The sequence below is a fragment of the Peribacillus sp. GL_122 genome (assembly GCF_057835005.1).
Genome location: NZ_CM174415.1, coordinates 3,925,048 through 3,982,718, shown reverse-complemented (window position 1 = coordinate 3,982,718; position 57,671 = coordinate 3,925,048). Strand labels below are relative to the sequence as shown.

General features: G+C 42.7%; 62 protein-coding genes (1 of these 62 running past the window's edge). 53 read left to right on the top strand and 9 right to left on the bottom strand.

The window, feature by feature from the left end; all coding sequences use genetic code 11:
* Window positions 1–517: 517 nt before the first annotated feature.
* Complete coding sequence (locus AC3ISB_RS19295) at window positions 518–841, top strand: hypothetical protein (RefSeq protein WP_141992120.1); 324 nt, start codon at window positions 518–520, stop codon at window positions 839–841.
* 677 nt (window positions 842–1,518) lie between these two features.
* Here AC3ISB_RS19295 and AC3ISB_RS19290 read toward each other — a convergent pair.
* A complete protein-coding gene (locus AC3ISB_RS19290; RefSeq protein WP_098369723.1) occupies window positions 1,519–2,790 on the bottom strand; it encodes a replication-associated recombination protein A in 1,272 nt (423 codons plus the stop codon).
* 609 nt (window positions 2,791–3,399) lie between these two features.
* Here AC3ISB_RS19290 and cymR point away from each other — a divergent pair.
* The 22 genes from cymR (at window position 3,400) to AC3ISB_RS19180 (ending at window position 26,154) form a co-directional block, all read left to right on the top strand.
* Window positions 3,400–3,819 carry a cysteine metabolism transcriptional regulator CymR gene (cymR, locus tag AC3ISB_RS19285; protein WP_034308657.1) on the top strand — a complete coding sequence of 140 codons (420 nt, stop codon included), beginning with the start codon at window positions 3,400–3,402 and terminating at the stop codon, window positions 3,817–3,819.
* 60 nt (window positions 3,820–3,879) lie between these two features.
* Window positions 3,880–5,025 (top strand): cysteine desulfurase family protein, encoded by a 1,146-nt coding sequence (locus AC3ISB_RS19280; protein ID WP_339200357.1) that lies wholly within the window; start codon window positions 3,880–3,882, stop codon window positions 5,023–5,025.
* 29 nt (window positions 5,026–5,054) lie between these two features.
* Window positions 5,055–6,170 carry a tRNA 2-thiouridine(34) synthase MnmA gene (gene mnmA, locus AC3ISB_RS19275; RefSeq protein WP_480338609.1) on the top strand — a complete coding sequence of 372 codons (1,116 nt, stop codon included), beginning with the start codon at window positions 5,055–5,057 and terminating at the stop codon, window positions 6,168–6,170.
* 122 nt (window positions 6,171–6,292) lie between these two features.
* The gene (locus AC3ISB_RS19270; protein ID WP_048681430.1) at window positions 6,293–6,958 is read left to right on the top strand and encodes a tetratricopeptide repeat protein; all 666 of its coding nucleotides are present in this window, start codon (window positions 6,293–6,295) and stop codon (window positions 6,956–6,958) included.
* Between the two features lie 36 nt (window positions 6,959–6,994).
* Window positions 6,995–9,400, top strand: a complete 2,406-nt coding sequence (recD2, locus tag AC3ISB_RS19265) for an SF1B family DNA helicase RecD2 (RefSeq protein WP_489273855.1) — start codon at window positions 6,995–6,997, stop codon at window positions 9,398–9,400.
* Between the two features lie 83 nt (window positions 9,401–9,483).
* Window positions 9,484–10,053 (top strand): LemA family protein, encoded by a 570-nt coding sequence (locus AC3ISB_RS19260; RefSeq protein ID WP_489273853.1) that lies wholly within the window; start codon window positions 9,484–9,486, stop codon window positions 10,051–10,053.
* Complete coding sequence (locus AC3ISB_RS19255; protein ID WP_489273851.1) at window positions 10,053–10,826, top strand: TPM domain-containing protein; 774 nt, start codon at window positions 10,053–10,055, stop codon at window positions 10,824–10,826. Before AC3ISB_RS19260 ends, AC3ISB_RS19255 begins: the two co-directional genes overlap by 1 nt.
* A 147-nt stretch (window positions 10,827–10,973) precedes the next feature.
* A complete protein-coding gene (locus AC3ISB_RS19250; protein WP_141992126.1) occupies window positions 10,974–11,432 on the top strand; it encodes a PRC-barrel domain-containing protein in 459 nt (152 codons plus the stop codon).
* Window positions 11,422–11,637, top strand: a complete 216-nt coding sequence (locus tag AC3ISB_RS19245; RefSeq protein ID WP_063233024.1) for a hypothetical protein — start codon at window positions 11,422–11,424, stop codon at window positions 11,635–11,637. Before AC3ISB_RS19250 ends, AC3ISB_RS19245 begins: the two co-directional genes overlap by 11 nt.
* A gap of 229 nt (window positions 11,638–11,866) precedes the next feature.
* Window positions 11,867–12,943 carry an AI-2E family transporter gene (locus AC3ISB_RS19240; protein ID WP_141992127.1) on the top strand — a complete coding sequence of 359 codons (1,077 nt, stop codon included), beginning with the start codon at window positions 11,867–11,869 and terminating at the stop codon, window positions 12,941–12,943.
* A gap of 309 nt (window positions 12,944–13,252) precedes the next feature.
* Entirely contained in the window at window positions 13,253–15,889 is a 2,637-nt protein-coding gene (gene alaS, locus AC3ISB_RS19235) for an alanine--tRNA ligase (RefSeq protein ID WP_489273848.1), read from the top strand.
* A 66-nt stretch (window positions 15,890–15,955) separates the two neighbouring features.
* Window positions 15,956–16,225 (top strand): IreB family regulatory phosphoprotein, encoded by a 270-nt coding sequence (locus tag AC3ISB_RS19230; RefSeq protein WP_034311358.1) that lies wholly within the window; start codon window positions 15,956–15,958, stop codon window positions 16,223–16,225.
* On the top strand, window positions 16,225–16,650 hold the full coding sequence (gene ruvX, locus AC3ISB_RS19225; RefSeq protein ID WP_034308633.1) for a Holliday junction resolvase RuvX: 426 nt from the start codon (window positions 16,225–16,227) through the stop codon (window positions 16,648–16,650). Before AC3ISB_RS19230 ends, ruvX begins: the two co-directional genes overlap by 1 nt.
* Window positions 16,651–16,661: 11 nt before the next feature.
* Complete coding sequence (locus AC3ISB_RS19220) at window positions 16,662–16,952, top strand: DUF1292 domain-containing protein (RefSeq protein WP_063232962.1); 291 nt, start codon at window positions 16,662–16,664, stop codon at window positions 16,950–16,952.
* Window positions 16,953–17,783: 831 nt separating this feature from the next.
* Window positions 17,784–18,920 carry an endolytic transglycosylase MltG gene (mltG, locus tag AC3ISB_RS19215; RefSeq protein ID WP_098369731.1) on the top strand — a complete coding sequence of 379 codons (1,137 nt, stop codon included), beginning with the start codon at window positions 17,784–17,786 and terminating at the stop codon, window positions 18,918–18,920.
* 257 nt (window positions 18,921–19,177) lie between these two features.
* Window positions 19,178–19,843, top strand: coding sequence for an O-methyltransferase (locus AC3ISB_RS19210; protein ID WP_098369732.1), 666 nt, complete (start codon window positions 19,178–19,180; stop codon window positions 19,841–19,843).
* The gene (locus AC3ISB_RS19205) at window positions 19,830–20,759 is read left to right on the top strand and encodes a peptidase U32 family protein (protein WP_489273845.1); all 930 of its coding nucleotides are present in this window, start codon (window positions 19,830–19,832) and stop codon (window positions 20,757–20,759) included. Before AC3ISB_RS19210 ends, AC3ISB_RS19205 begins: the two co-directional genes overlap by 14 nt.
* Before the next feature lie 32 nt (window positions 20,760–20,791).
* Window positions 20,792–22,063, top strand: a complete 1,272-nt coding sequence (locus AC3ISB_RS19200; RefSeq protein WP_098369734.1) for a peptidase U32 family protein — start codon at window positions 20,792–20,794, stop codon at window positions 22,061–22,063.
* Window position 22,064: 1 nt separating this feature from the next.
* Window positions 22,065–22,703: a uridine kinase gene (udk, locus tag AC3ISB_RS19195; protein WP_034308619.1), complete on the top strand. Its 639-nt coding sequence runs from the start codon at window positions 22,065–22,067 to the stop codon at window positions 22,701–22,703.
* 305 nt (window positions 22,704–23,008) lie between these two features.
* Window positions 23,009–23,485 (top strand): transcription elongation factor GreA, encoded by a 477-nt coding sequence (gene greA, locus AC3ISB_RS19190; RefSeq protein ID WP_034308617.1) that lies wholly within the window; start codon window positions 23,009–23,011, stop codon window positions 23,483–23,485.
* Window positions 23,486–23,607: 122 nt separating this feature from the next.
* Window positions 23,608–25,359, top strand: coding sequence for a peptidoglycan D,D-transpeptidase FtsI family protein (locus AC3ISB_RS19185; RefSeq protein ID WP_489273842.1), 1,752 nt, complete (start codon window positions 23,608–23,610; stop codon window positions 25,357–25,359).
* A gap of 87 nt (window positions 25,360–25,446) precedes the next feature.
* The gene (locus AC3ISB_RS19180; protein WP_489273840.1) at window positions 25,447–26,154 is read left to right on the top strand and encodes a YrrS family protein; all 708 of its coding nucleotides are present in this window, start codon (window positions 25,447–25,449) and stop codon (window positions 26,152–26,154) included.
* A gap of 67 nt (window positions 26,155–26,221) precedes the next feature.
* Here AC3ISB_RS19180 and AC3ISB_RS19175 read toward each other — a convergent pair whose 3' ends face one another.
* Window positions 26,222–26,434 carry a DUF2536 family protein gene (locus tag AC3ISB_RS19175; RefSeq protein WP_048682770.1) on the bottom strand — a complete coding sequence of 71 codons (213 nt, stop codon included), beginning with the start codon at window positions 26,432–26,434 and terminating at the stop codon, window positions 26,222–26,224.
* A gap of 158 nt (window positions 26,435–26,592) precedes the next feature.
* Between AC3ISB_RS19175 and AC3ISB_RS19170 the strand changes: the two genes are divergently transcribed.
* The 7 genes from AC3ISB_RS19170 (at window position 26,593) to AC3ISB_RS19140 (ending at window position 31,322) form a co-directional block, all read left to right on the top strand.
* Complete coding sequence (locus AC3ISB_RS19170) at window positions 26,593–27,231, top strand: class I SAM-dependent DNA methyltransferase (protein ID WP_098369737.1); 639 nt, start codon at window positions 26,593–26,595, stop codon at window positions 27,229–27,231.
* 16 nt (window positions 27,232–27,247) lie between these two features.
* The gene (mtnN, locus tag AC3ISB_RS19165) at window positions 27,248–27,943 is read left to right on the top strand and encodes a 5'-methylthioadenosine/S-adenosylhomocysteine nucleosidase (RefSeq protein WP_489273837.1); all 696 of its coding nucleotides are present in this window, start codon (window positions 27,248–27,250) and stop codon (window positions 27,941–27,943) included.
* Between the two features lie 94 nt (window positions 27,944–28,037).
* Window positions 28,038–28,961: a PLP-dependent cysteine synthase family protein gene (locus AC3ISB_RS19160; protein ID WP_489273835.1), complete on the top strand. Its 924-nt coding sequence runs from the start codon at window positions 28,038–28,040 to the stop codon at window positions 28,959–28,961.
* A 1-nt stretch (window position 28,962) separates the two neighbouring features.
* Window positions 28,963–30,099 (top strand): bifunctional cystathionine gamma-lyase/homocysteine desulfhydrase, encoded by a 1,137-nt coding sequence (locus AC3ISB_RS19155; RefSeq protein WP_141994179.1) that lies wholly within the window; start codon window positions 28,963–28,965, stop codon window positions 30,097–30,099.
* Between the two features lie 113 nt (window positions 30,100–30,212).
* The gene (locus AC3ISB_RS19150) at window positions 30,213–30,479 is read left to right on the top strand and encodes a YrhC family protein (protein ID WP_144526658.1); all 267 of its coding nucleotides are present in this window, start codon (window positions 30,213–30,215) and stop codon (window positions 30,477–30,479) included.
* Between the two features lie 484 nt (window positions 30,480–30,963).
* The gene (locus AC3ISB_RS19145; RefSeq protein ID WP_076365157.1) at window positions 30,964–31,104 is read left to right on the top strand and encodes a YrzI family small protein; all 141 of its coding nucleotides are present in this window, start codon (window positions 30,964–30,966) and stop codon (window positions 31,102–31,104) included.
* Between the two features lie 92 nt (window positions 31,105–31,196).
* Window positions 31,197–31,322, top strand: coding sequence for a hypothetical protein (locus tag AC3ISB_RS19140; RefSeq protein WP_286176875.1), 126 nt, complete (start codon window positions 31,197–31,199; stop codon window positions 31,320–31,322).
* 177 nt (window positions 31,323–31,499) lie between these two features.
* On the opposite strand, the gene AC3ISB_RS19135 is transcribed toward AC3ISB_RS19140, so the two are convergent.
* The gene (locus AC3ISB_RS19135) at window positions 31,500–31,646 is read right to left on the bottom strand and encodes a hypothetical protein (RefSeq protein WP_489273834.1); all 147 of its coding nucleotides are present in this window, start codon (window positions 31,644–31,646) and stop codon (window positions 31,500–31,502) included.
* 203 nt (window positions 31,647–31,849) lie between these two features.
* Here AC3ISB_RS19135 and sigK point away from each other — a divergent pair, with 203 nt between their 5' ends.
* Window positions 31,850–32,572, top strand: a complete 723-nt coding sequence (gene sigK / locus AC3ISB_RS19130; RefSeq protein ID WP_034308596.1) for an RNA polymerase sporulation sigma factor SigK — start codon at window positions 31,850–31,852, stop codon at window positions 32,570–32,572.
* A 195-nt stretch (window positions 32,573–32,767) separates the two neighbouring features.
* Here the strand turns inward: sigK and AC3ISB_RS19125 are convergent, their stop codons facing one another.
* Entirely contained in the window at window positions 32,768–33,070 is a 303-nt protein-coding gene (locus AC3ISB_RS19125) for a hypothetical protein (RefSeq protein WP_141994182.1), read from the bottom strand.
* A gap of 162 nt (window positions 33,071–33,232) precedes the next feature.
* Between AC3ISB_RS19125 and AC3ISB_RS19120 the strand changes: the two genes are divergently transcribed.
* Window positions 33,233–35,023 (top strand): M3 family oligoendopeptidase, encoded by a 1,791-nt coding sequence (locus AC3ISB_RS19120; protein WP_489273833.1) that lies wholly within the window; start codon window positions 33,233–33,235, stop codon window positions 35,021–35,023.
* Window positions 35,024–35,083: 60 nt separating this feature from the next.
* Here the strand turns inward: AC3ISB_RS19120 and pssA are convergent, their stop codons facing one another.
* Entirely contained in the window at window positions 35,084–35,623 is a 540-nt protein-coding gene (pssA, locus tag AC3ISB_RS19115) for a CDP-diacylglycerol--serine O-phosphatidyltransferase (RefSeq protein ID WP_098369745.1), read from the bottom strand.
* A 136-nt stretch (window positions 35,624–35,759) separates the two neighbouring features.
* On the opposite strand from pssA, the gene AC3ISB_RS19110 reads away from it, so the two are divergent.
* Window positions 35,760–36,545: a phosphatidylserine decarboxylase gene (locus AC3ISB_RS19110; protein ID WP_489273832.1), complete on the top strand. Its 786-nt coding sequence runs from the start codon at window positions 35,760–35,762 to the stop codon at window positions 36,543–36,545.
* Window positions 36,546–36,597: 52 nt separating this feature from the next.
* Here AC3ISB_RS19110 and AC3ISB_RS19105 read toward each other — a convergent pair whose 3' ends face one another.
* A complete protein-coding gene (locus AC3ISB_RS19105; protein ID WP_034311351.1) occupies window positions 36,598–36,738 on the bottom strand; it encodes a sporulation histidine kinase inhibitor Sda in 141 nt (46 codons plus the stop codon).
* Between the two features lie 465 nt (window positions 36,739–37,203).
* Between AC3ISB_RS19105 and AC3ISB_RS19100 the strand changes: the two genes are divergently transcribed.
* The 8 genes from AC3ISB_RS19100 to AC3ISB_RS19065 are packed head-to-tail and all read left to right on the top strand — an operon-like array spanning window position 37,204 to window position 42,217.
* On the top strand, window positions 37,204–37,725 hold the full coding sequence (locus AC3ISB_RS19100; RefSeq protein ID WP_076365171.1) for a YqeG family HAD IIIA-type phosphatase: 522 nt from the start codon (window positions 37,204–37,206) through the stop codon (window positions 37,723–37,725).
* Complete coding sequence (yqeH, locus tag AC3ISB_RS19095) at window positions 37,722–38,831, top strand: ribosome biogenesis GTPase YqeH (protein WP_483296127.1); 1,110 nt, start codon at window positions 37,722–37,724, stop codon at window positions 38,829–38,831. Before AC3ISB_RS19100 ends, yqeH begins: the two co-directional genes overlap by 4 nt.
* Before the next feature lie 20 nt (window positions 38,832–38,851).
* Window positions 38,852–39,694 (top strand): shikimate dehydrogenase, encoded by an 843-nt coding sequence (gene aroE / locus AC3ISB_RS19090; protein WP_141994186.1) that lies wholly within the window; start codon window positions 38,852–38,854, stop codon window positions 39,692–39,694.
* Window positions 39,688–39,978 carry a ribosome assembly RNA-binding protein YhbY gene (yhbY, locus tag AC3ISB_RS19085; RefSeq protein ID WP_098369748.1) on the top strand — a complete coding sequence of 97 codons (291 nt, stop codon included), beginning with the start codon at window positions 39,688–39,690 and terminating at the stop codon, window positions 39,976–39,978. Before aroE ends, yhbY begins: the two co-directional genes overlap by 7 nt.
* An 11-nt stretch (window positions 39,979–39,989) precedes the next feature.
* Window positions 39,990–40,559: a nicotinate-nucleotide adenylyltransferase gene (locus AC3ISB_RS19080; protein ID WP_098369749.1), complete on the top strand. Its 570-nt coding sequence runs from the start codon at window positions 39,990–39,992 to the stop codon at window positions 40,557–40,559.
* Window positions 40,549–41,121 carry a bis(5'-nucleosyl)-tetraphosphatase (symmetrical) YqeK gene (gene yqeK / locus AC3ISB_RS19075; protein ID WP_098369750.1) on the top strand — a complete coding sequence of 191 codons (573 nt, stop codon included), beginning with the start codon at window positions 40,549–40,551 and terminating at the stop codon, window positions 41,119–41,121. Before AC3ISB_RS19080 ends, yqeK begins: the two co-directional genes overlap by 11 nt.
* Window positions 41,121–41,477 (top strand): ribosome silencing factor, encoded by a 357-nt coding sequence (gene rsfS / locus AC3ISB_RS19070; protein ID WP_098369751.1) that lies wholly within the window; start codon window positions 41,121–41,123, stop codon window positions 41,475–41,477. The genes yqeK and rsfS overlap by 1 nt, the downstream gene beginning before the upstream one ends.
* On the top strand, window positions 41,474–42,217 hold the full coding sequence (locus AC3ISB_RS19065; protein ID WP_489273831.1) for a class I SAM-dependent DNA methyltransferase: 744 nt from the start codon (window positions 41,474–41,476) through the stop codon (window positions 42,215–42,217). The genes rsfS and AC3ISB_RS19065 overlap by 4 nt, the downstream gene beginning before the upstream one ends.
* Before the next feature lie 106 nt (window positions 42,218–42,323).
* Here AC3ISB_RS19065 and comER read toward each other — a convergent pair whose 3' ends face one another.
* Window positions 42,324–43,154 carry a late competence protein ComER gene (gene comER, locus AC3ISB_RS19060; RefSeq protein ID WP_489273830.1) on the bottom strand — a complete coding sequence of 277 codons (831 nt, stop codon included), beginning with the start codon at window positions 43,152–43,154 and terminating at the stop codon, window positions 42,324–42,326.
* Window positions 43,155–43,264: 110 nt separating this feature from the next.
* On the opposite strand from comER, the gene AC3ISB_RS19055 reads away from it, so the two are divergent.
* From AC3ISB_RS19055 to AC3ISB_RS19045, 3 genes are all read left to right on the top strand, one after another.
* The gene (locus tag AC3ISB_RS19055) at window positions 43,265–43,900 is read left to right on the top strand and encodes a helix-hairpin-helix domain-containing protein (protein ID WP_480338627.1); all 636 of its coding nucleotides are present in this window, start codon (window positions 43,265–43,267) and stop codon (window positions 43,898–43,900) included.
* A gap of 84 nt (window positions 43,901–43,984) precedes the next feature.
* Window positions 43,985–44,545 carry a ComE operon protein 2 gene (locus tag AC3ISB_RS19050; protein WP_098369754.1) on the top strand — a complete coding sequence of 187 codons (561 nt, stop codon included), beginning with the start codon at window positions 43,985–43,987 and terminating at the stop codon, window positions 44,543–44,545.
* 18 nt (window positions 44,546–44,563) lie between these two features.
* Entirely contained in the window at window positions 44,564–46,870 is a 2,307-nt protein-coding gene (locus AC3ISB_RS19045) for a DNA internalization-related competence protein ComEC/Rec2 (RefSeq protein WP_489273829.1), read from the top strand.
* A 76-nt stretch (window positions 46,871–46,946) separates the two neighbouring features.
* On the opposite strand, the gene AC3ISB_RS19040 is transcribed toward AC3ISB_RS19045, so the two are convergent.
* Entirely contained in the window at window positions 46,947–47,081 is a 135-nt protein-coding gene (locus AC3ISB_RS19040) for a YqzM family protein (protein ID WP_034308559.1), read from the bottom strand.
* A gap of 343 nt (window positions 47,082–47,424) precedes the next feature.
* On the opposite strand from AC3ISB_RS19040, the gene holA reads away from it, so the two are divergent.
* Window positions 47,425–48,438, top strand: coding sequence for a DNA polymerase III subunit delta (gene holA / locus AC3ISB_RS19035; protein ID WP_098369756.1), 1,014 nt, complete (start codon window positions 47,425–47,427; stop codon window positions 48,436–48,438).
* A 51-nt stretch (window positions 48,439–48,489) separates the two neighbouring features.
* Here holA and rpsT read toward each other — a convergent pair whose 3' ends face one another.
* A complete protein-coding gene (rpsT, locus tag AC3ISB_RS19030; protein ID WP_034308554.1) occupies window positions 48,490–48,756 on the bottom strand; it encodes a 30S ribosomal protein S20 in 267 nt (88 codons plus the stop codon).
* A gap of 275 nt (window positions 48,757–49,031) precedes the next feature.
* Here rpsT and gpr point away from each other — a divergent pair, with 275 nt between their 5' ends.
* The 8 genes from gpr to dnaK all read left to right on the top strand — a co-directional run.
* Complete coding sequence (gene gpr / locus AC3ISB_RS19025) at window positions 49,032–50,150, top strand: GPR endopeptidase (protein ID WP_098369757.1); 1,119 nt, start codon at window positions 49,032–49,034, stop codon at window positions 50,148–50,150.
* 86 nt (window positions 50,151–50,236) lie between these two features.
* A complete protein-coding gene (gene spoIIP, locus AC3ISB_RS19020) occupies window positions 50,237–51,436 on the top strand; it encodes a stage II sporulation protein P (RefSeq protein WP_141994191.1) in 1,200 nt (399 codons plus the stop codon).
* Window positions 51,437–51,457: 21 nt separating this feature from the next.
* Window positions 51,458–51,781 (top strand): YqxA family protein, encoded by a 324-nt coding sequence (locus AC3ISB_RS19015; RefSeq protein ID WP_098369759.1) that lies wholly within the window; start codon window positions 51,458–51,460, stop codon window positions 51,779–51,781.
* 176 nt (window positions 51,782–51,957) lie between these two features.
* Window positions 51,958–53,793, top strand: coding sequence for a translation elongation factor 4 (lepA, locus tag AC3ISB_RS19010; RefSeq protein ID WP_098369760.1), 1,836 nt, complete (start codon window positions 51,958–51,960; stop codon window positions 53,791–53,793).
* Between the two features lie 89 nt (window positions 53,794–53,882).
* Window positions 53,883–55,034 carry a radical SAM family heme chaperone HemW gene (hemW, locus tag AC3ISB_RS19005; RefSeq protein WP_489273828.1) on the top strand — a complete coding sequence of 384 codons (1,152 nt, stop codon included), beginning with the start codon at window positions 53,883–53,885 and terminating at the stop codon, window positions 55,032–55,034.
* A 124-nt stretch (window positions 55,035–55,158) separates the two neighbouring features.
* Window positions 55,159–56,187, top strand: coding sequence for a heat-inducible transcriptional repressor HrcA (hrcA, locus tag AC3ISB_RS19000; protein ID WP_489273827.1), 1,029 nt, complete (start codon window positions 55,159–55,161; stop codon window positions 56,185–56,187).
* A 99-nt stretch (window positions 56,188–56,286) separates the two neighbouring features.
* The gene (gene grpE / locus AC3ISB_RS18995; protein WP_098369763.1) at window positions 56,287–56,877 is read left to right on the top strand and encodes a nucleotide exchange factor GrpE; all 591 of its coding nucleotides are present in this window, start codon (window positions 56,287–56,289) and stop codon (window positions 56,875–56,877) included.
* 37 nt (window positions 56,878–56,914) lie between these two features.
* Window positions 56,915–57,671, top strand: the beginning of a protein-coding gene (dnaK, locus tag AC3ISB_RS18990) for a molecular chaperone DnaK (protein ID WP_098369764.1). The gene runs 1,076 nt beyond the window's last position; 757 of the gene's 1,833 nt are visible here — the first part of the coding sequence; it begins with the start codon at window positions 56,915–56,917; its stop codon lies off the right edge, out of view.

The following is a 57,671-nucleotide window of genomic DNA, read 5'->3' as shown; positions in this document are numbered from 1 at the left end:
ATAGTGAATGATTGGGAAATCTACACTTTTTCATAGTTGGTTGTGTAATTTGACCTAGTGTTTATTTTTTTGTTTACATCCAGATATTTAGAGATTGCAAGTCTTTTTATAATCATGATCTTACAGCCATTTATTATGTTCTCTTTGATTTTTGGATGTTTGAATTATGAAGGGAGATGCAATTGTGGATATACAATCCTTAGTCTGCAGCGATGTTGCTTGGAAGTAAAATATTGTGACGGCGGCAAGTTTTGTCATTACCATGTTTATGATGTTTTATGGGGAGTGTTTCATGAACTCGAAAGGATTCAACGACTGTTTGTGTCACTTCAGTGATTATATTTGGGCTGCACTCGGCTTTTAGTGGTTCATCGTTGTTTAGCTTGTCTCAAGCCAAGTCGAATGAAGTTTTACACTAAAATGGGTGGTAAGCAAAGTCCCTATTAGAAAGAAGGCGCATATATATGCAGTACGGATATCCCTAAAGAATAAATAAATATTGGAGGCTAAAGAATAAATGGAATATTCAACTGAAAGTTCATCGTACGAAAGCAGTTCAACGGAAAGCTCATCAGATGAAAGTAGCTCAACGGAGAGCTCATCGTCCGAAAGCAGTTCAACCGAAAGCTCATCAGATGAAAGTAGCTCAACGGAAAGTTCGGAAAATGAAGGCGATTCAAATGAAGGCGATTCAAATGAAATCCTTTCCGACGCCGCAGAAGAAATTGAAAATTCAGCTGAGGGAGAAGAGAATGGCAGCCCTCGTCGTGTGAATGTATTTAAGAAAATGTGGCTGGAAAATATGATTAAAGCTTCGAAGGGTATCTATAACGAAGATTGAACACACAGGTACAGCAACTAAAAAGTTGTTGTGCCTTCATATGAAAAGGGACATGCCGCTAGCAGTGTTAATTGACATATCCTCTTACTGGATACGAGGAGCTTAATTTTTCTGCGGCTAAAAGTACGTACATGCAATAATCTGAATTTAAATGCTGTAAAAGTAATCGGGCTAGAATCATATTTGGAAATGTTGTTTCTGCCCTTGATGAAACCTTAACAGATTGCGGACTAATTTCCGGGAAAGATTGGCCAAGCAAGGCGATTCAAAGGGAATTTAGCCTAAGCGTTCCGGTTTCTAACCAAGAAAGACCTAGCCGGAGCGTTTGGCTGACAGTTGTACATACTGATTGTGGATGATTTGAATAATGTCTTACTGTTTGGATATAGGTTGTTTTTTACGGTCACCAAATGATATCTAAATTTATTGGTCAATATAATTAGAACTATATGGAAATATTCATCTAGTTGGGATTTTAATAGAAGTAAGTTTGGAAATTTAGTTCGGAAAGGAGATATCTTTAATGTGCCGAGATGGAATGTAGCTGTACACTTTTCGGCGAAAGTTGGCATCATTGAGAAGGTGAATGCTCAAGGGGAGACGGTTTTTGTTAACAGGGGTCATGTTAAAAGTTTTCATTTTCCATAAAAAAACTCCGGATCTGAAGTGATCCGGAGTTATTTTTTTTTCTCGATATTTTCATAGACCGAGGCAAGGGCTTGTTCAAATTTCCCGCTCTTTTTCGGTTTGTAATATTTTTTGCTGCGCAGTTTGTCCGGTAAGTATTGTTGCTTCACCCAGCCATTCTCGTAGTCATGCGGATAAAGGTAGCCGATGCCTCGTCCGAGATCTGCTGCCCCTTTGTAATGGGCATCCTTAAGATGATCAGGTACATCTCCACTATGGCCGCTGCGAATGTCGGTAAGCGCTGCATCAATTGCGGCAATGGCCGTGTTTGATTTTGGTGATAGGCATAACTCGATCACTGAGTTGGCAAGTGGAATCCGAGCTTCAGGAAAACCGAGTCGTTCAGCGGCTTCGACTGCAGCGAGGGCCCTGGGACCAGCCTGCGGATTGGCAAGAGCTATGTCTTCGTAAGCGATGACTACCAAGCGGCGGGCAATGCTGACAAGATCACCGGCTTCGACCAAGCGCCCCAAATAATGAAGGGCTGCATTCACATCACTGCCGCGAATTGATTTTTGGAAAGCCGACAGTACATCATAATGGGCATCCCCATCCTTGTCATGTGAGAAGCTTTTTTTCTGCATGCATTCCTCGGCAATTTGCAGATCTATATGAATGGTTCCGGATTCATCGGGTTCGGTGGAAATGACGGCGAGCTCAAGAGCGTTAAGGGCACTGCGGACATCTCCGTTCGAAGCAGTCGCGAAATGGGTAAGGGCATCAAGGCCGACATCGGTTTTATACGCACCAAGCCCCCGCTCTTCATCATGAAGTGCCCGTTCCAGGGCTTTGGTTATATCATTGGTTTCCAATGATTTGAGCTCGAAAATCTGGCACCGGCTTCTGATGGCCGGGTTGATGGCGTGATAGGGATTGCTGGTCGTTGCACCGATCAAGGTGATCATCCCGTTTTCAAGATAAGGCAATAGGAAGTCCTGCTTCGCCTTATCGAGTCGATGAACCTCATCAAGCAGCAGGATCACTTTCCCGGACATCTTAGCCTCCGCTGCCACGATTTCCATATCCTTTTTATTATTGGTCACCGCGTTCAGCGTTCGGAAAGCAAACTTCGTGCTTCCGGCAATCGCACTTGCAATCGATGTTTTGCCAATTCCCGGCGGACCATACAGGATCATGGAAGAAAGCTGTTTTGCTTTCACCATCCTTGCGATAATTTTTCCTTCACCGACCAGATGCTCCTGCCCGATGATCTCATCAATCGACCGAGGCCGCATCCGGAAAGCAAGCGGTTTTATATTCATTGCGCACCTCTCCTTTTTATATAAGGTATCACAATTGATGGGGGAAATGCGCTGATTATGCTGTAAAGGTTGATAAATCGACCTACCGGCGGAATAATCCTACCTATCCTTCTATGAGAGAGTTAAATAGATAAACTCTGCCTTAAGTGTCTGGCCGAAATGGGCTGGTTTGTAATGGTGGGTTTAACAAGGTATAGAAATCATGAAGTGCCGAAATGTGAACATCAAGGGAATTATCCAAACAGGTACGTCATATCCGATTTCTTGATTGCCGCCCCTTGGAAAATTTATGGCACTTGTGGCAGCATACTCCGGTTTTGAGGGCGGTGATCGGAATTCTATCTTTCTCTAGCGGTTTAGGGATATAAGGAATATGACCAACGGGCAATAAATTCGATAATCGTTTCATTGCTTTAGTAGAAAGGACCGCTTCGTTATATTTGTTATTCTCTCAATTTTAAGAAGGCATTCCATTCTTTCTTTCATTTATCCTACCTCTCCAATTAGGATAATTTGACAAATGGAGGGCGGGTGAATGCATTTCCGACGGGAATATGCTATAATTTCAAAAGAATTTAGAAACGGATAAATAATTTGAGGTGTATATGTATGAAGATATCTACTAAAGGCCGTTATGGTTTGACGATCATGATCGAGCTTGCTAAACATTATGGAGAAGGCCCGAAGAGTTTGAAATCAATTGCCCAGACGCATAATCTGTCGGAGCATTATTTGGAGCAGTTGATTGCGCCGCTTCGTAATGCGGGGTTGGTGAAGAGTGTCCGCGGTGCGTATGGCGGGTATGTCCTGTCTAAAGATCCTCAGGAGATTACTTCGGGAGATGTCATCCGTGTATTGGAAGGCCCGATTACCCCTGTTGAAGGAATTGAAGATGAAGAGCCGGTGAAGCGCCAGCTTTGGATCCGGATTCGCGATGCCGTGAAGGATGTATTGGATAATACGACGCTTATGGATTTGGCGAGCTACAAGGATACGGGTGAAATCGATTCTTATATGTACTATATTTAAGTGATTAGCAATGCGCCTATTATGTAGGCGCTTGCGTTTTTTAATGGAGGCGACAAAAAAGTGGACAGAATATATTTAGATCATGCTGCGACTTCCCCGATGCATCCGAAGGTGATCGATAGGATGATGACAGTCATGAGCCATGACTTCGGAAATCCGTCGAGCATTCATGCTTTCGGGCGGGAGGCACGCCATGTTTTGGATGAGGCGCGTTCGAGTATTGCGACGAGCATCGGTGCGGGGCGGAATGAAATCATTTTCACGAGCGGTGGAACCGAGGCTGATAATACGGCGATCATTGGTGTTGCGAATGCTTATAAAGAAAAAGGAAAGCACATCATTACGACGGAGATTGAGCATCATGCGGTTTTGCATACATGCCAATACCTTGAGAAGTCTGGCTTTGAGGTCACATATTTACCTGTGAATGAAGCGGGGCTTATTTCAATTGCCGATTTAAAGGCGGCATTGCGGGATGACACGATTTTGGTTTCGGTCATGTATGGCAATAATGAGGTTGGAACGATCCAGCCGATTGCTGAAATTGGACAGCTGCTCAAGGGGCATCAGGCCATTTTCCATACGGATGCGGTTCAGGCATATGGTTTGATCTCTATCGACGTTCGTGAGTTGGGTGTGGATTTGCTGAGTGTATCCGCGCATAAAATCAACGGTCCCAAAGGAATCGGCTTTCTTTATATGCGTGAAGGCTTGAAGCTGAATCCGCAATTATATGGCGGGGAACAAGAACGCAAGCGCCGTGCTGGTACGGAGAGTGTGCCGGCCATTGCCGGTTTTTCAGAGGCTGTTTCAATTGCTAAAAGCACGATGGAAAAGAAAAAGGAGCAATACAAGCGATTTAAAGACGTATTGCTTGCCGTCTTTGATGAGGCGGATGTACAATATGAAATTAACGGATCTATGGAACAGTCGCTGCCGCATTTGCTGAATGTCAGTTTTCCGGGTACGAATGTGGAATCGATGCTCGTCAATATGGACTTGGCAGGTGTTGCTGTATCGAGCGGATCCGCTTGTACTGCTGGGTCAATCGATCCGTCGCATGTGCTTGTGGCGATGTTCGGGAAAGATTCGGAGCGGACGAAGAATTCGATTCGTTTCAGCTTCGGTCTGAACAATACGGAAGAGGAAGTAAGGCAGGCAGCTGAAACCACCGTGAAAATCGTTAATAGATTAGTGGGAAGATAATTCTCACTTTAAATAAATGAGGTGACAGAATGAGAAAAGCACCACAGGACACCCGCGTCGTCGTGGGTATGTCAGGGGGCGTGGATTCTTCTGTGTCAGCCCTGCTATTGAAGAATCAAGGCTATGATGTGGTCGGGATTTTCATGAAGAACTGGGATGATACAGATGAAAACGGAGTTTGTACGGCAACGGAAGATTACAATGATGTAATTGCCGTTTGTAATCAAATCGGCATCCCTTATTATGCAGTCAATTTCGAAAAGCAGTATTGGGATAAAGTTTTCACTTATTTCTTGGATGAGTATAAAGCGGGCCGTACCCCGAATCCGGATGTAATGTGCAATAAGGAAATCAAGTTCAAGGCCTTTCTTGAACATGCCGTAAGCCTTGGCGCCGATTATGTGGCTACAGGTCATTACGCACAGGTTGAGTACCGTGAAGGCGAATACAAAATGCTTCGCGGTGTCGATAATAATAAAGATCAAACGTACTTCTTGAACCAGCTTACTCAAGAACAGTTGGAAAAAGTCATGTTTCCGCTTGGACACATTGATAAGAAGGAAGTCCGTGAAATTGCGAAAGAAGCGGGCCTTGCCACGGCAACGAAAAAAGATTCTACAGGGATCTGTTTTATCGGTGAACGCAATTTCAAAGAGTTTTTAAGCAATTACCTCCCAGCTCAGCCCGGAGATATGGTCACGATGGATGGCAAGGTAATGGGCAAGCATGACGGATTGATGTATTACACCATCGGTCAGCGTCACGGTCTAGGGATTGGCGGCAGCGGCGAACCTTGGTTTGTTGCGGGAAAAGACTTGAAGCGCAATGTTTTATATGTGTGTCAAGGCTTTGATAATGATGTGCTGTATTCCAATTCCCTTCGTGCAGTGAATGTCAGCTGGGTAGCGGAACATATACCGGCTGGTGAATTTACATGTACGGCAAAGTTCAGATATCGTCAAGAGGATAGCGGTGTTAAGGTGAAGGTATTGGAAAATGGTGATGTCGAAGTCATCTTTGACGAGCCAGTCCGCGCGATCACGCCTGGACAAGCAGTCGTATTCTATGATGGTGAAGTGTGCCTTGGCGGCGGTACGATTGATGAAGTATTTAAAAAAGGTGAAAAACTGACTTACGTAGGGTAAAATAAGCATGTCCCCAGCTGTGTTTGCGGTTGGGGACTTCTTTTGGATTGCGGGTGTACCGCCTGAATTCGACCACTGGCTTATGCTATACTTTTTAATATAAAAATGGAGTGTGAATGGATATGGATAAGAATCAACAAGGAATTGAATTTATGCAGCAAGGGAAATACGAGGAAGCGGCGAAAGTTTTTAATGAGGCGATCGAGGAAAATCCGAATGAGCCTGTTGCCTACATAAACTTTGGGAATGTATTGACTGCCGTGGGTGAAACGGATAAAGCGGTCAAGTTTTACAAAAAGGCGATTGAGCTGGATGAAAATGCAGCAGCGGCTTACTATTCATTAGGAAACTTATATTATGAATCCGATTCTAAATTAGTCGAAGCGAAGGATATGTTTGAAAAGGCAATCCGTTTGGGGCTGGATAACAGCGATGCTTACTTCATGCTTGGATTGACTTTGATGGCGTTAGATCAACCGAAATTGGCGATGCCTTATTTACAGAGAACGGTGGAGCTGAGCCCTGAGGACGTTGATGCGAGATTCCAATATGCGCTATGTCTTGCCAATGCTGAATTGTATGATGAATTGATCAATCAACTGAATTTAGTTGTGGAACAGGATCCGGGCCATGCGGATGCTTATTATAATTTAGGCGTTGCGTTTGCAGGGTACCGTGAGGATGCGAAAGCAGCGATGGTTTATTTTGATAAGGCTTTGGAAGCACAGCCAGACCATATGCTCGCTGCGCACGGAAAGAAACTGTTGGAAGAAATGAATGCTGAGTAAATAAACGGCATATGCATGGAAAGGTGGGGAGAAGCGTTGAGCCAGCAAGACTCATTGGATTTGTTTTCAGAAGAGAAAATGTTCATGAAAGGAAGTCATTTAGTGACGATCTTCCATAATGAAGAAAACATGTACTCGGTTGTAAGAATTCGCGTGCATGAAACGAATCTGAATTATGAAGAGAAGGAAGCGGTCGTAACAGGTTATTTTCCAAGGATGCATGAGGATGAGATCTATATTTTTTATGGGGCCATGAAGGAACATCCGCGTTTTGGCCTTCAATACCATGTAGAGCATTTTCGCAAGGATCTCCCTCAATCCAAGGAAGGAATCGTCAGTTATTTGTCCGGTGACCTTTTCAAGGGCATTGGGAAAAAAACAGCTGAAAGCATTGTTGAGACACTGGGTGAAAAGGCAATTTCAAAAATTCTGGCTCAGCCTTCGCTACTTGATGATATTCCGAAGCTATCCGGGGAAAAGGCAAAGGGACTCTATGATACATTGGTCGAGCATCAAGGTCTGGAGCAGGTGATGATTGCCCTGAATCAATATGGCTTCGGTCCGCAGCTGTCGATGAAGATCTATCAAATGTATAAGCAGGATACGATCACGATGGTTCAGGGAAATCCGTATAAGCTCGTTGAGGATATTGAAGGGATTGGTTTTGGACGGGCGGATGAGCTTGGGCATCAGCTGGGCATTTCCGGCAGCCATCCCGATCGAATCAAGGCTGCGTGCTTGTATACGCTTGAATCACAATGCCTCCAGGACGGAAATATCTACATAGAAGCCGAGCAGCTATTGGAGGCTGTCAAACGTCTGCTGGAGGAAAATAAACGGGATCGCATTGAGTTCACTAACATTTCCTCGGAAATAATCGAATTGACGCAAGAGGGGAAAATAGTTGTCGAGGATCAACGAATTTATCCGCCTTCGCTATTCTATTCGGAAAAGGGAATCGTGATGAACATCAAGAGGCTGCTTGCTCAAACCGAGTATGAGGACCAGTTCCCGGAATCGGAGTTCTTGCTGGCACTTGGGGAGCTGGAAGAGCGGCTGGATGTATCCTATGCCCCGGCCCAAAAGGAAGCGATCCAAACAGCCCTGCAATCACCCATGTTAATCTTGACGGGCGGACCTGGTACTGGTAAGACGACAGTCATCAAAGGCATCGTTGAGCTATATGCAGAGCTGCATGGTGTATCCATGGACATTAACGATTATAAAAAAGAAGGAAGCGATCCATTTCCATTCGTACTTGCGGCCCCTACTGGCCGTGCAGCGAAACGCATGGCCGAATCCACGGGGCTCCCAGCTGTTACGATCCATCGTTTGCTGGGGTGGAACGGGAGTGAAGGCTTTTCCCATGATGAGGATAATCAGCTGGATGGCCGTATCGTAATCATCGATGAGGTTTCCATGGTGGATACTTGGCTGGCCCATCAATTGTTTAAAGCTCTGCCGGAAAATGTCCAAGTGATATTGGTTGGTGATGAAGATCAGCTGCCATCTGTAGGCCCTGGGCAGGTTTTAAAGGATTTGCTTGCATCGAATTGTGTACCGACTGTCAGTCTGGAACATATTTATCGTCAAGCTGATGGCTCATCGATCATTGAATTGGCCCATGAAATCAAAAAAGGAAGGCTTCCGGATGATGTTACGAAACAGCAAGAAGATCGATCGTTCATTCGCTGCCAAACAGGTCAAATCCCCCAAGTAATCGAGAAAGTGGTTGCTAATGCGAGGACGAAAGGCTTCACGGCCAAGGATATACAGGTGCTGGCTCCCATGTATAGAGGGCCTGCCGGGATTGATGCCCTGAATAAAATGCTTCAGGAAGTGTTCAATAGCAATGTGAATGAAAAGCGGAGGGAAATAAAATTCGGAGATGTGATATACAGAACGGGAGATAAGGTGCTTCAACTGGTGAACCAGCCAGAGGAGGGTGTCTTTAATGGCGATATGGGTGAAATCGTGTCCATATTGTTCGCTAAAGAAAATACCGATCATGTCGATAAAGTAATCATATCGTTCGAAGGCATCGAAGTGACTTACACGAAACAGGACTTGAACCAGATTACACATGCCTATTGCTGCTCCATCCATAAGTCGCAGGGAAGTGAATTCCCCATTGTCATTTTGCCTGTAGTGAAAAGTTATTATCGGATGCTCCGCCGTAATTTATTGTATACGGCGATTACCCGCAGTAAAAATTTCTTGATCCTTTGTGGTGAAGAAGATGCATTCCGTTTAGGGATCGAGCGTAATGATGAGATGCGCCGGAAAACGACTTTGCGTGAAAAGCTGCAAGAGGTTTTGAGTGAAGAAGAAATGCCGGCGGAAAAGGAAGAGGTACAACAACAATCAAGTTATCTTGATATTCTCATGCATGCTGATCCGATGATCGGGATGGAGAATGTCACGCCATATGATTTTATGTAGCTCTATTTGATGAATTTTGTTTAAAATTCATAGTTTTGGTGGAACTATAGAATATAACTTATATGTGAAAGAGCAGGGGGGATTTGATGAAAAAAGGTTGGATAATAGGGATAGTCGTTGTCGTTTTACTGGTCATTTTTGGTGCATCTTCGTACAACGGCCTTGTAAGTGCCAGTGAAGACGTCGACAATAAATGGTCACAGGTGGATAACCAATTAAAACGGAGAGCGGATTTGATTCCGAATCTTGTCGAAACGGTTAAGGGTTATGCTTCGCATGAAACGGAAGCCATTAAAGCGGTGAGCGATGCACGCTCGAAGCTGGCTGGTGCCAATTCGACTGAAGATGCGATTGCAGCCGATCAACAATTGAGCGGGGCCTTGAGCCGGCTTTTGGTGGTTGTCGAGAACTATCCGGATTTAAAGGCCAATGAGAACTTTAAGGGTCTCATGGATAGTTTGGAAGGAACGGAAAATCGGCTGACGGTAGCCCGAAAAGACTATAATGATGAAGTTACCAACTATAATAAAATGATTAAACGCTTTCCGAAGAATGTGATGGCAGGAGCGTTCGGGTTCGATGCCAAACCATATTTTGAAGTGACCGATCAAGAAAAAGAAACGCCAAAGGTTGATTTCGGGAGCGATAAATAATGAAAAAACTCGCTGTGTTTGCGCTATTCTTCATTCTCACGTTCAGTTTAGCAAACGTGGCCGCAGCACAACCTAACATTCCTGAACCAGTTGGGGATATATATGTTCAGGACTTTGCCGGAGTCCTGAGTGAACAGGAAAAATCCGAACTCATCGAACTTGGGAAACGATTGGATGATGCCACAAAGGCACAAATTTCCGTTTTGACGGTTGATTCGATGGAAGGATCCGAAATCGAGGAGTACTCGGTCGAGGCATTGAGATCATTCAAGCTTGGGGATGCCGAGCTGAACAATGGAGTCCTCATTGTGCTGGCCATGGAAGAACAGAAAATCCGTATTGAAGTGGGGTACGGTTTGGAAGGGGCCATTACCGATATAAAATCTGGACAGATTTTGGATGATGTGGCTATCCCTGCGCTGAAAGAGGGTAAATATGATGTTGCCCTGACGGAAACCTATAAGGCCGTATATAACGATGTCACGAAAGAATACAACCTAGGTGACGAGTTTTATCAGGATCTCTCCGTTCAGCCCGAGTCAGAAACCTTTCAGCCATCAGGTTTACAGATTTTCCTGATCATCATCGTTGTCATCATCGTATTCATCCTCGATGCCAAGTTCTTTAAAGGATTTTTCCTTCAAACGGTAATCAATATCCTTTTGATATTCATCAGTCGCGGAGGCGGCGGCGGCCGTGGAGGCGGCAGCGGCGGTCCACGGGGCGGCGGAGGAGGAAGTTCCGGTGGCGGAGGTGCCAGCAGAGGATGGTAAAGCAGTGGGTCAGACCGGGAAACCGGTCTTTTTTTTATGCATGATCCCTGTATTTTAAGGAAGTTGCACCAACAATGGAAAACCTTTCAGCACATCTATTTTCAGCAGTAAAGAGATAATAAAAATGTTCGGAAAGGCGGGATGACCTTGCGGACGTTCTCTTTATTGAAAGGAATGCCGGTTTTTACAATCAAAGGAGAAAGAATCGGCACGGTCCACGATTTATCAATTTCTGAAATGGGACAGGTAACAGGGTTGGTCATTCATCAACAAGCATTGTTCAAAAGAGCTTTTCATTTGAGACTTGACGATATTTCTTCATTCGGTCCAGATGGGATCGTCATCAGGCAGCAAGATTCAACCTTAAGTAAAGTGCCTGCGGATTCCATTTGCCTGTCGAAGGACGAGTTATTGGGACGCATGCTTTTTTCAGAAATGGGCGAAGAACTTGGTTTACTGCAGGATGTATATTTCAAGGAGAAAATGGGCACGATTATAGCGTATGAAACAACGGATGGATTTTTCTCTGAGTCGACAGTGATAGAATCAAAACAGCCGCCTGCAGTAGGGAAGGATACCATCATTGTTTCAGTTTATGAACAGTGAGGTGTCCATTTTGGAAATAAAATGTCCGAATTGCCGCAGTAAAGATGTCGGGAAGATTGGCGTAAATCAATATTATTGTTGGAATTGCTTTATTGAAATGACTCTATCCGAAGGGCTCATTAATACGCATCAGGTCGAGGAAGATGGAAGTTTAAGCTCATTGGACGATTTGTTTGAGGAAAATGACCGCCGCTTCAGTATGTAATTAACGGAAGAGGTGTTTGCAATGGCTAGACGTTCACGCAATACTCTAATGAATATGGGTTCGGATTTGATGAACTCGAAGATGGTCAAACGGAACATGAAGAAAATACGCAAAAGATTAAAGTCTTTATTATAGCAGGAATGGGTGTCCTGAATTAATGAGGGCACTCTTTTTTATGTATGAAAACCTTCCGCCTTTCGAAGAATAAATGCAGCGGGAGGTGTTTATTGTGAGTATTCGTTTAAAATGGTTTTATCGCCTGGGTTTTTTATTGCTCTTATTTTTCGTTATCTATATTTTTATGAAACTTAAGCCCATGTGGGGACCTGCCGTCACTGTATGCGTGACGGTACTGCTGCCTTTTTTGATTGGTGCGTTCATCAGCTACTTGCTGCACCCTGTAGTGGAATATTTAAATGAGAAAGGGATGCGTCGCTGGCTTTCGATTACGATCATCTATTTGTTGTTTTTCGGAGGGATCGGCTTTGCTGTGTATAAAGGTATTCCAGTGATGGTCAGCCAGGTACGCGAGCTGTCGGAAAGCGTACCGGAACTGGTTGAACAGTACCGGGGCAGAATTGATAAACTCAACCATCAGACGGCGGCCTGGCCGTTCGGAATTCATGAAAGATTCGAAGAAGGTGTCACCCTTTTTGAAGGTTGGCTGAAGCGTATACCTGAAAAGGCGATGGAGTATGCAATGAAGATGATTGATTTCATACTCCTTATTGCGTTGATTCCATTCATTGCTTTTTATATCCTGAAAGATTTCACAGCTTTAAAAAAAATGGCATGGTATATGACTCCGAAGAAGTGGCGTAAGCAGGGACGGGCATTCGTTCGTGATGTGGATGCGTCGCTTGGCGGATATATCCGCGGACAAATCATCGTCTGTGCCGTGATCGGATTGATTTCCTCGCTGCTGTTCTGGGTAGTCGGAATGCAATATCCGCTTCTATTGGGGGCGATAATCGGAATAACGAATGTCATTCCGTATTTCGGACCGATTATTGGGGCCATTCCCGCAGTGATCATCGCCGCGACAATGTCAGTTAAAATGGTGTTGATCATCGCGGTCATCGTGCTCGTACTTCAATTTCTTGAGGGAAATATCCTGTCGCCGTTAATAGTCGGTAAAAGCCTCCATATGCATCCGCTGTTCATCATGCTTGCATTATTGGCTGGAGGCGAGATAGGCGGTATCGTGGGCATGGTCGTTTCGATTCCCATTTTGGCTGTGTTGAAAGTTTTTGTACTTCATGCCCGCGTTCACTTTAGAAAGAAGCCGCCCCTTATTGACAAATAAAAGTCTTGTGAATATAATCCATTACATAAGATAATTCGTTGAAGGATGAAGTATGCTGAAGTCCATCTAAAAGAGAGGGGTCCCCTAGGCTGAAAGGGACTGCCAGGTGAAGAGCAGCAGAAAGCTAGTCCTGAGAGCAGCTAATACCTGCCGTCATGCCGCGTTAAGGCTTTTATGAAGGTGATGGGCCTGGGTGAATTCCCGCGTCCATAATCAGGGTGGTACCGCGAGTCAACTCTCGTCCCTGTTTTTGGGATGGGGGTTTTTTGTGTGCTCAAAATTACATAATTTTAAAAGGAGGATATATATATGAAGTATTTAACTGGTGCTCAAATCCGCCAAATGTATTTAGATTTTTTTAGTGAAAAAGGCCATAACATCGAACCGAGTGCGTCATTGGTTCCTCATGAAGATCCATCATTGCTTTGGATCAATTCCGGGGTGGCGACGTTAAAGAAATATTTTGATGGACGGGTGATTCCTGAAAATCCAAGGATTACAAATGCTCAAAAGGCCATCCGTACGAACGATATTGAAAACGTGGGAAAAACGGCACGTCATCATACGTTTTTCGAAATGCTCGGAAACTTCTCCATTGGTGAATACTTCAAAGAAGAAGCCATTACATGGGCTTGGGAGTTTTTGACGGATGAAAAATGGATTGGGTTCGACAAAGAGAAATTGGCTGTGACGATCCATCCTGAAGATGATGAAGCATTCGAACTCTGGAATAAGAAAATCGGTGTTCCTGCTGAAAGGATCATTCGCCTGGAAGAAAACTTCTGGGATATCGGTGAAGGTCCAAGCGGCCCGAATACGGAGATTTTCTATGACCGCGGACCGGCATATGGCGATGATCCGAATGATCCGGAACTATATCCAGGCGGGGAAAATGAACGACATCTTGAAGTCTGGAACCTTGTGTTTTCTCAATTCAACCATAATCCAGATGGTTCTTACACACCGCTTCCAAAGAAGAATATCGATACAGGCATGGGCCTTGAACGTATGGCTTCCGTCGTTCAAGATGTGGCGACGAACTATGATACAGATTTATTCATGCCAATCATCCGGGCAGTCGAAGAGATTTCCGATGTGAAGTATGGTGTTGATACAGAAAAAGATGTTGCATTCAAGGTCATTGCCGACCATATTCGTACGGTAGCCTTTGCAGTAGGTGACGGGGCTCTTCCATCCAACGAAGGACGCGGTTATGTATTACGCCGTTTACTACGCAGAGCGGTTCGATATGCTAAGCAAATCAACATCAATCGACCATTCATGTTCGAGCTTGTGACGGTCGTAGGCGAAATCATGAAAGACTTCTACCCTGAAGTCCTCAAGAATAAAGAGTTCATTGCAAAAGTAATCAAAAATGAAGAGGAACGCTTCCATGAAACTTTAAATGATGGACTGTCAATCCTTTCAGAAGTCATTAAAAAGGAAAAGGAAAAAGGCGGTACGACCATTCCGGGCAGTGATGCATTCCGTTTATATGACACATATGGTTTCCCGATTGAGTTAACGGAAGAATATGCAGAAGAAGAAGGCATGACGGTCGATCAAGCCGGATTTGAAAAAGAGATGGATGCACAGCGTGAACGTGCTCGTTCAGCGCGTCAAGATGTGGATTCGATGCAAATTCAAGGCGGGGTATTGGGCGATATCAAAGTTGAAAGTGAATTTGTCGGCTATGATCAAGTAGCTGTCGAAGCGAAAGTTGCTGCCATCATCAAAAATGGCGAGCTTGTTATGGAGGCAGAAGAAGGAGAAGAAGTTCAAGTGATACTGGACAAGACTCCTTTCTACGCGGAAAGCGGCGGACAAATAGCCGATATAGGAACGATGGCCAGTGAATCCGTGAAGGTTGATGTCCATGATGTCCAAAAAGCTCCTAATGGCCAAAATCTGCACCGTGTAACAGTTACTGCCGGCACTTTAACAGCAGATTCCAATATCGTTGCTACGCTAAATCAAGAAAATCGCATCCATATCACGAAAAACCATACAGCGACGCATCTTCTGCATCAGGCGTTGAAAGATGTGCTTGGTACACATGTCAACCAAGCTGGTTCACTCGTACAGGCTGAGCGCCTTCGCTTCGACTTCTCTCATTTTGGTCAGATAACGGCGGAAGAGATTGAACAAATCGAAACGATTGTAAATGAAAAGATTTGGCAAAGCTTACAAGTGAATACGGACTATAAAAACATCGAAGAAGCCAAGGCTATGGGCGCAATGGCCTTGTTCGGCGAAAAATACGGCAAGATTGTTCGTGTCGTTCAAATCGGTGATTACAGTCTAGAACTTTGCGGTGGTGTCCATGTCCCTAATACAGCGGTAATCGGCTTGTTCAAAATCGTTTCCGAAAGCGGCATCGGTGCAGGGACTCGTCGTATAGAAGCGGTAACGGGTGCTGGGGCATACAAATTGATGACTGAGCAAATCGGTGTCTTGAAAGACGCGGCTGCTAAATTGAAAACAAACTTGAAAGACGTACCTTCAAGAATTGAAACGGTACTTTCTGAAGTGAAGGATCTTCATCGTGAGAATGAAAGCCTTACTGCAAAATTAAGTAATATCGAAGCAAGCAGTCTTGTTTCTAACGTAAAAGACATAAATGGGGTTCAAGTATTGGTGGCAAAGGTTCAAGCTACCGACATGAATAATCTGCGTGCCATGGCAGATGATTTGAAACAAAAGCTTGATTCTGTCATTATCGTATTAGGTTCGGCCCAAGGCGATAAAGTCAATTTGATTGCCGGGGTGACCAAGGATTACATCGATCGCGGATTCCATGCTGGTAAATTGGTCAAAGAAGTTGCTTCCCGTTGCGGCGGTGGCGGCGGCGGACGTCCAGATATGGCCCAAGCCGGCGGAAAAGACCCTGAAAAATTGGATGCAGCACTTAATTTTGTTGAAGAATGGGTCTTATCGATTTCATAATCAATGGAAAGTGTTGTACAATGAAGGTAATAGTGGATTCTGGACGCTGAGGAGAGGTGCATGTTAATGAGTTCCTTTGATAAAACGATGAAATTTAATTTTCCCGAAGAACCATTCGAAAGAGATGTACAAGAAGTATTGTCTCAAGTATATGTTGCACTTCAGGAAAAAGGTTATAACCCGATAAACCAGATTGTCGGTTATCTATTATCTGGTGACCCGGCCTACATCCCGCGCCATATGGATGCTCGAAACATTATTCGTAAGCTTGAACGCGATGAAATCATCGAAGAATTGGTTAAGTCGTATCTTAAGAACCATCGAGAGGAATACTAATGCGCACAATGGGACTTGATTTGGGTTCAAAAACCATCGGCGTTGCCCTGAGTGACGCGATGGGTTGGACTGCACAAGGATTGGAAACGATCAAAATTAACGAAGCTGGAAATGACTTCGGCTTTAAACGCCTCAATGAAATTATAAAAGAGCATGATGTTTCTAAAATTGTTCTCGGTTTACCTAAAAACATGAATGGGACTGTTGGACCGCGAGGCGAGATCAGCCAAGATTTCGCTAAACGATTAGAAAACAAATTCAAGCTGCCGGTGTTTCTCTGGGATGAACGGTTGACAACTATGGCGGCTGAACGTGTCCTTCTTGAGGCGGACGTGAGCCGAAGCAAACGCAAGAAAGTCATTGATAAAATGGCGGCTGTCATGATTCTGCAAGGATTCTTGGACAGACAAACAAATTCAATATGAGGTGAATACTAATGGAACACGGCGAAAACAACATTACAGTAGTAGATGAAAACGGAAACGAGCAGCTTTGCGAAATCCTTTTCACATTCGATTCAGATAAATTCAACAAATCTTATGTACTTTACTATCCGATGTCTGCAGAAGATGACGAGGAAGAAATTGAAATCCACGCTTCATCATTCGTACCAAGCGAAGATAATAAAGATGGTGAACTTACACCGATCGAAACAGAAGAAGAATGGGATCTTGTCGAAGAAATGTTAAATACATTCCTTGACCAAGAAGAAGCAGAAGAAGAATAAGAAAAAAACCGGCCCCTAAAGGTCGGTTCTTTTTTTGACAAAAAGGACGATTGGAACGGGTGTGCGAGACTCCTGCGGGAAAGCGAGTGCCTGGAGAGAAAATCAACGTTCGTAATGTATTTTCAGTCTGAACCCACTCAAAGGTCGGGTTTTTTCATTTATGTACTAGTAACGGCCTTATCTTTTCTCTGCGAATAAAAGTATAAATGTAGCGAGTGGACCTAAAAATAATGATAACAAGAACCAATTCAACGCCGTTCTATTTTTACCTTGAGCAAGTACGGCGTTTATGAGTGCCAATGTCCCCCAACCTACAAAATAAGAATTATCCAACTCCTTCACACCTTTCTATATCATTAATTAATAATACCATTCCTGCATGAATATTCCTGTAATTTCCTTAAATGCCTAATACATGCAGGGGACAAATTTTAAAGCTGAGTAAATAATTAAAACAAAGTTGATTGGAGAGTAAGGTACGAGACTCCTGCGGGAAAAGCGCGTCTAGGGGAGACCCCGCAGGCGTAAGCCGAGGAGGCTCCCGGACCGCCCGCGGAAAGCGAGTGCCTGGAGCGGAAATCAACGACTAAATTGTACAAGCCATAAAAAGACTGTAGACAAAGATATCACTATTTTCCTATTAAATTACACCTGTATATTGACAAAACTAGTGCGTTTTTGCCATAAATAGAGTATTGATCAATGTAGTTTTGCAAAAAACATGTAATTATTTGTTGATTTTAGTATAATGTTCGAAGCAAAGATTAATTAGAGAAAGCATCATCTAGAAACCATTGCTGTAGTTGGTGTGAGTTTGCAGGGGGAATGAAAATGGATGAAAAAGATAAAAAATTATCTAAAAAGGAACATATCCGAATGAAATTGTTAGAACAGCAAGGAGAAGCCAAGCTGGTTCGTAAAATCATCATGATTACGGTAGCTTCGCTTATTTTACTAATTGGGATAGTTGGTCTTGTGGGCTTTTTATATATCAACTCAGCCATGAAACCAGTCGATCCGGATGATGATACCATCAAGAAAGTGAAAATCCCAATCGGTTCTTCCGTTAACGGAATTTCAACGCTGCTTGAAGAGCAGGGAATAATCAAGGACGCACGCGTATTCAAATATTATATTAAATTCCGCAATGAATCCGGTTTTCAGGCAGGGGAGTATAAATTATCACCTTCCATGCCAATTGAAGATATCGTCACAAGCATCAAAACCGGAAAACTCATGAAGGAAGCTGCAATGAAGATAACCATTCCTGAAGGAAAGCAGCTTATCCAAATTGCTGATATCATCGCAGTGAAGACGGGTGAAGATCCGAAAAAGGTCTTTAAGAAATTGAATGATAAAAAGTTCGTAAATACCATGCAAGAGAAATTTCCGCAGCTCTTGACCTCGGAAATTGAAAATGAAAAGGTTTTATATCCGCTTGAAGGGTACCTTTTCCCGGCTACTTATGACTTTTATGAGGAAAAGCCGACCCTGGAATCGATCGTCATCGAGATGCTGAAGAAAACCGAAGAAACATTGCAGGCTTACGAGAGCCAAATGGACAAGAACGATTATTCCGTACACCAGATGCTGACCTTCGCCTCGCTTGTCGAAGAAGAGGCGACGGCGCAAGTCGATCGCGGAAAAATAGCTTCCGTCTTTTACAATCGTATTGAGGAAGGTATGCCGCTTCAAACGGATCCGACCGTTTTGTATGCGAAGGGTTCACATAAGAGCAGGGTGTATTATAAAGACCTTGAGGTGAAATCCCCTTATAATACGTATAAGAACAAGGGGCTGCCGCCAGGACCGATTGCCAATGCCGGAACGACATCGATCGATGCGGTACTGAAACCTGAGAAAACGGATTATCTGTACTTTTTGGCTACACCTGAAGGGGAAGTCCTTTACTCCAAGACCTTGGATGACCACAATAACAAAAAGGCAGAGCATATTTCCAATAAATAAATAAAAAATAGCAATGAGACTGTGGGGGGAGAGATATTACTTTCCCCTTGTTTTTATGATAGAATAGTACAAGTGAATTTTTGATCCGATTCTTATCGGTGACGTAACTCGGCGAATGCCGGGTTTTATTTTGAAAGATAAGGAAATGTAGATCGTCAAGCATACTTGTTTCAGCTCCTTGTGAAGAAATTGCCCAATCAGTTTTTTCATGTTACTGACCAAGCGCTTTTGTTTTCCTTATAAATGGAGGAAACGTTTTGAACGGAAAAATAGAACAATATCTTCATTCCTTAATTCCGGAGCGTACGGGTTTGCTTAAGGAGTTGGAAGATTTTGCGATGGAAAATAATGTGCCGATCATGGAGCCCGAAGGCATTGAGGTGCTGCTTCAGATTTTAAGGCTTCATCAGCCAAAGAGGATATTGGAAGTAGGTTCGGCAATTGGCTATTCGGCCATTAGGATGGCTGAGACCCTTCCGGAAGCTCGAATCGTCACACTTGAACGGAATGAAGCCCGTATTGAGCAGGCAAGGGCTAACTTCGAGAAGGCGGGACTGTCGGAAAGGATCACCCTCATTGAAGGGGATGCCCTTGAAGCGGGACCGAAAGTGATGGAACATGGTCCGTTTGATATCATCTTCGTTGATGCAGCTAAAGGGCAGTACAAGCGATTCTTTGAACTGTTTGAACCATTCCTTGCTGGTGCTGGCATTATCATTACTGATAATGTTTTATTCAAAGGCTTGGTTGCCGAAAACATTGAAGAAATGGAAATGACGAGAAGAAAGCGAGCTCTTATTAAAAAAATCAGGGACTTTAACATCTGGTTACATGACCATCCCAACTTCGATACCGTAATTTTGCCGATTGGTGATGGTGTGGCCATTAGTAAACATAGAGGTGACAAAAATGAAAAAGCCTGAATTACTTGTGACTCCGACAAGTGTCGATCATATAACAGAACTCATCGATGCTGGCGCTGACGCCTTCGTCATTGGCGAACAACGTTATGCGCTAAGGCTGGCAGGGGAGTTCAAACGTGAAGATGTAGAGAAGGCGATTGAGCTTGCACATGCCGCGGGCAAGAAAGTGTACGTATCCATGAACGCCATTTTCCATAATGAAAAAGTGGACGAGCTTGAAGGGTATGTCACATTCCTTAAAGAGGCTGGTGCCGACCGGATCATATTCGGTGATCCCGCAGTCTTGATGGCTGTCCGTGCCGTGGCACCTGATATGCCCCTGCACTGGAATACAGAGATGACGGTAACGAACTGGTACACATGTAATTATTGGGGGAAACGCGGTGCTGTCCGTGCCGTTGCTGCCCGTGAGATAAGTCTGGACGAGATAGTGGAAATGAAGGAAAATGCCGAAGTGGAGATTGAAGTCCAAGTGCATGGCATGACATGCATGTTCCAATCGAAACGTACGCTTCTTGGTAATTACTTTGAATACCAAGGCAAGGCATTGGAAGTGGAAAATCGGAAGGAACATAGAAATATGTTCTTGCATGATAAGGAACGTGAAAATAAATATCCGATTTATGAAGATGAAAATGGTACACATATCATGAGTCCGAATGATATGTGCATGATCGATGAACTTCAGGAATTGATTGAAGCGGAAATCGATTCACTGAAAATCGAAGGATTATTACAAACACCGGAATATATCATTGAAATGACAAAGTTATATCGGGAAGCGATTGACGTATGTGCTGAAGACCTTGACCGCTATGATGATGTGAAATCGGAACTTTTTGAAAAAGTCAAAGCGATTCAGCCGGATAACCGTGAGTTGGATACCGGGTTCTTCTTTAAAGAATCGGTTTATTAAAGAAAAGGGTAAGAGAAAGAGGAGGAATAGCCTTGAATGCTATTGCTGATAAAATTTCCAAGATCGTTGATGGAAAGAGAGTCATTGTAAAAAAACCGGAATTGCTAGCTCCGGCCGGCAACCTTGAAAAATTAAAAATTGCCGTCCATTACGGTGCGGATGCCGTGTTCATTGGCGGTCAGGAATATGGTCTTCGTTCCAATGCCGGCAACTTCACGTTTGAGGAAATGAAGGAAGGCGTCGAATTCGCTAATAAGTATGGTGCTAAAGTATATGTAACCACAAATATCTTCGCACATAATGAAAATATCGATGGTCTGGATGAATACCTGGAAGGTCTTCAGGAGGCTGGGGTTCATGGTATCATCGTCGCCGATCCATTAATCATTGAAACATGTAAAAGGGTCGCTCCGAACGTCGAGATCCATTTAAGCACGCAGCAATCGCTATCGAACTGGAAGGCTGTTCAGTATTGGAAAGAGGAAGGCTTGGAGCGTGTTGTTTTGGCACGTGAGACGAGTGCTGATGAAATCCGTGAAATGAAGGAGAAGGTCGATATCGAAATCGAGGCTTTCGTTCATGGGGCCATGTGCATTGCCTATTCTGGACGCTGCACCCTTTCAAACCATATGACGGCACGTGATTCGAACCGCGGCGGCTGCTGTCAGTCTTGCCGTTGGGATTATGATTTATATGAGTTGGATCAAGACGGGGAAAAGGCTTTATTCGATAAAGAAGATGCTCCATTCGCAATGAGTCCAAAAGACTTGAAGCTGATTGAATCACTGCCAGGCATGATTGAAATTGGCATAGACAGCTTAAAAGTCGAAGGAAGAATGAAATCGATTCATTATATTGCAACAGTTGTCAGCGTCTATCGTAAAGTGATTGATGCGTATTGTGCCGATCCTGACAATTTCAAGATTAAACAAGAATGGCTGGAAGAGCTTGATAAATGTGCGAACCGTGAGACGGCATCATCGTTCATGGAAGGGGAAATTCCTGGGTATAAACAGCAAATGTTCGGGAATCATACCGTAAAGACTCGCTTCGACTTCGCAGGATTAGTGCTTGATTACAACGAGGAAACTAAAATCGTTACCATGCAGCAACGTAATTTCTTCAAGCCTGGGGATGAAGTGGAGTTTTTTGGACCGGAAATCGAAAACTTCACTCAAAAAATCGGTACGATCTGGGATGAGTCAGGTAAGGAGCTGGAGGCAGCCCGCCATCCGCTTCAAATTGTCCGCATTCAAGTAGATAATAGAGTTCATGTGAACAATATGATGCGGAAGGAGAATTGATATGACAAGAAAGAAACCAGTGGTCATCGGAGTTACCGGAGGGTCGGGATCAGGTAAAACAAGTGTTACCCGTTCCATTTTTGAATTCTTTCAAGGACATTCCATCTTGATGATCGAACAAGATTATTACTATAAAGATCAAAGTCATCTGCCTTTTGAAGAGCGCTTGAAAACGAACTATGATCATCCGCTTGCATTTGATAATGATTTGCTAATCGATCACATTAACGCATTGCTGCGTTATGAAACGATAGAAAAACCGGTTTATGATTATTCGATCCATACGCGTTCAGAAGAAGTCATCACAGTTGAGCCCCAGGATGTCATCATCCTTGAAGGGATTCTTGTGCTGGAGGATGAGCGCCTCCGGGACCTGATGGATATGAAGCTATATGTTGATACGGACGCAGACTTGCGGATCCTTCGTCGGATGACCCGTGATATTAAAGAACGCGGCCGATCCATAGATTCCGTCATCGAGCAATACATCAGTGTCGTCCGTCCGATGCATAATCAGTTCATAGAACCGACGAAGCGTTATGCCGACATCATCATACCAGAAGGCGGTCAGAACCATGTGGCGATTGACCTTATGGTGACAAAAATTCAAACAATCCTTGAACAAAAGTCTTTTTTGTAATAACATAGCATAAATAATGATAGGTGCCATTTTCCTCCGTTTATTTAAATAATCCCATTTATTTATTGGGAAAGACTGGACAAATGTTGGAAAACGCAATACTCTATTCTTGATACAGAACGAACCGGCTGCTCACCGCAGTCGGTTTATATACTAAGGAACGGATTGTTTCTTAGTATCGAAGCGTGTACTTTTTAAGTCGCGCAATTATATATTTTGACTCGATTTCAGGGTTAAGCACTATATAGTACATAAACTTGTCACAGCGAAAGCTTGCTGTAAAGAATTTGAAGGAGTGAAGGGTTTTGGCAATTGAAAAAGAATATCCAATGACTAAAGAAGGTAAGTTAAAGCTTGAACAGGAACTGGAACAGTTAAAAACGGTTAAACGTAAAGAAGTGGTGGAAAGAATCAAAATCGCCCGCAGTTTTGGGGACCTTTCCGAGAACTCAGAGTACGATTCCGCAAAAGAAGAGCAGGCTTTCGTTGAAGGACGCATTACAACAATCGAAAACATGATCCGTAATGCAAAAATCATTGAAGGCAATGATTCGAATACAGATACAGTTTCACTAGGGAAGTCGGTAACATTCGTGGAACTTCCAAATGGTGACGAAGAAACATATTCCATCGTAGGAAGCGTTGAAGCGGACCCATTCGAAGGGAAAATCTCCAATGATTCCCCGATCGCGAAAAGCCTGATAGGGAAAAGGGTCGGCGACAAGGTATCGATCATGACACCTGGCGGCGAAATGAGCGTGAAGATCGTATCCATCGACTAAATAAAAGCAAAAGAGGGTGTCCATGGGGCATCCTCTTTTTTATCGGAAAAGTGCCGCGTTAAATTTGTTCATAATTGTTTAAAAATTCGCACCTCGTCAACAATGGTTACGAGGTGTATTTTATGAAAAAGAAACGAATGAGGTTGCTGGCTGTTTTTTTGACCACTTTCATGCTGATGCTCTTAGGCAGGCTTGCCTATATCCAACTTGTATCGACAGAATCTTTTTCAAAGCATGATGTGAACCTGTTAGAAGCAAGCGTAAATCAGCGTTCACAAATATTAAAGATTGATGATGGACGCGGAAAGTTTTATGACAGAAATGGAGAACCGCTTGCACATGAAGAAATCCCGACGCTCGTCCTATTTCCATTTTTAAAAAAAATGACATGGCCCATAGATGAAGTGGCCTCGATAATAGGCAAATCGGAAGCGGAGTTAAAATGGGCGATAGAACAAGCGGATGAACCATTCGTATTTGGCGGAGATGAACCGATAGAGTTGACGTCCAGTCAATCCAAGGCAATCAATGAATTGAAGATTCCCGGGGTCTTTGCCGTGAATGAGAAATTATATCCTGATCAAACCCCTGCAGCGCAATTGATCGGAACGACGAATATATCAGATGCGGAAAAGAAAAAACGTTATCCGGACATGAATTTATCTCCTGAAACGAAAATAGGCAATACGGGGCTGCAAAGGACCTTCGATGAGTTCTTGCTTTCCTCTGGGGAATCGAAGCTCGTTTTTCACGTGGACGCCAGTGGAGGCCCAATGTTCGGTGTAGATGTTAAATATGTGGAACCTGCAAATCCGCTTTACCCGGTGAAGGTCGTGACGACGATCGATAAAGAAATTCAGGAGAAAGCGGAGAAGCTCGTCGATGAACGCGGGATAAAAAAAGGCGGTCTCGTCCTGATCGATATCGAAAAAAGTGAGATCGTCGCAATGGTATCACGTCCGGCACTTAATGTAAAAGATCCGAATGGCGAAGGGGCCGTCAATATGATGCTGACTCAAAAAACGCCGGGTTCCGTCTTTAAAACGGTCACGGCAGCAGCGGCCATCGATTATGAAGCGGCTAGTCCCACCAGGACATTTAATTGTAATTTGACGATAGACGGCAAAACGGATAAACAGAGGGAACTGGGCATGCTTAATTTTGAAAATAGCTTTGCCCAGAGCTGCAACAGGACGTTTGCCGAATTGTCACAGGAAATAGCAGAGAAGGATCCGGAATTTTTGGACAAATATGCAAAAATGTTAGGGCTGGTTGGTGAATCGGGCTGGCAAGGGGACGTCTATCACACTGAAGTCACTCAATTGCATCAAGAACAAACCGGGAAGGTCTGGCATGATGACGATTTAAAAAAAGATCCTAAAATGATTGCCAAAACAGCAATTGGCCAGCAGGATGTCCAAACGACACCGCTCGCGATAGCGAATATGATGGCAACGATAGCCCGCGGCGGCAAGAAGGAACAGGTCAAAGCCGTTTCCAAGGTCGAATTTAACAATAGTACGACGGTAGTCGATTTTCCCAATCAAACTATTGGCGGTGATACACTGTCTCCATATACAACGATGAAGATGCAGCATCTTCTTAGGAAGGTCGTGACGGAAGAGAAAGGGACGGGCGCTTCCTTGAGAGATTTGCCTGTGGAGGTCGCTGGCAAGTCTGGAACGGCTCAGACCAATATCAAAAAGGGGCAGCTGAATAAATGGTTTGCGGGCTACTTTCCATATAAAGATCCCAAATATGCTCTTGTTACCGTAAGTTTTGAAACGAAGGAAAACAGTTCCAGCATGACGCCTCTTTTTTCAGATATTGTAAAAGTCCTGTACTCCAAGGACCAGGACAAGAGCGAGAATTGACGAAAGGTGTAGGAAACCCTTCCCTTCTATCTCTGGCTAAATCATGTTAAAATGAGTCAGTAAGAAATGGTAAGGGAGGAATGGACCTTGGGCTCACGTTTTAATCAGAGAGATCAAAAAAGAAAAGTAAATAAAATATATAATATTGCAATCACCATTGTTTCCATTTTAATCGTCATTGTCGCAGTCACGATTTTCTTAAGTGATGATGGCACCGAAACAAAAAAAGCTACGACTGAACCGAAGCAAATCGCCGATACAGATTCGGGGAAAGTAGCGGACAAGCCTGCTGGGAAAGAGGAAGAAACGGATTCAGAGAAGGAAGACGCAGTAGGAGATAGTGAAGCAACAGAAGAAGATGGAGTAGAAGAAGATAGTAAAGCAACAGAGGAAGATGCAGAACAGAAGGCTGAAGATGGTGCAGATTCAGAAAAAGCGGGAGATGCCGAACTTGTGGAAGTGGAAGGCAGCGGAGATGGCAATGTTGCGGCAACATATACGAGTGAGGGCTGGAAACCAGTAGGAACTGAGCAATCCGGGGATCACACTACAAGCTTTGAAAAGGGCTCGGTCGATTGGAATGAAATGAGTAAAGCCATAGCAAGCGGAGCTGGAATCGATGAAGGCAGCATGAAGCTATGGTGGCTGCAAAACGGCGGTTCGCCCAGCACGGCAATCGGTACCGTTTCTGAAGGAGATAATCCTAAAACCTACCGCGTTTATATTGAATGGGTGGACGGATCAGGTTGGAAACCTGTAAAAGTCGAAGAGCTGAAGACAAACGATAAAAGGTAATGGTCAAAAATTTATAAACGAAAACCCCCGAAAGGAATTCCACTTTTCGGGGGTTTTTTCATGGTGATCACTTTTTTGCTTTAAAGTGGACGACTGCACTATAAAAACGTCTGCCTTCTTCACTTACATACATTTGGTGTGACACGGATTCCACCTGAAGCATGATCGCTTTATTGATTTCAATTTGTGATTGGATTTTTTCTTCAAGATTCTTAATGCTTTCTGCCTCGAAAAATTCTATTTTATCTTCAAATAAGTTTAAGTCGAGTTGAAAACTCATGACTGTTCCCCTCCAACATTCAGATACTGTTAGTTTAACACCATTTTGGACGAATCTGAACCGAATGAATGATTTGCCTAAAAATCAAGAACTGTTTCTGTGTTTATTTCATATTATGCTTATAGGTTTTATTATCTTATCATAAAAGGTGATTAAAAATGGGCAGAGAATTTATAGATTTATTTGAAGAATGGTCGAAATCGTATGATGATACGGTTGGTGGACACGATATTGAGTATCAAGAGGTTTTTAAACATTATGATAACATATTGAACAGCGTCACAGATCGAGCTCATGGCCATGTGCTGGAGTTCGGAGTAGGTACCGGGAATTTGACGGAAAGGCTTTTGAAGAAAGGCCTGAAGGTATCGGGAATAGAACCTTCACCTGCGATGAGGGAAATAGCTGTAAGCAAGCTGGACGGAAAAACAGAAATTGTGGATGGCGATTTTATCGATTTTCCGAAGCCGGAACAGGTTGATTCGATTGTGAGTACGTACGCGTTTCATCATTTAACAGATGAAGAAAAAGAAAAAGCTATAGCCAACTATGGAAAGTTACTGAATACTGGTGGTAAAATAGTGTTTGCGGATACGATGTATCAATCAAGGGAAGCGCATGAACAAGCGATTCAAGATGCAAGGCAGGCAGGCTTTCATAATTTGGCAAACGATTTGCAAACGGAATATTATACTACGATTCCTTTTTTGGAAAAAGTGCTTGAAGTGAATGGATATAAAGTGAACTTCGAGCGCTGCAATCAATTTGTCTGGATTATGGAGGCGGAAAAATTATAGGAAGAGGTTTTTACTAATGAAGGTAGCCATAATCGGAGCAATGGAAGAAGAAGTTACGATTTTACGTGATAAATTGGAAGGTTTGGAGCAGGTGACCATTGCCGGTTCCGAGTTCAATACAGGCACACTGAATGGTGTCGAGGTCATTTTGCTTAAATCGGGAATCGGTAAAGTGAATGCGGCAATGTCCACAGCGATCCTGTTAGAAAAATTCAAACCGGATGCGGTCATCAATACTGGCTCTGCCGGCGGTTATCATCCAGCACTTAATGTAGGGGATGTGGTCATTTCCTCGGAAGTACGCCACCATGATGTCGATGTGACGATTTTCGGATATGAATACGGTCAAGTCCCTCAGCTGCCTGCAGCTTTCACTCCGGATGAGAAGCTTTTCGCAATAGCGGAAGAAGCAGCAAAAGAAATCGAGGATATACAAGTGGCAAAAGGGTTGATCGTGACGGGGGATTCTTTCATGAATGATCCTGACAGGGTTGAATTCGTCAGGGGGAAATTCTCTGATTTATACGCGGTGGAAATGGAAGCGGCAGCCATTGCACAGGTAGCCTTCCAATTCAATACACCGTTTGTCATCATTCGTTCCCTTTCGGATATCGCAGGTAAAGAGTCCAATATTTCCTTTGATAAATTCCTGGAAACTGCGGCTCTTCATTCAGCGGCACTGATTTTGAAAATGGTTGAAAAAATGAAATGAATGGTAAGTGATCAGCGGAAGCCTTTCTGCTGATCATTCTTTATTGCATAATTCTTATTAAATTGGTAGGATAACTATGAAAGGGTGTCCGAATATGAAAGTCTTTCAAAACATTCATGAGTTGATAGGGAAAACGCCGATGATGGAAATCACCCATTTCCCGCTTCCGGATGAGGTCCGTATCTTTGCCAAACTCGAATACTTTAATCCGGGAGGCAGTGTGAAGGATCGGCTTGGTCAAGAACTGTTAGCCCAAGCGTTACAGACAGGGAAGGTGAAAAAGGGCGGGACGATCATCGAACCGACTGCCGGAAATACTGGGATTGGCTTGGCGTTGGCTGCGATAAACAGTGGAGTGGACGTGATATTTTGCGTTCCGGAGAAATTCAGTGCCGAGAAACAGGAATTGATGCGTGCCCTTGGAGCGAATGTGATCCAGACCCCGACAGAGGAAGGAATGACAGGAGCAATCGCAAAGGCAAAGGCGCTGCTGGCTGAAATTCCGGGATCATATTGTCCCCAGCAGTTCGCCAACCCATCCAATCCTGATGCATATTATAAAACGCTGGGACCTGAAATATGGGAACAGATGGAAGGCGATGTGGATGTGTTTGTAGCCGGTGCCGGGACGGGCGGGACATTCATGGGAACATCGCGATATTTAAAAGAAAAGGACGCTGCTGTCAAAACGGTCATAGTCGAACCAGAAGGATCGATTTTAAACGGCGGCAAGGCGGGATCCCATAAAACAGAGGGGATCGGGATGGAATTTTTACCTGCCTATATGGATGAAACGTATTTTGACCAAATCCATACGGTAAGCGATTTTGACGCTTTCCATATGGTAAAGGAATTGGCGATTAAAGAAGGCCTCCTTGTCGGCAGTTCTTCCGGTGCGGCATTTGCAGCGGCCATGAAAGAAGCAGCAAAGGCTCCCCGGGGGGCGAATATCGTCGTCATATTTCCGGATTCCAGTGAACGATACTTAAGCAAAAAAATTTATCAGGGAGGTATATAAAATGAGAAAGAAAACACAATTGATCCATGGCGGAATTTTTGGTGATGAAAAAACAGGAGCGGTTTCGGTGCCGATTTATCAAGTGAGCACCTATAAACAGGATGGTCCGGGGAACCATCGGGGATATGAATATTCCCGTACGGGCAACCCAACCCGCCATGCCCTTGAAGAATTGATCAAGGATCTCGAAGAAGGAAAAAGAGGTTTCGCCTTCGGATCAGGAATGGCAGCGATGACCGCGGTTATGATGCTGTTCAGTCAAGGTGATCATGTATTGATGACAGATGACGTTTATGGAGGGTCTTTCCGGGTCATCACTAAAGTGCTTAACCGTTTCGGGGTGGAAGCTACGTTCATCAATACGAGTGACATACAGTCGATCGAAAAAGAGATAAAGGACAATACGAAGGCATTGTTCATTGAAACACCGACGAATCCATTATTGAAAATCACCGATTTGGAAGAAGTATCGAAAATAGCTAAAGAAAACGGCATCCTCACCATTGTGGATAATACCTTCAGTACGCCATACTGGCAAAATCCGCTTTCACTTGGAGCCGATATCGTGCTTCATAGCGCTACCAAGTACCTGGGGGGACACAGCGATGTTGTAGCGGGTCTTGTCGTGGTGAATGATGAGAATCTTGGCAATGACCTTCATTTCATCCAAAACTCTACAGGAGGCGTGCTAGGGCCCCAGGATTCATGGTTGCTTATGCGAGGCATTAAAACGCTGGGAATCAGGATGGAAGAACATGAAAAAAATACATCTGAAATCGTCCGTTTCCTATCCGGGCATAAAGACGTTTCGAAAATCTATTACCCAGGTCTTGAAAACCACCCAAATCATGATATTGCCAAAAAACAATCGCGTGGATTCGGTGGTATGGTTTCATTTGATGTCGGCAGTGCCGAAAAAGCCGAATCCGTTTTGAATAAAGTGAAATTCTTTACACTTGCGGAAAGTCTGGGGGCAGTGGAGAGCTTAATTTCCATTCCGGCCTTGATGACACATGCTTCCATTCCCGCTGAGCGCCGTGCAGAGCTTGGAATAACGGATGGGTTGATTCGTATTTCAGTAGGTCTTGAAGATGTTGAAGACTTATTGGAAGACTTGGAACAAGCGCTGCAAGGATAATCGGAGAGGGGCCGCTTCATAGCTGACTGCCATTATTTACACCCTGTCATTTGGAATAAATATGGTAGAATGAGATATCGATATCTTATTAGCTTGAAAGAAGGTGGAATGGCATGAAAAACCGCAAAAAACAAACGGTTGCATTGCTGCGTTCGAAAATGGTCGATTTTAAATATTTTGCGATCACTTTGTTATGTGTGGGTTCGTTCTTCTATTTAGGAACCATCCTTCCCTCTGGCGACAAAGCGATGATTGACACATATGTCTATATAGGAGCGACAATAATGTTCCTGGGCATGTCCATAGTATTTTTCTCATTATCCAAAAAATACAAAAAGATCCTGGCCGAAATGGATGACCAAGACTCTTTACAACAATAGAAGCAAACCTGATTCTTTAATGGAATCAGGTTTTTTTGTTTTTCTAACGTTGTTGCCCAATAGGGGCAAATTTATCATACTACTTGCCACTTTAGGTAATAATAGCCCTTGAAAATGGGGAAAAAGATGGAAATTTCAAAAAAATAGGCAAAAACCGTTTACAAAAATCGAATTTATGGATATACTTACCAGGTAATAAAAAATATTCCAAAGGAGGTCGAAGAAAATGACATTGTATCTATATGGAGTCGTCACTATTAGCCGGTCCGTTTCAATTGACAATCACATAACATTCGACCTGTGCCAAGCGGAATATTTCTAAAGCAATTTGGCTTTATTAATCATTCAGACATAGCGGCCGCAGGGAGAAGTGTTTTATCCTGCGGCCTTTTTATATTTTCTAAAAAATCCCGCAGGAGGACGTAACTTTCTGCGGCCTTTTTATGCTTTTTTGTTGGGCCGCTCCCTTAAAGGAGGTGATATTATGACACTGAATATGCTTTTTTTCACAATCACGATTAAAATGAAAAAAATGACTGCCGAGGAATGTTTGCAACAGGAGAGAATCCACAAGATTCGAGAAGAACATCTAGATAAAGCGTTGAAGCATCGTCCTTTTTTCTAAAAAATATACGAGGTTGGTATCCCGTTCATAAAAAAATTAAGAAAGGTGGAGGTTAATATGTTGAACTGGTTATACGTAAAAGGAGAGAAGCGTTGCTATTGGCAGGAGAAGGATACCGGCTAACGGATCTGCCGGTGAACCCAAGCATTGTCATGGTCTGTATATATATGTACAGCGGAAAAGGCCATTGGAAACATGATAAAGTGAAGGTATGGTGATTAATGGTTATGACGCTGCTTAACTCGGAACTGCAACGTTGGTAATGAATATGTAAATGGAAAACTCGGCACTCGGGCCGAGTTTTTTTCTTTGCCTGAATCAGCAGCACGAACCTGATCCTCCAAAACCAAATCCACATCCGGGCAACCAGCAAAACCCGAAAATGAGCAATAAAATCAGGAGGACAATAAACAGGCCATAACCATAGCCGTAACCGTAACCGTAACCGTAACCGTAACCGTAACCGTAACCGTAACCGTAACCGGACCCTGCATAACAAGGCGCAGGAGCCGGATAACCATAGCTGCATCCGTATGGTCCATAGTTATATCCCATCGCAAAAACCCCCTTTCCCTAAAAAATTCCCTATCATTATATGAACATTTGCCTTCGTTCGTTTGGGAATTCATCCAGGCTGGTTTGAACATTTAACACTTTCGTGATTTCTTTTAGTGGGACAGGCACGAACAAGCCCACTGTTGCATAGGTATGAATAGGGAAGCCAAAGAAACGGGGGATGAAGCCAATGCCCGGAATACTTACAGTTGTCGGCTATATTATCAAAGAATTTTACTTATTCGTTTCCTATGTGAAAAACAATGCTTTTCCCCAGCCCTTGTCATCTCAGGATGAAAAGAAATATCTGAAGCTTATGAGTGAGGGGGACGGTGATGCCCGTAACATCCTGATCGAGCATAATCTCAGGCTTGTTGCCCATATCGTCAAGAAATTCGAGAATACGGGCGAAGATACAGAGGATTTGATTTCGATTGGGACAATTGGTTTGATAAAGGCCATTGAGAGTTATTCGGATGGGAAGGGTACGAAGCTAGCCACATATGCGGCGCGATGCATTGAGAATGAGATCTTGATGCATTTACGGGCGACAAAGAAAACGAAGAAAGATATTTCCCTGCATGATCCGATCGGTCAAGATAAAGAAGGAAATGAAATCAGTTTAATCGATGTACTGAAATCGGAATCGGAAGATGTCATCGATACGATTCAGCTCAATATGGAAATTGAAAAAGTGAAAAAGTATATTGATATTTTGGATGAACGCGAAAAGGAAGTCATTGTAGGCAGGTTCGGACTGGATTTGAAAAAGGAAAAAACCCAAAGGGAAATCGCTAAAGAGCTTGGCATTTCCCGCAGTTATGTATCAAGGATTGAAAAACGTGCCTTAATGAAGATGTTCCACGAATTTTACAGAGCAGAAAAAGAGAAGGAAAAGAAAGCCAAAGGATAGGAATGGTAAAAGGCAAAGAGAGTGCGGGGAAATTTCCCCGCACTCTTTTTTTTAATATTTATTTCTGATCATATCTGCAAATGCGTGATAAATCTCGATTCCCTGAAAAAGGAACAGACGTGAAGCGGTTAAAGAAAATACCCCTACCATAATTAATCGAAACCACATATGAATCACTCCTCCATTTTATTATTTTTATAAAATGTCAGAGCGTAAGGCTACGTAATTCGCCTGGAAAAAAACAGGACCGAGATATCGTCGGCGAAGATTTGAGTGAAAATAAAGAAAACTTAAAATGGAAAATTCGAAAAAGAGAATAATGATAAGAGACTGCCAGGAACTAAAGGTAGGCACGAAAGGCTGTTTCTTATCTGCCTTATCCCAATGGTGAACATCGGTATGTTCCTCAATGGTTAGCTGCTGTGCATGATGATGGAACTGTATGGGCAGTGTCCAAAGGAGCAGGATGATGGCAGACATGTGAATAAAGAATTTCATATGAATCAACCACCCCTTTCCAAAGAATATATTCATCATAACATGCTTTTAATCTGGGATATAGAAAAATGTTCTAAAAAAATACTGAAAATTCATTTTAATTAGAAAAATATTGAATTTACCTCTATAATGGGATTAATGATAAAAAGGGGGCAATTTAGTATGGGATATTCTTTGATGTGGGATTTGGATATCTTTTTTAAAGGAGGAAGCTCTTCTAAGGAGTTCCTGATTTTTTTAGATGAAATTAACGACGAGGTAAAAGAATTAGACCGACTTGTAAGCAATATCAATCCAGCAGGAAATGATGAGAGCAGTTTAATCAAGGCATTTGATCTTTTTAAAAATACAAATATGAAATCCACGCAGGCACGTGCATTCATTGGATGCCTGGAAGCGCAAAATGCACAGGATAAAAAAGCTGGTCAGCTGCGGATCAAACAAATGAAGATAGTCGCTTCACTTAAAATGGTGTTAAGCAAGCTAGATGAAAAGTTGATACAGCTTGATGATGCTTTTTTTAAAAAAATCCTCGAAAAAGAACCATTGAATGAATTGAAATTCGTATTGAATGAACGTCGGGAAAAGGCAAAGGAAAAGCTTTCCGTGAAGGAAGAATCATTAATCACCCAATTGGCTATGGACGGTTTTGAAGGTTGGAGCCAAATGTATGATACGATCGTCGGTTCAATGACCATCCCTTATAAGGGTGAAAAGCTTTCTGTAGGCCAAGCGGCAAATAAATTTTCTGATCCTGATGAAAGGAACCGGAAAGAATTATTTACGGCGTGGGAACAGGCTTGGGAGGAAAAAAGTGACCTATTTGCCCGGACTTTGAACCACTTGGCTGGATTCCGTCTCAGTGTGAATGAAAAAAGGGGCTGGGATGATATTTTGAAAGAGCCTCTTGAAATAGGGAGGATGAAAAAAGAAACCCTCGAAAGCATGTGGAATGTAATTGCCGATCATAAGGAGCCGCTTGTGAGGTTTTTAGAAAGGAAAGCGGAGTTACTGGAATTGGATAAATTAAGTTGGGCGGATTTGGATGCGCCGCTCGCTGTTACAGCAGAGTCCAAAGTAATGGATTATCAAGAAGGTGCAGACTTCATCATACAGCAATTCTCTAAGTTCGGCTCTCAATTAGCAAACTTCACCCAAAAAGCTTTTGAAGACAGCTGGATTGAAGCGGAGGACAGACCAGGTAAGAGACCAGGCGGTTTTTGCACCGGCTTTCCATTAAATAAGCAGTCAAGAATTTTCATGACGTATTCGGGCACCCCATCCAATGTATCGACATTGGCCCATGAATTGGGACATGCATTCCATTCATATGCGATGAGGGATATCCATCCATTGAATCGGTCATATGCCATGAATGTGGCTGAAACCGCCTCTACTTTTGCTGAAATGGTCGTAGCGGATGCAGCTGTGAAGGAAGCGGCCAGTGAGGAAGAAAAGCTGGTGCTTTTAGAAGATAAAATTCAGCGTTCCGTGGCATTATTGATGAATATCCATGCCCGTTACTTATTCGAAACAAGGTTTTATGATGAGAGGAAACAAGGGTATGTCAGTGCCGAACGGTTGAATGAATTGATGGTCGATGCACAAAAAGAAGCTTATGGCGATGCTTTAAGTGATTATAATCCAACGTTCTGGGCCTCAAAGCTCCATTTTTATATTACAGGTGTACCATTTTATAATTTTCCGTACACATTCGGATACTTATTCTCATTAGGCATATACGCGAATGCCCTGAAAGAACCAGCAGGATTCGAAGAAAAATATATCGCTCTATTAAAGGATACCGGTTCCATGAAGGTCGAGGATTTGGCGGAGAAACATTTAGGCGTCGATTTGAAGACACGGGATTTTTGGGAAGAAGCCGTCAATGCCTGTATGGAGGATGTAGAAGAATTCTTGCGTTTGACCGCCCCCCTTGTCCGAAAAGCTTAATTCTGATGGAATATGAACGAAAAAAGCGGATGTCCGGTATAGGACATCCGCCTTTCTTATTTAAACTTTCTTCAGTTTAAATGGACTGACCATAAGTAATGATAATATAATCATGAGGGATAAGAAAAAGACCGGATGGAAATACGGGATGGCTAGATAACTTAAAGTAGCGATGCAGCCCGCAACCGTAATTGGCACTCCAGTAAAATATCCATTGCTTTCGCTTATATTGAAGCGGGCGAGACGAAATGCGCCACAGCCAATATAGAAAACCGTGAATAGTGTGCCAGGTGCTCCGAATTCTATTAATATTCCTTGGTATAATAATAGAGCTGGTGCGACGCCAAAGGATATGATGTCACACATCGAATCAAGTTGCTTACCCAATTCCGATTCAATGTTGAATTTCCGAGCAACCATACCGTCAAAGCGATCTGCAAGGGCAGCCAGGAAAATTAATAGCAGGCTTAAATTCAATTGGCCGTGCATTACGGCAATTATCGCAAATCCACCAAGGGATAAATTAATTAAAGTAAGTATATTTGCTGTTTGTGCTTTCAATTTTTTAATGGTTTGATCTAGGGCGTGTAATAAAAACATCTTTTCACTCCTTTCAAATGAAACAAATTAAAACAAAATATAGTAAACATAAGTATTTATTATATAATAATATTTTATTTAACACAATTTATGCAAGGGATTTTTAGAATAATTTTACAATTTGGAGTGGTTTTATTTGTTTCAGTCTTTGTATCGCGTTCTTATTGAACTGACGAATGGTCAGTATTCATCAGGTTTATTAAAGCATTTTAGCCAATCTCGTTGGAGCAGGCCCTTAATTTTACTTTATGTAAAAACATTCAACCTTAATCAAAAAGAATTTGGTAAGGAGGTAAAAGCTTATACTAACCTGCACGAGCTATTTACCAGGCAGTTAAAGGCGGATGCCAGGCCAATTACGGCAGTTCCTTCTGCGGTAGCTTGTCCTGTGGACGGTGTTCTTGAGGATTCAGGGGAGATACGCGCTGATAAAAATATCGTCGTTAAGGGAAAGGTATATTCAATGGAGGAAATGCTGGGGGATGAGCTTTGTTTGGAAAAGTACTTAGGGGGAAAATATCTCGTGTTATACTTAAGCCCGAGTCATTACCATAGGATCCATGCACCAATCAAGGGTTCCGTGGTCAAACGTTGGACCCTTGGAAGGAAATCGTACCCCGTTAATAAATGGGGGATGAAATATGGAAAAGAGCCTTTATCAAAAAATTACCGGACAATAACTGAACTTCAAAATGAAGCGGGAAGTCTGGCAATGGTGAAAGTCGGGGCCATGTTCATAAATTCGATCGTCATTACTGATGAATCGGATGAATTGGAAAAAGGACAGGAATTTTCTTATTTCAGCTTTGGGTCCACAGTGGTTCTTCTTTTTGAAAAAGGAAGTTTTGAACTTGAAGGAAACATATCCATTCCCGCAGATGTCCGTGTGGGTGAAACAATTGGATTCATGAGAGCCGTCTAACTTCAAATGAAAATAAGAGGCTGACATTTGATGTCAGCCTATGTATTTCATATTAAAATATTGATCGGATTTTATGTGTTAGGGATCTTCGATGAATTTCCGTTTCTATGAGGCGGATGAAATCGGTACTCAACTTTAAATTCTGTGCTTTAAAATAGGATTCAAGCAACAGGTCATCAGATAGTTTTTGCATCAGAACGCCATTTGCGGCTGCTCACCTCCAATTGGGATTGCGAGTAATAATTTGGTGTTTACTTGCATATATTGATAAGTCTTCCTTGATGTACCCCTACTGTATCAGAAATAAACTTTGAGAACAATCGTTCTGTTATCCACAGTTGAAAGTGGATAACTTGTGGTTAAGTTGTTTACAAGGTGAGCGAAATGGTGCACATCAGTATGGAAAATGTTAGTAAAGTTATCCACAGATTGAATAAATGAAATTTTTGTCGAAATCTTTTATGAATAATTAGTTCTTTTGTTCTGGTCAGCCTGCAAATTTCCCATTATTTAATGAAAAATGCCTTTCCATATCAGAAAACATACATTATGATGTTTCTTTACCGTCAGCCCTTCTTTCCTAATTTTTTTTGAAAGTGTGCTGAAAATTCGATATGATGGAGACGGTAAATTTTAACGAAAATATAGAGGTGTCAATATGCTTAAATTATTTTTGCCGAGTGAACATGTTAAAAGCATTTTTAATATAGATCCTCAAGAATTGAAAAAAAGAGGCATTAAGGGAGTCATCACCGATTTGGATAATACTCTCGTTGAATGGGACAGACCAACTGCCACCCCCGATTTAATCAAATGGTTCGACAATATGCGGGATCATGGGATTTTAGTGACGATTGTGTCCAATAATAATGAAAACCGGGTTCGGGCTTTTTCCGATCCGCTTCACATTCCGTTTATCTTCCAGGCCAGAAAACCGATGGCAAGAGCTTTCCATAAAGCCCGTAAGGCAATGGGATTGAAATTGGAAGAAACGGTGGTAATCGGCGATCAGTTATTGACGGATGTATTGGGAGGGAACAGAGGCGGGTTTCATACGATCTTAGTGCTCCCTGTAGCACAAACCGACGAATTCAGAACAAGGATCAATCGTTATTTTGAAAGAAAGATCATGGCGTTTTTTAAACGAAAAGGAATGATAGAATGGGAGGATCACAATTGAACAATCATCAAGAATTAGTGTGCATCGGCTGCGGTGTGAAGGTCCAGACTGAAGATCCGAAGGAATTGGGCTTTGCCCCTAAATCAGCTCTGGAAAAGGAGACCATCGTTTGTCAGCGCTGCTTTAAATTGAAACATTATAACGAAGTTCAGGATGTTTCCTTAACAGACGATGACTTCTTGAAAATCTTGAATAAAGTAGGCGAAACCGACTCTTTAATCGTCAAAATCGTCGATATTTTTGATTTCAATGGAAGCTGGCTGCCTGGCCTGCATCGATTTGTAGGAAGAAATGATGTTCTTCTGATCGGAAATAAGGTTGATTTATTGCCTAAATCCGTAAAACCGAACAAGTTGATCAATTGGATGAAGCAATCGTCCAAGGAATTGGGTCTTAACCCGGTTGATGTCCTGCTTGTCAGTGCGGAAAAGGGAAAGCATATACTTGAAGCGGCTGATGCGATTGAGCGGTATCGCAAAGGTAAAGATGTCTATGTGGTGGGATGTACGAATGTAGGGAAATCGACTTTCATCAACCGTCTTATAAAAGAGGTGAGCGGAGAAAGTGATATCATCACGACTTCCCACTTCCCAGGGACTACCTTGGATATGATCGAAATTCCTTTGGATGATGAACAGGCATTGATCGATACACCTGGAATCATTAATCATCATCAAATGGCTCACTATGTGGACAAACGGGACTTCAAGGTGATTATGCCGAAAAAGGAAATCAAGCCGAGAGTGTACCAACTGAATGAAGCGCAGACACTATTTTTCGGAGGGCTGGCCCGGTTGGACTATGTCTCAGGCGGAAGGCGTTCATTGACTTGCTACCTTTCGAATGAATTGAATATTCACCGTACGAAACTGGAAAAAGCCGATGAATTGTATAAAAACCATGCCGGGGAATTACTGACGCCACCACGGCCTGAACAAATCGAGGAGTTTCCGAAGCTGATTCCACATGAATTCTCCTTGAAAGATGGTAAAATGGATATTGTGTTTTCTGGTCTTGGCTGGGTGACGGTCAATGAGCCAGGAGCGAAAATCGTTGCACATGTTCCAAAGGGCGTCAATGTGATCGTTCGCAAATCATTAATCTAAATATAGGGGTCGTCTAGTCTATGAAAAAGATATATGGGGTAATGGGAGATCCAATTGCACATTCTATGTCACCGGACATTCATAATGATGCATTTGAAAAAGAAAATATAGAAGCGGTTTATCATCATTTTCATGTGACGAAAGAAGGTTTGAACGATGCCGTGAAAGGCATGAAAGCCCTTGGTATAGAAGGGTTTAACATCACGATTCCTCATAAGACTTCAATCATCCCTTTCCTTGATGAAGTGGATGAACTGGCCCTTGCAATCGGGGCTGTAAATACGGTTGTTAACAAAAATGGTCGGTTTATAGGGTATAATACAGACGGAAAAGGATTTTTTAAATCTTTATGCGATGAAATATCAGGTGACATCAAGGCTAAAAAAACGTTAGTGATCGGAGCGGGCGGTGCTGCGCGTGCGATTTATTTTACCCTCGTAAAAGAAGGGGTAAAGCAAGTTGATATTGCAAACCGGACAAAGGAAAGAGCGGCCCAGCTTGTTTCTGATTGCCCATATGATAAAGTATCGAAGGCATTCTCGATTATCGAAGCGGAAGAAAGCTTATCACAATATGATTTAATCATCCAAACGACCTCTTCTGGAATGAGCCCGGAATTGGATCATTCACCGTTAAAGGTCGACCAGCTTAAAACCGGTGCAATTGTCAGTGATATCATCTATAACCCTTTGCAAACCAAACTGCTGCGTGAAGCGGGGGAAAAAGGGGCGATAACGCAAAATGGTTTGGGGATGTTCATCAACCAGGCCGCGCTCGCATTTGAGATATGGACAGGCATTATGCCGGATACAGCAAGAATGACAGATATTGTCTTGAACAAACTAGGAGGTAACACATGTTAACAGGAAAACAGAAAAGATTTTTACGATCAAAGGCCCATCACCTCAATCCAATTTTTCAAGTTGGTAAAGGCGGCGTCAATGATAATCTCATCAAGCAAATTGGTGAGGCGCTTGAAGTACGTGAATTAATCAAGGTCAGCATCCTGCAAAACTGTGAAGAGGACCGCAATGATGTGGGACTTTCTTTATCAAAAGGTGCACGGGCGGAATTGGTTCAGATTATCGGCAACACAATTGTGCTGTATAAAGAATCAAAAGAAAACAAACAACTTAAATTACCTTAAGGAACCTATCTATGAAAAAAATTGGAATTCTTGGCGGTACATTCAATCCTCCGCATATCGGGCATTTAATTATAGCGAATGAAGTGCTGGATGCCCTTGAGCTAGATGAAATCAGGTTCATGCCAAATCACGTTCCTCCACATAAGGAAAAATCGGAGGAAGTAACCGATATGGACAGGCTGGCCATGTTGGAAAACGCGATAGCCGGAAACCCATCTTTTTATATTGAGGGTATTGAAATTGAAAGAAAAGGCACATCTTATACGTATGACACAATAAAATTGCTGAAAGAACTTGAGCCAACCAATGAGTTCTATTTCATAATTGGCGCAGATATGATTGAGTACTTACCAAATTGGCACCGTATCGACGAGCTGGTGCATATGGTCAATTTTGTCGGGGTGAAGCGCCCTGGATATAACGAAAAGACCGTATACCCAATCACGATGGTGAAAGTCCCCCAGATGTTCATTTCGTCTTCCATGATACGAAGGAAGTTAAGGACGGGGAAAACCGTGAAATATTTAATAGCAGATCCAGTGGTGAAGTATATTAAAGGGAATGGTTTATATGAATCGTGAGAAAGCATTGGCGCTGGTCAAAGAACAAATAACCGAGCGCAGGTACATTCATACCTTGGGTGTGGTCGAGTCTGCGATTGAACTTGCTGAACGGTATGGTGCCGACGTCAAAAAAGCCGAACTGGCTGCCATTTTCCATGATTATGCAAAATTTCGTCCAAAAGAGGAAATGGAGCAAATAATAATCGCTGAAAAAATGGACCCGGCGTTACTTGAATACAATATGGAGCTGTGGCACGCTCCTGTCGGGGCTTATCTGGTGAAAAAGGAAGCTGGCATTCAGGACGCTGAAATCTTGGATGCGATTGCCTATCACACGTCTGGCAGGGTTGGCATGAGCCTATTGGATAAAGTCGTATACCTTGCTGACTATATTGAGCCTGGACGTTCTTTTCCCGGTGTCGACGAAGTCAGGCAGACGGCAAAGCAAAATTTGGATCATGCTGTCATTCAGGCTTTAAGGAATACAGTTGTTTTTTTAATGAAAAGAAATCAGGCAATTTACCCTGACACATTTAAGACATATAATGATTTGATTATGAATTTGAAGGAGAAGATGTAATGACTGAACGTGAACTTCTTGTAATTGCAGCAAAAGCGGCGGACGATAAAAGAGCGGAGGATATCGTGGCATTGAACATGCAAGGTATTTCTCTTGTAGCGGATTACTTTTTGATCTGCCACGGTAATTCTGAAAAACAAGTACAAGCAATAGCTCGTGAAATGAAGAGCAAAGCTGATGAATCAGGAATCAATGTAAAACGTCTTGAAGGTTTTGACGAGGCGAAATGGGTGCTTGTTGATCTTGGCGATGTAGTGGCCCACATTTTCCATAAAGATGAAAGAAATTACTATAACCTCGAACGTTTATGGGGAGATGCACCTTTTGAAAATCTAGAGAGTGAACTGACTTCATGACGTACGAACGCTTTGCCTATGTATACGATGAACTGATGAAGGACGCACCTTATGAAAAATGGTTGATGATCCTTACGGCGAAGCTGGAACAGTACGGAATTGGCGGTAGGAAAGTCCTGGATTTAGCGTGTGGAACCGGGGAAATGACCGTTGAATTGGCGCAACACGGATTCGAAGTCACCGGTATGGATTTATCTGATGAAATGCTTCTTGTTGCTAATGAAAAAGCGGTTAAGCTTGGATTATCGATTCCGCTTTTCCAGCAGAATATGGCAGAACTCGAAGGACTTGGCCAATTTGATTGTGTCACGATTTTTTGTGATTCGCTGAACTACCTTCGCGATGAGGAAGATATAGTCAAGACGTTCAGCCGGGTTCATGAGCATTTGAAGGAAGGCGGATTATTTTTGTTTGATGTCCATTCCATTTATAAAATGGAAGAAATCTTTCGTGATAATACGTTTGCTGTCAATGGAGAAGAAGTATCCTATATATGGGACTGCTTCCCAGGTGTTGAACCTTACAGTGTGGAACATGATTTAAGTTTTTTCGTAAGGGACGATGAAAGCGGCCTGTATGACCGATTTGATGAGTTGCATTACCAACGGACCTATCCGGTTGAACAATATAAAAAGTGGTTGGAGCAAGCAGGTTTTACGGTTTCTGAAATTCTGGCGGATCTTGAAGACGCACCGCTTGCAGCGGAAACCGAAAGAATCTTATTTGTAGCCAGTAAATGATAAAGAGGTCAAGAGCCCCCGTTCGTACATCATTCTGTACGAGCGGAGATCTGACCTCTTCTTTTTTTATACTTTTAGAAGGAGTTAACGATATTGATTACGAATATTAATAAGGATGGCCGAACTGCTTTTCAACTTCGTGAAGATCCTCTGCAAACTTTTCATGTGTCGCTTGAAAAAGATGATGGAACATTTCCCCGGTTTCAGCTTCTAAAACCTTGATCCCCTCACCTGTTATTCCACCCTTTACACAAACCTTTTCCTGTAAGGTCGGCAATGTATAAACCCCTTTACCAAGCAGTTCCCCTAAGCCAACCAGCATATTCTCAGTCAAAGTCGTAGCCGTTTCTTTATCTATCTTCGTCGTTTGGCAAGCCGCGTCAATAAAAGCTTGTGCTAAATAGCTGAAAAAGGCAGGACCGCAGCTGACGATATCGGAAGATACCCGGGTGATATCATTTTCAATGATGACCGGTGCCGATATGGCGGAGGCCAAATCAAATAAAGCTGACACTTTCTCCTTACTGCAGCTCTTGCTGAAACTCAGTAACGATACCCCAGAACCCACACGGTTCGTTATGCTCGGGATAAAACGGGCACAAGGGGCATTCACGGCAGATTCAAGCTGGGAGACCGAAAGCGGGCTTGTGATGGAAATAACCAGCTGATCCCTTTTTATATGATGTTTGATGCCCTGTAATAGGCTGTTAATTTGCAATGGTTTTACACAGAGAAAGATAAAGTCCGCTTGTAGGACGATTTCGGCTGCGCTTTCCGCAACCTTGATACCAGGGTGTTTTTCTTTCAGCACCAATGCTTTGGAAAGCGTGCGATTTGTAATGATTAGATCCGCCGGATTCAATATTTTTGCCTCCAGCCATGCCTCGATTAAAATGGTACCCATATTTCCGGTTCCGATAACACCGATTTTCTTCAATTCCGATCAACTCCTCTCACTTAAAGCGATTGATTCTCCTAAAAACACTATGTATTTTTAATCTGTCCTATGACAATGTATCGTGCGAAATCCAACAGGGAGGTAAAGAAATGGAAGGGATTTTTAAAAGAAAATTGACGATTATAACCGTTGCCGTGGCATTTGTGGCAGCGGGCATTTACTTTTTTTTGCAACAAGTGGAGGATCCGGCTGATACGGAAGATATATTTTCCATTACTGCAAAAGAATCTGATCATAAACAAAGTGATGATGAAATGCCTGCCGAACCTGAGATCATTAAAGTGGACGTTAAAGGGGCGGTCAAGTCCCCAGGCATATTCACTGCACAAGCAGGTGACCGGGTGATCGATTTGATTTCGGCAGCGGGCAGTTTTACGGACAAGGCTGATAAGGATAAAGTGAATTTTGCCCAAATCGTCGAAGACCAAATGGTCATTTATGTTCCGGAAATAGGTGAAGAAGACGAGGGGAAGTTGGAGAATATACAGGTCGGGTCAACTGGTGATGTCGTTTCAGGGGGGACATCAGGAGGACTGGTGAACTTGAATAAAGCTACACAGGAAGATTTGGAAACCTTGACGGGAATTGGACCATCCAAAGCGAATGCGATCCTGGAATACAGAGAAACGGTAGGGAAATTCAAGGAGGTCGATGACTTGAAGAAGGTAACGGGAATCGGTGATAAAACGTTTGAAAGGTTACGGGATTCCATTTCAGTGAAATGAATGATTGAATATGCTACACAAATGGCCAGGAAGAAGGTAAAATTGAAGAAAATCATTCTAGTGGTAAGGGGATAGGGATAGAACATGAACAGAATTAGTTGGGATCAATATTTCATGGCGCAAAGCCATTTATTAGCTTTAAGAAGCACATGTACACGCCTCACTGTAGGGGCGACCATCGTCAGGGACAACCGAATCATTGCGGGGGGATATAATGGGTCCATTGCGGGAGGGACGCATTGTATTGATGACGGCTGTTATGTAATTGATAATCATTGTGTCAGAACGATACATGCAGAAATGAATGCACTTTTACAATGTGCGAAATTTGGGGTGCCTACTGATCGGGCAGAAATATATGTGACGCATTTTCCGTGTCTTCAGTGCTGTAAATCACTCATCCAAGCTGGCATAAAGGCTGTTTATTATGCAGAGGATTACAAAAATCATCCATATGCCCTGGAATTATTCAAACAGGCTGGTGTCAAGACCGAGAAGGTTGAAGCAAAAGGGGCCATCGATGTTAATGGAAAACAAAAAAAGGACTTTGTATTCTCATTGCTGGCTCAACTTGAACGATCAGACTTGGGAAAAGAAGATTTATTGGAGTTGGAGAAGCAGGCCAATCAAATATTTGAAAATTAAATAAGACGGGGGGCAGGCATGGCTAGACATCTTATTTTACTAGCTGTTTCGGCTACATTTGGTGTTACGGCCCATTCTTTTTTAAATATAAGGCTGCTGATCATTATCCTTATTTTTCTCTGTTTCCTCTATTTTTCGGTGGGGTTAAGCGTGAAGGCCCTTAGTTTTCATTTGGTGATCATGGGGATATTTATAGGGGCCGCCTCCTTCTCCGATCACCGAAACAAAACTGCCTATCATGGAACGGAAAGCCGATTTATCATCACTTTTACCGACCAACCGAATATAGATGGAAATTCATTAAAAGGATTCGTGCGCGGTGAGAAAGGTGACCGGCTAGTGCTTCGTTATAAAATCACAACCGAATTGGAACAGGAAAAGCTGAGTCGGTTTCTGCGAATCGGTTTATCATGTCCGGCAGAAGGGACATTGCAAATTCCCGACAAAAACAGGAATGAAAACAGTTTCGATTACCAACGTTATCTTTTCCGCCATGGCATCCATTGGATATTCAAAGCAGATTCCATTTCATTTGAAGAATGCAAAAAGGCTGGAAACTCGATTCCAGTTTTGATTCGTAATTGGCGCCTAAAGGGAATTACGTATATTAGGGAACACTTTCCGGAAGAATCGAGCGGTTTTGTCACAGCTCTCATATTCGGCGACCAGTCATATATAGATGAAGGCGACCTTACTAATTATCAGCGGTTGGGTCTGGTTCATTTACTGGCGATTTCCGGTCTCCATGTCAGTTTTTTAACGGGGATGTTATTTTACTTCGGCATCAGGGTTGGGATTACACGGGAAAGAATGATGGTGGCCATCTTAATCTTCCTTCCGGTTTACATGTTACTTTCAGGTGCCAGTCCATCTGTGGTGAGATCCTGTTTAATGGCTATGCTTTTCTTTCTGCTCCTGCTATTCAAGAAGCGAATCTCGGCGGGTGCCGCGATCGGATCGACCTATATGGCATTATTGTTTTTTCGGCCTAATATGATCTATGATATAGGTTTTCAGCTTTCATTCGCAGTCACTTTCTCCATTATCATGTCTTCAAGCATTTTCTTACAATATCCTAAGAAAACAACGCAGCTATTCATCATCAGTTCCATCTGCCAATTGGCAGCCCTTCCGATTTTGCTTTTTCACTTTTTTGAAGTATCCTTTCTTGGCGTGTTTCTTAACGTATTGTATGTTCCGCTTTATTCCATCATATTGCTGCCACTTTCACTGATTTCCCTCCTTATTCATTTATTACTGCCTCCCTTGGGGCAACCCCTCATATCATTATTGAATTTCACATTCGTACTCTGCAATAAAGCCGCTGATGCAGCATCGGATTTGCCGCTGGCTTCCATTCAGTTTGGAAAACCACCTTTCATCATGATGGCATTACTTGTTATTTCCCTCTTAGGGTTATACCTGACTTGGGATGTATCTTTTGAAAAAAGTAAAATCTGGTGCGGAATAATGATTGTCCTTTTGCTTTTTCAATATAATTTACAAAGATTCTCTCCTTTTGGTGAAGTGCAGATCATCGACGTTGGACAAGGTGACTCCATTTTAATCACCCTGCCGTTCAATCGCGGCAATTATTTGATCGATACGGGTGGGCAAATTACATTTCCAATCGACACGTGGGCAAAAAAGCGAAAGAAGTTCAACACCGCGGATGATATCATTATTCCATTATTGAAAAGTAAGGGGATCCACCAATTGGACAAACTCATTTTAACCCATCCGGATGCAGATCATATGGGAAGTGCAAAAGAATTGATTGAAAATTTTAAAGTTGGGGAGATCATCATTGGAGGCTGGAGTGAAGAGCAATATAGGGATATGGATTTTGTGTCCATGGCAAGAGATAAAAAAATGAAAATGACTGTCCTGAGAAGGGGGGACAATTGGGTGGCGGGCGGAGCGCCGTTTGCTGTGCTAAGTCCTTATGGGAAAGAAGAAAATAAGAATGATTCATCCATAGTTCTATTCACGGAGCTTGGGGGATTGTCATGGTTATTAACCGGTGATATGGGAGAAGAAGGGGAAAAGGAACTAATGAGCACATTTCCGCAGTTGCAGGCGGATATCTTGAAGGTTGGACACCATGGCAGTAAAACTTCTTCTTCCATTGCCTTCCTTGAACAGATACAGCCGAAAGCGGCGCTTATTTCAGTTGGAAAAGATAATGGCTACGGTCACCCTCATGGAGACGTAATTGGGAATCTTGAGACAAGTGGCATAAAGGTGTTCAGGACGGACGAGGATGGCTCTATTATTTACAAGTATTACAAAAGCAGTGGAACCTTTCGGAAGACATTCCCATAGTATGTAGAAAATCAAAAAGAAAGAGACTGCAGCGGCAGCCTCCAACAGGAAAAATAAGTGCATGTAGTTAAAGAAATCAGGATCCGACAGCTTTAATGACGACAGCTATGGTGAACATGGCAGCGAAAAATACAAAAGAACCGATGAATCCTATAGCGGAATCAGCGACGTCATCTGTTTTTGACTGAACATTCTTTTCGAATTCGTTCATTATTTACCCCTCCTATTTCTGCTAATAGTATAAAACATTACCAAAAAAAAATCTACAGGCTTCATTCCTTCATTTCCTTTACTGACAAGAGTTGACACAAATAGTTTGGGATTTTGAGGTCAAAATATAAGTACAAACAAAGCAAGCGAAAGAGAAAAGCTCATTTTTTGTTCTACATGAATACTCTACCCGCTTTCAAGGGAGATTACCCGGGCCTTTCTTGAAAGTGTTCATATAGATCCGGAACTAGCCCTTTTTAAGGGCTAGTTCCCATTATAGCTTGTCAAATGGTCCATCCACCTATACCATTAGAGAAGAATACATAGTAAAGAGGCGGATTCTATTGGTATTAGACGTTTGGAAAAGTATAAAAAAAGGGCAATTCTCGCCAGTATACTTGTTATATGGGACAGAAGCCTATCTAATTAATGAAACGAAGCAGCTATTGATCGAAAATGTCCTTCACGAAGATGAGATGGATTTTAACTTTGCTCAATTTGATTTAGAAGAGACGCCTGTTGAAACTGCGCTTGAAGATGTCGAAACACTCCCGTTTATCGGGGAAAGGCGCCTTGTTTTCATGCAAAACCCATTTTTTTTGACAGCTGAAAAAACGAAGTCAAGAGTTGAACATAATGTGAAAAGACTGGAAGCGTATTTGGCTGACCCGGTCCCTTATTCTATTGTCGTATTGACCGCTCCTTATGAGAAACTGGATGAACGGAAAAAAATCACCAAGGAACTGAAGCGTAAGGCGGTTCTCGTTGAAGCGAAGAAGCTTGGTGATCATGAGTTAAAGGGGTGGGTGAAGGAGAGGGTCGAAGCTTCTTCAGTCCAAATAGATGAGCAGGCAACAGAGCTTTTACTTGAACTTGCAGGAACGAATCTGATGATGCTGACGAATGAACTGGATAAAATGGTGCTTTATGCAGAAGCTGATAAACACATTACGGTCGAGATAGTGGAAAAGCTGGTCGCTAAATCCCTGGAACAGAATATCTTCACGCTTGTTGATCATGTGTTACAGCGAAAGATGGAGAGTGCCATGTCGATACTGCACGATCTTCTCAGGCAGAATGAAGAGCCCATCAAGATCTTGAGTGTCATTGCAGGTCAGGTCAGGCTCATGTATCAAGTGAAGGAGCTTTCCCGTCAGGGCTATAGCCAGCAAAAAATTGCGGGTCAACTGAAGGTGCACCCTTACCGGGTAAAGCTGGCACTTGAAAAGACGGGGAAATTCCAGGAACGCGAGCTGTTGAGCATCATGAACGACTTAGCGGAAGCGGATTATAAAATGAAGACCGGCCAAGCGGATAAGGCAATCACGCTTGAGCTGCTGCTTTTGAAAATTAGATGATAAAAAACGGCACAAAAAAAACGATCCGATTGGATCGTTTATTTTTTGTCATTATGCGTTAAGAGCGTTAAGTCTTTTCGCTAAACGAGATTTTTTACGGGCTGCCGCATTTTTATGGATTAATCCTTTAGATGCAGCTTTGTCTAATTTCACAGCAGCTGTTAAAAGAGCTTCTTTAGCAGCTTCAACGTTTTCACCAGCTAATGCAACTTCAGCGTTTTTCACTGTAGTACGCATAGTTGATCTAACAGTAATGTTATGAACGCGTTTTTTGTCGTTAATTTTCACACGTTTAATAGCAGATTTAATGTTTGGCATTCCGTTCACCTCCTACAAAGAAATCGAGATTATATGAACTCGACTTTTCAAATCCATATCAAATAGCACAAGTGATATTCTATCAGACTGCTCATAAATATGCAATACTTCAGATTGAGAATCGAAAAGGAATTATAATTTCGGGAATAAATTCATCTCGTCATTACTCATTGTACCAAAAAAATGAATAATAAAAAAGCAAAAATGACAGAATGTTTAAGAGAGACTATTGAAAATACTAGATTAGATACAATTCAAAACATCAGGAGGCCGTTATGGAAAATAAATTGGACCTTAGTGAATACGGAATTCGTACAGATTTGGCGATAGAGGCAAAGGAAATTGCCCTTGAACATAAAGGTGTTGTAGAGGAAGTTGATGTATCCCGTATCGAAGGGGTCATTATTAAGGAAAAAGAAGTGGATGATCTGAAGGTATCCTTGGTCGAGGTCACGGCTGAGGGTGAAAAAGAAATCGGTAAGAAACAGGGCAGTTATTTGACCATCGAAGTGCAGGGCATCCGCCAGCAGGATACGGAAACGCAGCAACGGGTGGAAAAGGTGTTCGCCAACGAACTGGCTTACTTCTTGAAACGGAATAAAATCACCAAAGAAAGCAGTTGTTTGGTTGTAGGTCTTGGTAATTGGAATGTTACTCCCGATGCTCTTGGACCAGCAGTCGTTGAGAACCTTGTAGTCACAAGACATTTGTTCGAATTGCAGCCGGAGTCCGTCAAGGAAGGCTATCGGCCGGTCAGTGCGATTTCCCCCGGGGTGATGGGGATTACGGGAATCGAGACGAGTGACATCATTAAAGGAGTCATCGAAAAAAGTAATCCTGATTTCCTGATCGTCGTTGACGCATTGGCTGCCCGTTCGATCGAACGGGTGAATTCCACGATTCAAATTACGGATACAGGCATCCATCCAGGGTCTGGTGTTGGAAATAAACGAAAAGAATTAAGCCAGGATACACTGGGAGTTCCTGTTATAGCAATTGGAATACCTACCGTCGTGGATGCCGTATCAATTGCCAGCGATACGATAGATTATATTTTGAAGCACTTTGGCAAGGAACTGAATGAAGGGGACAGACCATCACGATCGCTGGCACCCGCTGGATTCAGTTTTGGGAAACGCACGAAGTTGACCGAAGAGGATATGCCAGGTGAAAAGGAGCGCCAAACCTTCTTAGGAATGATAGGTGTCCTCCCTGATGAAGAGAAACGGAAATTGATTTATGAAGTACTGTCACCGCTTGGTCAAAATTTAATGGTTACACCGAAAGAAGTCGATGTTTTCATTGAGGATATGGCCAATTTAATAGCCAATGGTTTAAATGCAGCCTTGCATCATTCAATAAATCAGGATAATACCGGCTACTACACCCGTTAAATCATTTTCAGTGCCCAAAAATGGTGTTCTACCCTTTCTAGCAAAGTCATAGGTATTAATAGACAAGCTATAGAGAGGGTGGAAGGATGAAAAGAAGAAATTCCCCAGGAATCATTACAGCCGTTCACGGATCAACAATAATAAAAACTTTTCTAGGTATTCTCGCCTTGCTTCTTTTTGTTTTTTCAGTCAGTGGGGTCATGACCTCCCTAAGACCGGAGTATCGGATATCTTCTAATTCCGTACATACTGTAGCCAACCAATTCTCGGGAAAAATGCTGTTCTCGATGCTGGCCAATGAAAACCATTATCTTTTTAATGCCCTGCCGGAAGGTAAGCAGGAATCGGTGATCACGAATCAATTGATAAAAGTCTCGACAAACATTTCACTCGAGGACCCGCGAAGTTTACTTGGCAGGGAACTACCTGGCTTTTCAATTTTTGATAATGAGATCCTCGTTGCTGGGGAAGGAACGAATTATACGAATATGCCATATGAATCCTCGCCGCCGGTAGACGTCCTGAATGAAGAAAGGGATGCATCCCTGCAAAACCTGGATGAGATTGAAGAACCGGAAAAAGGAGCGGCCAATCAGCCGAAACAAACGACCAATGGACGGAAAGTGGTCGAGATTTACCATAGCCATAATCGGGAGTCATATCTTCCATATTTAAAAGGTGTGACAAATCCGGACTTGGCCTACCATTCTAAAATCAATATTACGAAACTCGGGGAACGGATGGTTGAAGATTTGGCTGATAAAGGGATTGGCTCCTCGCTCGATAAAACGGATATCATGGGAAATCTGAATAATAAAGGCTTGAATTTTGCCAAATCCTATCAAGAATCCCGAAGTTCTGTTCAGACGGCATTGGCCAATAATAAAGATTTAGAATATCTGATTGATATTCACCGCGATTCAAAGCGGAAAAAAGATACGACAATTACGATTAAAGGTAAAGAGTATGCCAAAATCGCCTTCGTAATCGGGGGTAATAACCCGAACTTTGAAAAAAATGCGGCGCTTGCCAATAAGCTTCATAAAGCATTGGAGAAAAAATACCCAGGTATTTCACGAGGGGTTATGAAACAAGGCGGATCTAGCCATAATGGTATATATAATCAAGATTTATCAGGCAATGCCATGCTTATTGAAGTTGGCGGTGTTGATAATACTTTTGAGGAAATGTACTTGACCGTTGATGCCTTTACCGATGTTTTCAGTGAATTTTACTGGGATGCCAAAGCAGTGGATAACCCGACCGGGGATTCGGAAGCGAGGTAATTTGAAAGGAGTTCTCTTATCATGGTTCGATTTTGGTTGAAATGTACAGGGATCGTGCTCGTATTATTTTTAGGTGTTCTGATTGGGATGCAGCAAGCGAACGACGGGATGAAAAAAATGAAGGGGTATGAAGATCCCTCTTTGAATAGTGCATTCATGATTAACCAATCGGACCAAGGGGAGATGGAAGCGGATATCCTTGGCGAAAAAGTAACAAGTCATGATTTGGAGACGAAAAAAGAAAAACTTGAAGAAATGAAAGCCTTCAACTTTTTTTCATCAATAGGCAAAACGCTGGGAGAGTCCATATCAGGGGCCTTTCAAGCACTAATTGATATGATTTAGGTATGTAATAAGTTGAGTGTGCCCTGCCAAAAGGCTGCATCCGAATCCGGAATGCAGCCTTTTTTTATCCTTTGCCCTGCAATGATGCTTCTTTTGTAACTATTCTGTTGAATCTTGCATTTTCTATTGATATAATAAAAAATAGTGTATTGTGTCGACTAGTGGGAGTGAACGTCATGAATAGAGAAGAAAAATTAAAAAGACAATCAAAAATTCGTAACTTTTCCATCATCGCTCATATTGATCATGGTAAATCTACATTGGCGGATCGTATCATTGAAAAAACGAACGCCATGACTCAGCGTGAAATGAAGAGTCAGCTGTTGGATTCCATGGATTTAGAGCGTGAGCGCGGAATTACGATTAAATTGAATGCGATTCAATTGAAATATAACGCGAAAGATGGAGAAGAATATATCTTCCATCTTATTGATACACCGGGACATGTCGATTTTACGTATGAAGTGTCACGAAGCCTTGCAGCGTGTGAAGGCGCTGTCCTTGTTGTCGATGCGGCACAAGGTATTGAGGCCCAAACGCTTGCAAATGTGTATTTAGCTTTGGACAACAACCTTGAAATCATTCCGGTCATCAATAAAATTGATTTGCCGAGTGCAGATCCGGAACGGGTGCGTGGAGAAATCGAGGAAGTGATCGGATTGGATGCTTCCGATGCAGTCTTGGCTTCGGCTAAAGCCGGAATCGGAATCGAGGAGATTTTGGAACAGGTCGTTGAATTGGTTCCAGCTCCACAAGGTGATCCGGATGCTCCTTTCAAGGCGCTTATTTTCGATTCACTGTTTGATGCGTACCGGGGTGTAGTTGCCTATATCCGTGTTGTCGAGGGTTCCGTCAAAGTGGGCGACAAAATCAAAATGATGTCCACAGGCAAGGAATTCGATGTTACCGAATTGGGTGTCTTCAACCCTAAGACACAGCTGTTGGATGAACTGAACGTCGGTGATGTAGGTTTCCTTACGGCATCCATTAAAAACGTTGGTGATACGACTGTTGGTGATACGATTACAAGTGCCGTGAACAGTGCGACAGAACCATTGCCGGGTTACAGGAAGATGAATCCGATGGTATATTGCGGTTTATACCCGATTGACGCATCGAAATTCAATGATTTACGGGATGCATTGGAGAAATTGGAATTGAACGATTCAGCGCTTCAGTTCGAAGCGGAATCATCGCAAGCATTGGGCTTCGGTTTCCGTTGCGGATTCCTTGGACTTCTTCATATGGAAATTATCCAGGAACGGATTGAACGTGAATTCAAAATCGATCTGATCACCACTGCACCTAGTGTTATTTATGATGTGGTCCAAACAGACGGAACGGTCCTGAAAGTGGATAACCCGTCTAATATGCCTGATGCTCAAAAAATCGAACGGGTCGAGGAGCCATATGTCAAAGCAACGATGATGGCACCGACTGAGTTTGTTGGGACGATCATGGAAATCTGTCAAAATAAACGCGGTAACTTCATTGATATGGAATATATCGATGAGACTCGTGTGAGCATTCATTACGAAATTCCATTATCGGAAATCGTGTATGATTTCTTCGATCAATTGAAATCCAATACAAGAGGCTATGCTTCATTCGATTATGAGTTGATCGGCTATAAACCGTCCAAGCTTGTGAAGATGGATATCTTATTGAATTCTGAAACAGTCGATGCTTTAAGTTTCATCGTTCATAAGGACTTTGCTTATGAACGCGGTAAAGTCATTGTTGAAAAATTGAAGAAATTGATTCCAAGACAACAATTTGAAGTGCCGATCCAAGCGGCAATCGGGCAAAAAATCATAGCCCGTTCTTCGATTAGTGCAATGCGCAAAAACGTATTGGCTAAATGTTACGGCGGCGATATTTCCCGTAAACGTAAGTTGCTCGAAAAACAGAAAGAAGGTAAAAAGCGGATGAAACAAGTAGGTTCAGTTGAAGTTCCGCAAGAAGCTTTCATGGCTGTTTTGAAAATGGATGATACGACACCCAAAAAATAAATAAAATAAACGATAGTTAGAAAAAAGAGGGTAGAGGAGATCTAGCCTCTTTTTCTATCGACTCATTCGATTAAAAGGTTGTGAACACAATGATCAAAAGCGCCTACCTCCATATACCATTTTGTGAACATATTTGTCATTATTGTGATTTCAATAAAGTATTTTTGCAGGGACAGCCGGTTGACGAATATTTACAGATGATGAAAAGGGAAATGGTGATGCAGCTTTCCAAATACCCGACTGCAGGTTTGGAGACGGTTTTCGTCGGTGGAGGGACACCGACCTCTCTAGATGAAAAGCAGCTTGCATTCTTATGTGAAGCAATCAATGAAACCCTGCCCTTTGATCCTAAAAAGGCTGAATATACATTCGAAGCCAATCCAGGGGATCTTTCGAGGGAAAAACTCGAGATACTTTATGATTCGGGGGTCAATAGACTTAGCTTTGGAGTGCAAAGCTTCAATGATGAATTATTAAAACGAATTGGCCGGACTCACCGGGCCTCTGAAGTATATGAAACGATTCATTTGGCCCAAGAGGTTGGCTTTACGAATATAAGCATCGACTTGATTTATGGATTGCCGGGCCAAACGATGGAAGATTTCAAGGATACGCTGGATAAAGCGATCGCCCTTCAATTGCCGCACTATTCCAGCTACTCGTTGATCGTTGAGCCGAAGACGGTTTTTTATAATCAGATGCGAAGGGGTAAATTAAACCTGCCGCCGCAGGAGATCGAGGCTTCGATGTATGAGAGGCTGATGGAAGAGATGGAGAAGCATAGTCTGCATCAATATGAAATCAGTAATTTTGCCCGGGCTGGGTTTGAAAGCAGGCACAACCTGACATATTGGGATAATGTGGAGTATTATGGGATTGGTGCAGGTGCACATGGCTATACTGGAGGTAAAAGGGTGGCCAATCATGGGCCTGTGAAGAAATATATCACGCCATTGCTGGCGAACGAGCTGCCTGTGTTGGAAGAACACCCGGTACCGCTTCATGAACGGATGGAAGAGGAGATGTTTTTGGGGCTCCGGAAAACGGAAGGAGTCTCATTGGAAATCTTTAAGAATAAATTTTTTGTTGAAATGACGGAGATTTTCAGGAAACCGCTCGAAGAAGGGTCGGTAAAGGGTCTGCTAAAGGTGGAAGGCGGGTTTGTGCGCTTGACTGAGAGGGGCAAACTGCTGGGAAATGAAGTGTTCCAATCATTTTTAGGCGTTATTGATTCCGACTGAAGGAAATCTATGTTATTTTAACGATGAATTAGCGGTTTTCATTGTTGACATCATAAGCTTCATTTGATAATTTATTAGTATATTAGCACTCGATGAGACAGAGTGCTAACAGAGGTGATCATACATGCTAACTGATCGTCAATTATTGATTCTACAAGTGATAATCGAGGATTTCATCCATTCTGCCCAGCCAGTCGGGTCACGAAGCTTGTCGAAGAAAAATGAAATTACGTTCAGCTCTGCCACAATTCGCAACGAAATGTCTGATCTAGAAGAAATGGGATTTTTAGAAAAAACCCATACTTCTTCCGGTAGGATCCCTTCTGAAAAAGGGTATAGATATTATGTGGATCATTTACTTTCTCCTCAAGCTCCGAAAAAGAATGAAATGAAGATATTAAAATCCGTTTTTGTAGAACGAATTTATGAATTGGAAAAGATCGTTCAGAAGTCAGCGAAAATACTTTCGGAACTGACGAATTATACGGCGATTGTACTCGGGCCAAAAGTGAATGAGCATAAGCTGAAAAAAATTCAGATCATTCCTTTAAGTCCTGAAACGGCAATAGCCATCATTATTACGGATACAGGTCATGTGGAAAATCGAATGATTTCCTTACCGCCTTCTTTTGATATAAATGAAATTGAAAAGATGGTGAACATATTGAATTCCCGCTTGGTCGATGTTCCGCTAGTTGATCTAAAGGATAAGATCTATAAGGAAGTTGCAGTTCTATTGAGCCGCCACATTCATAACTATGGATCGATGGTCTCGGTCCTTGCGGAGACCCTGACGGACACAAAGCCCGAAAAAATATTTTTCGGCGGGAAAACGAATATGCTAAGGCAGCCGGAGTTCCATGATATTGCTAAAGTAAGCACGCTTTTATCGATGATTGAGCAGGAACAGGGATTTTATGAACTTATTACCCAAAATCCATCGGGCATCCACGTCAAAATCGGCCGTGAAAATCAAAACACAGTGCTCGATGACTGCAGTTTGATTACGGCAACCTACTCAATCGGGCAGGAGCAAGTTGGCACATTGGCCATATTGGGTCCAACGAGAATGGAATATTCGAGAGTGATCAGTTTGCTTTCGTTTTTCTCGAAAGATTTAACGGCCCTGATGACAAAACTGTATCAAAAATAGTAGCAAAGGTAATATTGTTAAGGTGGCGGAGGAGTATTTTCCGCGGCCTGGCATATTACTTTAGCATAAATTGTATAACCCTTTTAGGGAGGTGAGATTGTGACAGAAAATAAAAACGAAGAACAAACATTGGAAAATGAAACAATCGAGGAAAGCGCTGCAGAAGCAGTTTTCGCTGAAGAAGAAATTCCAGCGGAAGAAAACCATGGTCAGGTTGAAAAAGATGAACTTCAATTGGCTCAAGAAAAGATTGCCGAACTTGAGGCGAAAATCGAAGAAATGGATAACCGTTATCTTCGTCTGCAGGCCGATTTTGATAATTCAAGACGCCGTGCCAAGCTTGATATGGAGGCGGCTCAAAAATATAGAGTTCAAAGTATTGCTAGTGATTTGGTGGAGGCTCTTGATAATTTTGAAAGAGCTACAAAAATCGAAGCGGATAATGAGCAGACAAAATCCTTGCTATCCGGCATGGAAATGGTCTATAAAGCGATTACTGATGCATTGACTAAAGAAGGCATCGAACCGATCAGTTCGGTTGGTGAAGAGTTCGATCCGCGTTTGCATCAAGCGGTCATGCAAGTTCAAGATGAAAACTTCGGTTCGAACATCGTCGTCGAGGAATTCCAAAAAGGATACATCCTTAAAGACCGTGTGATTCGACCTGCAATGGTAAAAGTGAACGAATAGAGTTTTTACATATAAATAATTGGGAGGTAGTGAAACTATGAGCAAGATTATTGGTATTGACTTAGGTACAACAAACTCTTGTGTATCTGTACTTGAAGGCGGGGAACCAAAAGTAATCCCGAATCCAGAAGGAAACCGTACAACTCCATCCGTAGTGGCATTCAAAAATGGAGAAAGGCAAGTAGGGGAAGTGGCGAAACGCCAAGCGATTACAAACCCTAACACGATCATTTCCATTAAACGCCATATGGGTACCAACCATAAAGAAGTAATTGAAGGAAAAGAATACTCACCTCAAGAAGTTTCTGCAATCATCCTTCAATACTTGAAATCATACGCTGAAGAGTATCTTGGCGAAAAAGTTACTAAAGCGGTTATCACTGTTCCTGCTTACTTCAATGATGCAGAACGCCAAGCAACTAAGGATGCTGGTCAAATTGCCGGCCTTGAAGTGGAACGTATCATCAACGAACCGACAGCTGCAGCTCTTGCATACGGTTTGGATAAAACGGAAGAAGATCAAACGATCCTTGTATTCGACCTTGGCGGCGGTACATTTGACGTTTCAATCATGGAACTTGGAGACGGCGTTTTCGAAGTTAAGTCCACAGCTGGTGACAACCGTCTAGGTGGGGATGATTTCGACCAAGTCATCATTGATTACCTAGTTGAAGCATTCAAGAAAGAAAACGGAATCGACCTTTCAAAAGATAAAATGGCGGTTCAACGTTTGAAAGATGCAGCTGAAAAAGCGAAAAAAGATCTTTCCGGCGTAACTTCAACTCAAATTTCTT

Coding starts and splice junctions, on each gene's coding strand:
- AC3ISB_RS19205 (WP_489273845.1), top strand. CDS start 19,830: ATGAAAAAGCCTGAATTACTTGTGACTCCGACAAGTGTCGATCATATA.
- yhbY (WP_098369748.1), top strand. CDS start 39,688: ATGTTAACAGGAAAACAGAAAAGATTTTTACGATCAAAGGCCCATCAC.
- mnmA (WP_480338609.1), top strand. CDS start 5,055: ATGAGAAAAGCACCACAGGACACCCGCGTCGTCGTGGGTATGTCAGGG.
- AC3ISB_RS19230 (WP_034311358.1), top strand. CDS start 15,956: ATGAGTTCCTTTGATAAAACGATGAAATTTAATTTTCCCGAAGAACCA.
- AC3ISB_RS19145 (WP_076365157.1), top strand. CDS start 30,964: ATGACACTGAATATGCTTTTTTTCACAATCACGATTAAAATGAAAAAA.
- ruvX (WP_034308633.1), top strand. CDS start 16,225: ATGCGCACAATGGGACTTGATTTGGGTTCAAAAACCATCGGCGTTGCC.
- AC3ISB_RS19160 (WP_489273835.1), top strand. CDS start 28,038: ATGAAAGTCTTTCAAAACATTCATGAGTTGATAGGGAAAACGCCGATG.
- AC3ISB_RS19105 (WP_034311351.1), bottom strand. CDS start 36,738: ATGCAAAAACTATCTGATGACCTGTTGCTTGAATCCTATTTTAAAGCA.
- AC3ISB_RS19150 (WP_144526658.1), top strand. CDS start 30,213: ATGAAAAACCGCAAAAAACAAACGGTTGCATTGCTGCGTTCGAAAATG.
- AC3ISB_RS19295 (WP_141992120.1), top strand. CDS start 518: ATGGAATATTCAACTGAAAGTTCATCGTACGAAAGCAGTTCAACGGAA.
- AC3ISB_RS19175 (WP_048682770.1), bottom strand. CDS start 26,434: ATGAGTTTTCAACTCGACTTAAACTTATTTGAAGATAAAATAGAATTT.
- AC3ISB_RS19015 (WP_098369759.1), top strand. CDS start 51,458: ATGGTTCGATTTTGGTTGAAATGTACAGGGATCGTGCTCGTATTATTT.
- cymR (WP_034308657.1), top strand. CDS start 3,400: ATGAAGATATCTACTAAAGGCCGTTATGGTTTGACGATCATGATCGAG.
- AC3ISB_RS19100 (WP_076365171.1), top strand. CDS start 37,204: ATGCTTAAATTATTTTTGCCGAGTGAACATGTTAAAAGCATTTTTAAT.
- AC3ISB_RS19155 (WP_141994179.1), top strand. CDS start 28,963: ATGAGAAAGAAAACACAATTGATCCATGGCGGAATTTTTGGTGATGAA.
- AC3ISB_RS19220 (WP_063232962.1), top strand. CDS start 16,662: ATGGAACACGGCGAAAACAACATTACAGTAGTAGATGAAAACGGAAAC.
- AC3ISB_RS19050 (WP_098369754.1), top strand. CDS start 43,985: ATGAACAGAATTAGTTGGGATCAATATTTCATGGCGCAAAGCCATTTA.
- spoIIP (WP_141994191.1), top strand. CDS start 50,237: ATGAAAAGAAGAAATTCCCCAGGAATCATTACAGCCGTTCACGGATCA.
- AC3ISB_RS19080 (WP_098369749.1), top strand. CDS start 39,990: ATGAAAAAAATTGGAATTCTTGGCGGTACATTCAATCCTCCGCATATC.
- rpsT (WP_034308554.1), bottom strand. CDS start 48,756: ATGCCAAACATTAAATCTGCTATTAAACGTGTGAAAATTAACGACAAA.
- alaS (WP_489273848.1), top strand. CDS start 13,253: ATGAAGTATTTAACTGGTGCTCAAATCCGCCAAATGTATTTAGATTTT.
- rsfS (WP_098369751.1), top strand. CDS start 41,121: ATGACTGAACGTGAACTTCTTGTAATTGCAGCAAAAGCGGCGGACGAT.
- AC3ISB_RS19185 (WP_489273842.1), top strand. CDS start 23,608: ATGAAAAAGAAACGAATGAGGTTGCTGGCTGTTTTTTTGACCACTTTC.
- AC3ISB_RS19045 (WP_489273829.1), top strand. CDS start 44,564: ATGGCTAGACATCTTATTTTACTAGCTGTTTCGGCTACATTTGGTGTT.
- AC3ISB_RS19065 (WP_489273831.1), top strand. CDS start 41,474: ATGACGTACGAACGCTTTGCCTATGTATACGATGAACTGATGAAGGAC.
- AC3ISB_RS19120 (WP_489273833.1), top strand. CDS start 33,233: ATGGGATATTCTTTGATGTGGGATTTGGATATCTTTTTTAAAGGAGGA.
- AC3ISB_RS19270 (WP_048681430.1), top strand. CDS start 6,293: ATGGATAAGAATCAACAAGGAATTGAATTTATGCAGCAAGGGAAATAC.
- udk (WP_034308619.1), top strand. CDS start 22,065: ATGACAAGAAAGAAACCAGTGGTCATCGGAGTTACCGGAGGGTCGGGA.
- pssA (WP_098369745.1), bottom strand. CDS start 35,623: ATGTTTTTATTACACGCCCTAGATCAAACCATTAAAAAATTGAAAGCA.
- AC3ISB_RS19055 (WP_480338627.1), top strand. CDS start 43,265: ATGGAAGGGATTTTTAAAAGAAAATTGACGATTATAACCGTTGCCGTG.
- hrcA (WP_489273827.1), top strand. CDS start 55,159: ATGCTAACTGATCGTCAATTATTGATTCTACAAGTGATAATCGAGGAT.
- lepA (WP_098369760.1), top strand. CDS start 51,958: ATGAATAGAGAAGAAAAATTAAAAAGACAATCAAAAATTCGTAACTTT.
- AC3ISB_RS19135 (WP_489273834.1), bottom strand. CDS start 31,646: ATGGACCATACGGATGCAGCTATGGTTATCCGGCTCCTGCGCCTTGTT.
- yqeK (WP_098369750.1), top strand. CDS start 40,549: ATGAATCGTGAGAAAGCATTGGCGCTGGTCAAAGAACAAATAACCGAG.
- hemW (WP_489273828.1), top strand. CDS start 53,883: ATGATCAAAAGCGCCTACCTCCATATACCATTTTGTGAACATATTTGT.
- AC3ISB_RS19255 (WP_489273851.1), top strand. CDS start 10,053: ATGAAAAAACTCGCTGTGTTTGCGCTATTCTTCATTCTCACGTTCAGT.
- AC3ISB_RS19125 (WP_141994182.1), bottom strand. CDS start 33,070: ATGAAATTCTTTATTCACATGTCTGCCATCATCCTGCTCCTTTGGACA.
- AC3ISB_RS19170 (WP_098369737.1), top strand. CDS start 26,593: ATGGGCAGAGAATTTATAGATTTATTTGAAGAATGGTCGAAATCGTAT.
- mtnN (WP_489273837.1), top strand. CDS start 27,248: ATGAAGGTAGCCATAATCGGAGCAATGGAAGAAGAAGTTACGATTTTA.
- AC3ISB_RS19040 (WP_034308559.1), bottom strand. CDS start 47,081: ATGAACGAATTCGAAAAGAATGTTCAGTCAAAAACAGATGACGTCGCT.
- aroE (WP_141994186.1), top strand. CDS start 38,852: ATGAAAAAGATATATGGGGTAATGGGAGATCCAATTGCACATTCTATG.
- AC3ISB_RS19245 (WP_063233024.1), top strand. CDS start 11,422: ATGAACAGTGAGGTGTCCATTTTGGAAATAAAATGTCCGAATTGCCGC.
- gpr (WP_098369757.1), top strand. CDS start 49,032: ATGGAAAATAAATTGGACCTTAGTGAATACGGAATTCGTACAGATTTG.
- AC3ISB_RS19290 (WP_098369723.1), bottom strand. CDS start 2,790: ATGAATATAAAACCGCTTGCTTTCCGGATGCGGCCTCGGTCGATTGAT.
- sigK (WP_034308596.1), top strand. CDS start 31,850: ATGCCCGGAATACTTACAGTTGTCGGCTATATTATCAAAGAATTTTAC.
- mltG (WP_098369731.1), top strand. CDS start 17,784: ATGGATGAAAAAGATAAAAAATTATCTAAAAAGGAACATATCCGAATG.